53 protein-coding genes are annotated in these 55153 nt (G+C 41.2%); 30 read left to right on the top strand and 23 right to left on the bottom strand.

Annotated elements, in window-relative coordinates:
• Nucleotides 1-51 precede the first annotated feature (51 nt).
• The 6 genes from ACT3QP_RS05845 to gmk form a co-directional block, all read right to left on the bottom strand.
• Complete coding sequence (locus tag ACT3QP_RS05845; protein WP_444524806.1) at nucleotides 52-756, bottom strand: hypothetical protein; 705 nt, start codon at nucleotides 754-756, stop codon at nucleotides 52-54.
• Between the two features lie 311 nt (nucleotides 757-1067).
• Nucleotides 1068-3365, bottom strand: coding sequence for a primosomal protein N' (locus ACT3QP_RS05840; protein WP_444524805.1), 2298 nt, complete (start codon nucleotides 3363-3365; stop codon nucleotides 1068-1070).
• Nucleotides 3366-3602: 237 nt separating this feature from the next.
• Entirely contained in the window at nucleotides 3603-3983 is a 381-nt protein-coding gene (locus ACT3QP_RS05835; protein ID WP_160022297.1) for a RidA family protein, read from the bottom strand.
• Between the two features lie 215 nt (nucleotides 3984-4198).
• Nucleotides 4199-6397 carry a RelA/SpoT family protein gene (locus ACT3QP_RS05830; RefSeq protein ID WP_444524804.1) on the bottom strand — a complete coding sequence of 733 codons (2199 nt, stop codon included), beginning with the start codon at nucleotides 6395-6397 and terminating at the stop codon, nucleotides 4199-4201.
• A 333-nt stretch (nucleotides 6398-6730) separates the two neighbouring features.
• Nucleotides 6731-6991, bottom strand: a complete 261-nt coding sequence (gene rpoZ / locus ACT3QP_RS05825) for a DNA-directed RNA polymerase subunit omega (RefSeq protein ID WP_068403827.1) — start codon at nucleotides 6989-6991, stop codon at nucleotides 6731-6733.
• Between the two features lie 163 nt (nucleotides 6992-7154).
• Nucleotides 7155-7793, bottom strand: coding sequence for a guanylate kinase (gene gmk, locus ACT3QP_RS05820; protein WP_444524803.1), 639 nt, complete (start codon nucleotides 7791-7793; stop codon nucleotides 7155-7157).
• A gap of 321 nt (nucleotides 7794-8114) precedes the next feature.
• Here gmk and ispH point away from each other — a divergent pair, with 321 nt between their 5' ends.
• The 12 genes from ispH to ACT3QP_RS05760 all read left to right on the top strand — a co-directional run bounded on the left by ispH (nucleotide 8115) and on the right by ACT3QP_RS05760 (nucleotide 19929).
• Nucleotides 8115-9071 (top strand): 4-hydroxy-3-methylbut-2-enyl diphosphate reductase, encoded by a 957-nt coding sequence (ispH, locus tag ACT3QP_RS05815; RefSeq protein ID WP_444524802.1) that lies wholly within the window; start codon nucleotides 8115-8117, stop codon nucleotides 9069-9071.
• 149 nt (nucleotides 9072-9220) lie between these two features.
• On the top strand, nucleotides 9221-9466 hold the full coding sequence (locus tag ACT3QP_RS05810; RefSeq protein ID WP_444524801.1) for a hypothetical protein: 246 nt from the start codon (nucleotides 9221-9223) through the stop codon (nucleotides 9464-9466).
• Between the two features lie 28 nt (nucleotides 9467-9494).
• A complete protein-coding gene (locus ACT3QP_RS05805; RefSeq protein WP_192518979.1) occupies nucleotides 9495-10310 on the top strand; it encodes a thioesterase family protein in 816 nt (271 codons plus the stop codon).
• A 283-nt stretch (nucleotides 10311-10593) separates the two neighbouring features.
• Nucleotides 10594-12072: a catalase gene (locus ACT3QP_RS05800; protein ID WP_444524810.1), complete on the top strand. Its 1479-nt coding sequence runs from the start codon at nucleotides 10594-10596 to the stop codon at nucleotides 12070-12072.
• Nucleotides 12073-12331: 259 nt separating this feature from the next.
• Nucleotides 12332-14299 (top strand): molecular chaperone HtpG, encoded by a 1968-nt coding sequence (gene htpG, locus ACT3QP_RS05795; protein ID WP_444524800.1) that lies wholly within the window; start codon nucleotides 12332-12334, stop codon nucleotides 14297-14299.
• A 324-nt stretch (nucleotides 14300-14623) separates the two neighbouring features.
• A complete protein-coding gene (locus ACT3QP_RS05790) occupies nucleotides 14624-16105 on the top strand; it encodes a C13 family peptidase (RefSeq protein ID WP_444524799.1) in 1482 nt (493 codons plus the stop codon).
• 102 nt (nucleotides 16106-16207) lie between these two features.
• Nucleotides 16208-17098, top strand: coding sequence for an S-formylglutathione hydrolase (gene fghA, locus ACT3QP_RS05785; RefSeq protein WP_444524798.1), 891 nt, complete (start codon nucleotides 16208-16210; stop codon nucleotides 17096-17098).
• A gap of 308 nt (nucleotides 17099-17406) precedes the next feature.
• A complete protein-coding gene (locus ACT3QP_RS05780; protein WP_444524809.1) occupies nucleotides 17407-17655 on the top strand; it encodes a TIGR03643 family protein in 249 nt (82 codons plus the stop codon).
• 138 nt (nucleotides 17656-17793) lie between these two features.
• On the top strand, nucleotides 17794-18483 hold the full coding sequence (gene rpe / locus ACT3QP_RS05775) for a ribulose-phosphate 3-epimerase (RefSeq protein ID WP_444524797.1): 690 nt from the start codon (nucleotides 17794-17796) through the stop codon (nucleotides 18481-18483).
• A gap of 63 nt (nucleotides 18484-18546) precedes the next feature.
• A complete protein-coding gene (locus tag ACT3QP_RS05770; RefSeq protein WP_444524796.1) occupies nucleotides 18547-18903 on the top strand; it encodes a hypothetical protein in 357 nt (118 codons plus the stop codon).
• Between the two features lie 215 nt (nucleotides 18904-19118).
• Nucleotides 19119-19430, top strand: coding sequence for a hypothetical protein (locus tag ACT3QP_RS05765; RefSeq protein ID WP_444524795.1), 312 nt, complete (start codon nucleotides 19119-19121; stop codon nucleotides 19428-19430).
• 187 nt (nucleotides 19431-19617) lie between these two features.
• Entirely contained in the window at nucleotides 19618-19929 is a 312-nt protein-coding gene (locus tag ACT3QP_RS05760) for a hypothetical protein (protein WP_444524794.1), read from the top strand.
• A gap of 157 nt (nucleotides 19930-20086) precedes the next feature.
• Here the strand turns inward: ACT3QP_RS05760 and rpmG are convergent, their stop codons facing one another.
• Both rpmG and rpmB read right to left on the bottom strand, forming a co-directional pair.
• Nucleotides 20087-20242: a 50S ribosomal protein L33 gene (gene rpmG / locus ACT3QP_RS05755; RefSeq protein ID WP_192518988.1), complete on the bottom strand. Its 156-nt coding sequence runs from the start codon at nucleotides 20240-20242 to the stop codon at nucleotides 20087-20089.
• Between the two features lie 159 nt (nucleotides 20243-20401).
• Nucleotides 20402-20638: a 50S ribosomal protein L28 gene (gene rpmB, locus ACT3QP_RS05750; RefSeq protein WP_192518989.1), complete on the bottom strand. Its 237-nt coding sequence runs from the start codon at nucleotides 20636-20638 to the stop codon at nucleotides 20402-20404.
• 455 nt (nucleotides 20639-21093) lie between these two features.
• Between rpmB and purU the strand changes: the two genes are divergently transcribed.
• Nucleotides 21094-22026, top strand: coding sequence for a formyltetrahydrofolate deformylase (gene purU, locus ACT3QP_RS05745; RefSeq protein ID WP_444524793.1), 933 nt, complete (start codon nucleotides 21094-21096; stop codon nucleotides 22024-22026).
• A gap of 76 nt (nucleotides 22027-22102) precedes the next feature.
• On the opposite strand, the gene ACT3QP_RS05740 is transcribed toward purU, so the two are convergent.
• Nucleotides 22103-22900, bottom strand: a complete 798-nt coding sequence (locus ACT3QP_RS05740; RefSeq protein WP_444524792.1) for a cytochrome C assembly family protein — start codon at nucleotides 22898-22900, stop codon at nucleotides 22103-22105.
• Nucleotides 22901-23269: 369 nt separating this feature from the next.
• Between ACT3QP_RS05740 and ffh the strand changes: the two genes are divergently transcribed.
• Nucleotides 23270-24811, top strand: coding sequence for a signal recognition particle protein (ffh, locus tag ACT3QP_RS05735; RefSeq protein WP_444524791.1), 1542 nt, complete (start codon nucleotides 23270-23272; stop codon nucleotides 24809-24811).
• Between the two features lie 105 nt (nucleotides 24812-24916).
• Here ffh and ACT3QP_RS05730 read toward each other — a convergent pair whose 3' ends face one another.
• Nucleotides 24917-25327, bottom strand: a complete 411-nt coding sequence (locus tag ACT3QP_RS05730; RefSeq protein ID WP_444524790.1) for a hypothetical protein — start codon at nucleotides 25325-25327, stop codon at nucleotides 24917-24919.
• 211 nt (nucleotides 25328-25538) lie between these two features.
• On the opposite strand from ACT3QP_RS05730, the gene tsaB reads away from it, so the two are divergent.
• From tsaB to ACT3QP_RS05700, 6 genes are all read left to right on the top strand, one after another.
• A complete protein-coding gene (tsaB, locus tag ACT3QP_RS05725; RefSeq protein ID WP_444524808.1) occupies nucleotides 25539-26231 on the top strand; it encodes a tRNA (adenosine(37)-N6)-threonylcarbamoyltransferase complex dimerization subunit type 1 TsaB in 693 nt (230 codons plus the stop codon).
• 93 nt (nucleotides 26232-26324) lie between these two features.
• Entirely contained in the window at nucleotides 26325-27167 is an 843-nt protein-coding gene (locus tag ACT3QP_RS05720) for an undecaprenyl-diphosphate phosphatase (RefSeq protein ID WP_192518992.1), read from the top strand.
• A 48-nt stretch (nucleotides 27168-27215) separates the two neighbouring features.
• A complete protein-coding gene (locus ACT3QP_RS05715; protein ID WP_444524789.1) occupies nucleotides 27216-28115 on the top strand; it encodes a class I SAM-dependent methyltransferase in 900 nt (299 codons plus the stop codon).
• A gap of 83 nt (nucleotides 28116-28198) precedes the next feature.
• Complete coding sequence (locus tag ACT3QP_RS05710) at nucleotides 28199-28441, top strand: hypothetical protein (RefSeq protein WP_192518994.1); 243 nt, start codon at nucleotides 28199-28201, stop codon at nucleotides 28439-28441.
• A gap of 91 nt (nucleotides 28442-28532) precedes the next feature.
• A complete protein-coding gene (gene ubiA / locus ACT3QP_RS05705) occupies nucleotides 28533-29450 on the top strand; it encodes a 4-hydroxybenzoate octaprenyltransferase (RefSeq protein WP_444524788.1) in 918 nt (305 codons plus the stop codon).
• Nucleotides 29443-30105: a DUF4112 domain-containing protein gene (locus ACT3QP_RS05700; protein WP_444524787.1), complete on the top strand. Its 663-nt coding sequence runs from the start codon at nucleotides 29443-29445 to the stop codon at nucleotides 30103-30105. Before ubiA ends, ACT3QP_RS05700 begins: the two co-directional genes overlap by 8 nt.
• 235 nt (nucleotides 30106-30340) lie before the next feature.
• On the opposite strand, the gene ACT3QP_RS05695 is transcribed toward ACT3QP_RS05700, so the two are convergent.
• Together ACT3QP_RS05695 and ACT3QP_RS05690 are read right to left on the bottom strand one after the other, a co-directional pair.
• A complete protein-coding gene (locus ACT3QP_RS05695; protein WP_444524786.1) occupies nucleotides 30341-30988 on the bottom strand; it encodes a hypothetical protein in 648 nt (215 codons plus the stop codon).
• A 144-nt stretch (nucleotides 30989-31132) separates the two neighbouring features.
• Nucleotides 31133-31762, bottom strand: coding sequence for a hypothetical protein (locus tag ACT3QP_RS05690; RefSeq protein WP_192518998.1), 630 nt, complete (start codon nucleotides 31760-31762; stop codon nucleotides 31133-31135).
• 151 nt (nucleotides 31763-31913) lie between these two features.
• Between ACT3QP_RS05690 and yiaA the strand changes: the two genes are divergently transcribed.
• Complete coding sequence (gene yiaA / locus ACT3QP_RS05685) at nucleotides 31914-32471, top strand: inner membrane protein YiaA (protein ID WP_192520576.1); 558 nt, start codon at nucleotides 31914-31916, stop codon at nucleotides 32469-32471.
• A 22-nt stretch (nucleotides 32472-32493) separates the two neighbouring features.
• Here the strand turns inward: yiaA and mnmC are convergent, their stop codons facing one another.
• The 4 genes from mnmC to ispZ form a co-directional block, all read right to left on the bottom strand.
• Nucleotides 32494-34587 carry an FAD-dependent 5-carboxymethylaminomethyl-2-thiouridine(34) oxidoreductase MnmC gene (mnmC, locus tag ACT3QP_RS05680; protein WP_444524785.1) on the bottom strand — a complete coding sequence of 698 codons (2094 nt, stop codon included), beginning with the start codon at nucleotides 34585-34587 and terminating at the stop codon, nucleotides 32494-32496.
• A 39-nt stretch (nucleotides 34588-34626) separates the two neighbouring features.
• Nucleotides 34627-35061, bottom strand: a complete 435-nt coding sequence (locus ACT3QP_RS05675) for a hypothetical protein (protein ID WP_192520578.1) — start codon at nucleotides 35059-35061, stop codon at nucleotides 34627-34629.
• Nucleotides 35058-35387 (bottom strand): YciI family protein, encoded by a 330-nt coding sequence (locus ACT3QP_RS05670; RefSeq protein WP_192520579.1) that lies wholly within the window; start codon nucleotides 35385-35387, stop codon nucleotides 35058-35060. Before ACT3QP_RS05670 ends, ACT3QP_RS05675 begins: the two co-directional genes overlap by 4 nt.
• Before the next feature lie 128 nt (nucleotides 35388-35515).
• A complete protein-coding gene (gene ispZ, locus ACT3QP_RS05665; RefSeq protein WP_192520580.1) occupies nucleotides 35516-36067 on the bottom strand; it encodes a septation protein IspZ in 552 nt (183 codons plus the stop codon).
• Nucleotides 36068-36323: 256 nt separating this feature from the next.
• Between ispZ and ACT3QP_RS05660 the strand changes: the two genes are divergently transcribed.
• Entirely contained in the window at nucleotides 36324-37205 is an 882-nt protein-coding gene (locus tag ACT3QP_RS05660; protein WP_192520581.1) for a PHP domain-containing protein, read from the top strand.
• Between the two features lie 387 nt (nucleotides 37206-37592).
• On the top strand, nucleotides 37593-39020 hold the full coding sequence (locus ACT3QP_RS05655) for a GGDEF domain-containing protein (RefSeq protein ID WP_192520375.1): 1428 nt from the start codon (nucleotides 37593-37595) through the stop codon (nucleotides 39018-39020).
• 121 nt (nucleotides 39021-39141) lie between these two features.
• Here ACT3QP_RS05655 and truD read toward each other — a convergent pair whose 3' ends face one another.
• Nucleotides 39142-40401, bottom strand: coding sequence for a tRNA pseudouridine(13) synthase TruD (truD, locus tag ACT3QP_RS05650; protein ID WP_444524784.1), 1260 nt, complete (start codon nucleotides 40399-40401; stop codon nucleotides 39142-39144).
• Between the two features lie 166 nt (nucleotides 40402-40567).
• Between truD and ACT3QP_RS05645 the strand changes: the two genes are divergently transcribed.
• Nucleotides 40568-42223 carry an FAD-dependent oxidoreductase gene (locus ACT3QP_RS05645; protein ID WP_444524783.1) on the top strand — a complete coding sequence of 552 codons (1656 nt, stop codon included), beginning with the start codon at nucleotides 40568-40570 and terminating at the stop codon, nucleotides 42221-42223.
• A gap of 98 nt (nucleotides 42224-42321) precedes the next feature.
• Entirely contained in the window at nucleotides 42322-42903 is a 582-nt protein-coding gene (locus tag ACT3QP_RS05640; RefSeq protein WP_444524782.1) for a GNAT family N-acetyltransferase, read from the top strand.
• Nucleotides 42904-42926: 23 nt separating this feature from the next.
• Here the strand turns inward: ACT3QP_RS05640 and ACT3QP_RS05635 are convergent, their stop codons facing one another.
• Nucleotides 42927-43139: a hypothetical protein gene (locus ACT3QP_RS05635; protein WP_444524781.1), complete on the bottom strand. Its 213-nt coding sequence runs from the start codon at nucleotides 43137-43139 to the stop codon at nucleotides 42927-42929.
• Between the two features lie 236 nt (nucleotides 43140-43375).
• Between ACT3QP_RS05635 and ACT3QP_RS05630 the strand changes: the two genes are divergently transcribed.
• From ACT3QP_RS05630 to ACT3QP_RS05615, 4 genes are all read left to right on the top strand, one after another.
• Nucleotides 43376-43744 carry a hypothetical protein gene (locus ACT3QP_RS05630; protein ID WP_444524780.1) on the top strand — a complete coding sequence of 123 codons (369 nt, stop codon included), beginning with the start codon at nucleotides 43376-43378 and terminating at the stop codon, nucleotides 43742-43744.
• Nucleotides 43745-44020: 276 nt separating this feature from the next.
• The gene (locus ACT3QP_RS05625) at nucleotides 44021-45082 is read left to right on the top strand and encodes an XAC2610-related protein (protein ID WP_444524779.1); all 1062 of its coding nucleotides are present in this window, start codon (nucleotides 44021-44023) and stop codon (nucleotides 45080-45082) included.
• Between the two features lie 100 nt (nucleotides 45083-45182).
• Nucleotides 45183-46109, top strand: coding sequence for an SDR family NAD(P)-dependent oxidoreductase (locus tag ACT3QP_RS05620; protein ID WP_444524778.1), 927 nt, complete (start codon nucleotides 45183-45185; stop codon nucleotides 46107-46109).
• 213 nt (nucleotides 46110-46322) lie between these two features.
• On the top strand, nucleotides 46323-48155 hold the full coding sequence (locus ACT3QP_RS05615; protein ID WP_444524777.1) for an AMP-binding protein: 1833 nt from the start codon (nucleotides 46323-46325) through the stop codon (nucleotides 48153-48155).
• A gap of 111 nt (nucleotides 48156-48266) precedes the next feature.
• On the opposite strand, the gene gorA is transcribed toward ACT3QP_RS05615, so the two are convergent.
• The 4 genes from gorA to ACT3QP_RS05595 all read right to left on the bottom strand — a co-directional run bounded on the left by gorA (nucleotide 48267) and on the right by ACT3QP_RS05595 (nucleotide 51666).
• Nucleotides 48267-49631 carry a glutathione-disulfide reductase gene (gorA, locus tag ACT3QP_RS05610; RefSeq protein ID WP_444524776.1) on the bottom strand — a complete coding sequence of 455 codons (1365 nt, stop codon included), beginning with the start codon at nucleotides 49629-49631 and terminating at the stop codon, nucleotides 48267-48269.
• 193 nt (nucleotides 49632-49824) lie between these two features.
• The gene (locus ACT3QP_RS05605) at nucleotides 49825-50277 is read right to left on the bottom strand and encodes a threonine/serine exporter family protein (protein ID WP_444524775.1); all 453 of its coding nucleotides are present in this window, start codon (nucleotides 50275-50277) and stop codon (nucleotides 49825-49827) included.
• A gap of 1 nt (nucleotide 50278) precedes the next feature.
• Complete coding sequence (locus tag ACT3QP_RS05600; RefSeq protein WP_444524774.1) at nucleotides 50279-51079, bottom strand: threonine/serine ThrE exporter family protein; 801 nt, start codon at nucleotides 51077-51079, stop codon at nucleotides 50279-50281.
• 317 nt (nucleotides 51080-51396) lie between these two features.
• Nucleotides 51397-51666 (bottom strand): hypothetical protein, encoded by a 270-nt coding sequence (locus ACT3QP_RS05595; RefSeq protein ID WP_444524773.1) that lies wholly within the window; start codon nucleotides 51664-51666, stop codon nucleotides 51397-51399.
• Between the two features lie 427 nt (nucleotides 51667-52093).
• On the opposite strand from ACT3QP_RS05595, the gene ACT3QP_RS05590 reads away from it, so the two are divergent.
• Nucleotides 52094-52867: a M48 family metallopeptidase gene (locus ACT3QP_RS05590; RefSeq protein ID WP_444524807.1), complete on the top strand. Its 774-nt coding sequence runs from the start codon at nucleotides 52094-52096 to the stop codon at nucleotides 52865-52867.
• A 375-nt stretch (nucleotides 52868-53242) separates the two neighbouring features.
• On the opposite strand, the gene ACT3QP_RS05585 is transcribed toward ACT3QP_RS05590, so the two are convergent.
• Entirely contained in the window at nucleotides 53243-55015 is a 1773-nt protein-coding gene (locus tag ACT3QP_RS05585; RefSeq protein ID WP_444524772.1) for a P-loop NTPase fold protein, read from the bottom strand.
• Nucleotides 55016-55153 lie beyond the last annotated feature (138 nt).

Here is a 55153-nt window from a genome sequence, read left to right as displayed (position 1 = left end):
AAAAAACAATATAAAGTGGTTATGGTAAAAACGATATAGCGTTAACGTATGTTATTTTTTACGATAAATCTTCCAAACACCATTATCGGCAAGTGGATTGTTATAAGCGTCATTACGGCGCTTACGCGGAGTCTGTCTGCTATCGACTATTTTAAAGTCAGGTAGAGCATGGACGATGAGACCAGTACGATAAAAGCGTACCCGTTCAGGCTCTAGCATTTCACTTTTGTTATCGCGGCAAAATACATAAGCACGTAAATCAATAAACTCACGGTGTGCCACTAAGCGTGCCTCATCATCGTTGTCAAACACGGCGGACATACGTGCGATTTCTTCAGCGCTATAATCACCGCACTTATCAGTCAGAGCCCCGACTGAGCCAAAGCTTTTAGATTCTTTGGCACGGGTCTTGGTTAAATGTAATCTTTGAACATGATAGATAAACTGCGGTATCTCAAGGCTAGCTGGTAGCGGTAGATAGTCAGGCGGTAAGTTGGCTGCAGGGTAAAACACCATCGCGCGCTCAAGCAGTGTTTGCCAGCGTTGCTCGTAAGTCTGCACTTCTGCCAAGTTGCCTTCATAAATAGGCATATCGCGAATTTGGCGCAAAATATCAGGTGGAAATTGCTCATTACGAAAGCTGGCAATATCTTCTTGCAGCGTTGAGAGTAAAACTTTGGCGTGTTTTTTGCCGTCTTTTGAAGTAGGATCATCGATATAGTCGGGAGCGACAAAAGGTGCTGAGCGTCTAGACATGGTATCAGGTCATTAGTTGAGCGTGAATAAGGTTTGTGAAGTATAAGTATACAGATTTTACATTAAAAATATGTTGGTAAACTTAGATTTTTTATTGTTTTTGACATGCTTTTACATTGATAAAGGTTAACGTGATATGAGTTCATTGAAAAGAAACGGGATTCACTTTCACTGATTATAAGCCATGAACTATGAGTGTGCATGATTGCGGTTTGTCTTAGCTGTTAATGGCTTTGACTATAGCTAGTAATAGTCATTAATGCTTGTTTTGGACGGAGTTGTCTTAGAAGCAACTGTTTTGAGATTTTAGATTACCAACCAACTGGGTCAATGTCTAAAGTGAGCTTGAGGTATTTGGCGCTTGGCAAGGCAAGCACTGGTTGCCACCATTGGTTTAATACATGGTGTAGTTGCCTGCGCTCTTTGGCTAACAGTAGCAACTGAACATGATAGCGGCTGTTCTTTTTACTCATTGGTGCATCGATCGGACCCAGTACAGCTAGGCTGTGTGCATTTGGTAGAATGCTAATCGCATCTTTGAGCGCTTGGGTCGTGGCTGCAAGGGTTTTGCCTTCACAGCGTATCAATGCGGCATGAGTATGAGGTGGTAAGCCCATCATTTTACGCTCTTGCAGCAATTCACGAGCAAAGGATAGGTATCCGTCTTTTACCAGCTTTAACAATAGCTCATTATCAGGCTGTAAGGTTTGAATCAGTACTTGCCCAGACTTATCACCACGTCCAGCGCGTCCCGCTACTTGGATCATAAGCTGTGCTGTATGCTCAGGTGAGCGAAAATCTGATGACAAAAATCCGCGATCAGCGTTAGGCAAACAAACGAGTGTGACGTTGGGAAAGTGATGACCTTTTGCGACCATTTGCGTGCCGACTAGGATGGCAGGCTTGCCTTCATTGATGCGTTGATAGATATTTTCCCAGCTGTCTTTACGCCGAGTGGTATCGCGATCTATCTGAATAATAGGGTACAGCTCTTTACTGGTTTGTGGATTGGCAAAAATAGCGTGTAGGTTTTCGCTTAGCCTTGTTGTGCCTATCCCTTTGGCATCGAGATTCTGACTGCCACAATCAGGACAAACCGTTGGAATATAGGACTGCCAGTCGCAGTGGTGACATTTTAAATAAGAGTTGCTGACGTAAGTATTATGTTGAGACTGGCTATTATAATGAACGGTCAAATGAGCATCACAGCGCGGACAATCTGCTTGCCAACCGCAGGCCTCACATAATAAGACAGGCGCATAGCCGCGACGGTTTAAAAATATCAATACCTGATTGCCTGCTTCTAGCGTTTCTCGAATCGCGCCAATTAAGGTATCGGTTAGACCAGTGTCATAGCGTGCGCCATCGTCTTGTGTCTGCTGATGGGTGCTTTGTAGGCGGGCATCAATAAGTTGCATGGTGGCAGGATTGGCATTACCTGGGCGGGTCAGTAATTGGCATTCCACGAGCTTACCGTCATCAACCAGTTTTAGATGTTCGAGAGAAGGGGTAGCCGTACCAAGGACGACAGGAATATTGGCTTGTAGCCCGCGATACAGTGCAACGTCAGCGGCATGATAACGCAAAGTATCTTGCTGTTTATAAGAGCCATCATGTGCTTCATCGACTACGATTAGCCCTAAATTTGCGAAAGGGTATAGCACTGATGAGCGTGTACCAATGATGATTTGTGCATGACCGGTGCGGCAGTCTTGCCACCCTTGTAAACGATGAGTATTGTTCATGCCTGAATGTAGCAAAACAATGTGTGCTGAAAATCGACTGGCAAAACGTGCACGAGTCTGTGGTGTTAATCCGATCTCTGGCACTAAAATTAAGACTTGCTTACCAGCTTCTAATACTGCCTGCATCGCCTGTAGGTAAACCTCAGTCTTGCCGCTACCAGTAATACCGTTCAGTAAAAATCCAGTATACCGATCAGATTTATGTGCAGCGACAATGGCTTCAACGGCACGCTTTTGCTCATCGTTGAGGTCAAGTGGCATTTTTGCGAGTTTGACAGGTGAAGGGCTTTGTTTTGGTTCAATGTAGCGCTCGATTAATCCTTTTTCTTCCAATGTCTTCAAAAAGCTACGCTGCATCCCCTCCAGTAATAAAACGTCTTCACTTGCGCCGCGCTCACCATGCAGTTTGAGCATATCAAATTGCTGTTTCTGCTTTTTTGCATTGGTACGAAAGTCTTTATCACTGACATGCGGTAAAATTCGCCAATGTGTAATCAGCAAATCTAATGGTTTGCCCTGACGAACGAGAGTAGGCAAGATGACCGCGAAAACGTCACCAAGAGGATAATGGTAATAACGCGATAGCCAAGCAGCGAGCTTGAGCATGTTGTTATCTAAAGTCGGTTCAGCATCCAAGCATTTATTTATGGGTTTGAGCTTATTAAGTGGCACGCTGCTATCAGCTTCAGAAATATGAGCAATCACAATACCGATTAAAGTTTGACGACCGAATGATACTTCGACGCGACTACCAAGGGGTGGCATTGGAAAAGGTGTAGCATTTGGCAACGTATGGGTATCTGCTGGCAGGCTATAATCAAATACCCGATAGAGGGGCACAGGCAGAGCAACTTGTACCAACATAGAATACCTCTATAGCTTATCAATGGTTGAATAATATACTGGTGAGAATGGTAAAAGTAAGTGCAAAATAAATGCAATGACGAAGCGAAAGTGATGAATCATAAGTAATGAAGCGTAAGTGATGAAGTATGATAGCAATAAGCCCAAATAACTATATTTGGGCTTAATTTGGGCTTATTTTAAAATGGGCTTAGGTACTTAAGGTCTTTCGAAGTTAAGTACTGTCATTTATTATTACTATTCAATGTATAAGATAGACTCAATCTCGACCACACCACCTTTAGGTAATGCTGCTACTTGGACGGCAGCACGGGCAGGATACGGCTCGCTTAAATTAGCAACGAATACTTCGTTCAATACCGCAAAATCACTCAAATCAGTTAACGACACATTGAATTTCACCACGTCATTTAAACTGCCACCCGCGGCTTCACAGATCGCTTTGATGTTTTCAAAGACTTGTTCTGCTTGAGCTTTAAAGCCTTCTTTTAGCTCCATTGTATCAGGATCAAAGCCCAATTGACCTGAAATATAAACAGTATTGCCAACTTTTACCGCTTGTGAATATGTACCAACGGCAGCAGGCGCTTTATCAGTTTGAATAGTTTGACGAGTCATATTTTTTCCTTTTTATACTTTTCTGGTTTGGTAGATAATTGCATATCATCATTTAGCAAAATCTAAATTTACCTATGCAAATGATAGTAGGCATCAATTTTTTGTATCAAAAATTAAGTGAATCAGTTTATCATTATTTTTACGTTTTCTAAAATTGCCACATCAAATATTAATCACTTTATTAAGTGGTGATTGATGATCAACCATAGTGATTACTATAGTTGATATAAACGCATGATATTAGGAAAGCCAAGTAATGAACGCAGCTCTCGGATACCTTGTGCTAAATGATTGCGACTACGGACAATAATATGGATGATAGTATCACTATTTCGGACATCGACGGCTTCAATACCCATATTCAATTGACGTAAATGATAAATAACTTCAGTAATTTGTTCGTCGCTGAGGGCGATAGATAGCTTCAAATAAGCGTGAAAGCGAATTTTTCCAGTGTTTTTTATATCGTATTCATCTGGGCTGCCTTGTTTGACTGCTTCATCACTGCGCCAGCGTAGCTGAATTACCTGATAAGGATTGTCTTTACGAATCTCATCTAAGGAGAAGCATTTGTGTCGATGTACGACCAAGCCATGACGTGATAAGTGACCTACGATAGGGTCGCCATAAATGGGGTGGCAACAGTTGGCAAAGTCTAGTTCTACTCCAGATGTGTTAACGATTAATTGTTGCGGCTGAGTCATATCATCGCTATATTCTTGCGCTTGCAAATCACGCACCTCATCGCTGAATAAGCGAGTCACTATGAGTTGTGGTAGTAGTGTGCCAGAACTTATTTGCTCAAACAGTGACTCTTTTTCTGTTAGTCCACGCCACTTGGTTAGGTTTTCCCAGTCACTATCTGTTAAATCATCCAGATTTTTCTGATATGTTTTTAGTGCGCGAGCTAATGCTTGTTTACCATGCTGCTGTTTGTCTGCAGCAGACAAATCTTTGAACCATCGTAGAATTTCTTCACGGGCTTTGTTAGTCACTACAAATCCTAGCCATTCCGCTTTGGGTTCTGAGTGTTTATCAACTTCAATTTCGACAAGCTGCCCATTTTTTACGACTGTTCCAAGTTTGGCTGTTTTGCCCTCGATATTAGCACCAACAGCTACATTGCCGACCATAGGCCCAACGGCATAAGCGAAATCTAGAGCGGTTGCACCTTGTGGTAGTTCATAAGCACGACCCTTGGGGCTATAACAGATTATTTTACTAGAATGTAGGTAATCCATGAGTTCATTAATCGTAGCGACGGCTGCAGAAAAATCGGGGCTCTGTTCATTTAAGTTGTCTTCATCGACCAAATCTTTCATATTACGCAAGGAGGCTTGAATGACGGATTGACTGACATCGGAGGCGTGCTCTGCACCAATAACGCCGAGCCTTGCTGCGCTTTGCATTTGCTTGGTTAAAATAGTTACTTTGACCACATCGTTATCACGCTCATAGATTAGTGTCAGCGATTGATTTCCACCGGGTAGCGGCCGACGAATATTATCAGCAATATGTGTATCATCAATCTGATACTTTTTGATCAAATAATAAGCCAATTTGTCACAGGCATCGACATTATCTAAGACAATTTCAAAAGCATAATGACGTAGTAGCGTATTGATTTCTCCACGATTGCGGAAGAACTGACGGTATATCACCACGCGATTGTCCAAGACAGTGACCAGTCCATTCAATCCTAAATTATTGAGCACAATACTCAAGTAGCGATGAATAGCTTCTCTTTGAAAGTTACGTCCTAGACCATGTTGCAGTAACTTATCAGACAGTTTGTTGTACATTTCAGAGTCAAGATTGCGATAACAAAGTACTTCAATATAGTCAGCAATGTCATTGAGACCCATTAAACGCGCAAATGGTACATAAAAATCCAATGTTTCTTGTGCAGTGGTACGCTGTTTTTCGGGACGCACCGCATCAAGTGTGGACATATTATGTAAGCGATCAGCAAGCTTGATAATTAGCACACGTGGATCAGCAAGTGTGGCTGTCAAAATCTTATGAAAAGTAGCAGCTTTATTTTGTTGTTTATTGTGTGAGGATGATCTTAGCTTGGTCACACCGTCGACCAATCTGGCCACTACTTTGCCATAGCGCTGCTCAACTTGTTCGTCGCTTACTTCAGTATCTTCGACGGTATCATGCAAAATGGCGGCAATGATAGTATCTCGATCTAATCGAAAACCTGCTAGTATCTCAGCGACTGCAATCGGATGAGTAATATAAGGTTCCCCTGATTTGCGCTTGTCTTTAATATGCGCAATGTCACCGAACTCACAGGCATCAATAATGTCACAGCGTTCAGCGGCAGTGAGGTAACCTACTGAACGTAGCAAGTTGTATTGAGCGTCATCGACTAAGTGATGACTGAGTTTGGGTAAGGTTTGACTCATAAAGTAACGATCCTATTTTTCATTACCTATTTGCCTGACTGTCTATCGAGGTAAATGGTGACTGGGTGAGTGCTGGAATACTAAAAAATATTGAGAAAAATCTAAAAATGAATGGGTAATCTTCTAATTAATCGTAAATCACATTTAATGTCAACCGCTAAGCGAGTCGTGGCGATAAAAATTTAGAAATTCTATGTGAATGTTAGATTACGAAGTATTCATAATGATTAAAACAGCTCAAGTGCTATCGTTATAATAATAAAAACCACAGACTATGCTGTGGTTTTTATTATTAGGATATTATCACTATATCTTATCTTAGCAAGTCATTCGTTAAAAGCTATGATCGCCTGATAGCGCTAAATCTAGTGAACTGGTCGCAAAGTTATGCTCTGGCTGATTGAGAATATCGCGAGTGATTTTACCAGCCGCAATTTCACGTAATGCCAATACAGTAGGCTTGTCGTTATCAACGTCAACCATTGGCTCAGCGATACCTTTGGCCAACTGACGTGCGCGTTTGCTTGCCACCAAAATCAACTCAAAGCGATTATCAACATTATCCAAACAATCTTCAATCGTCACTCGTGCCATAAATAGCTACCTCGGTTGTTTTTATTAGTGACGGACTTTGCCCGCCACTCAATAAAAATAATATCAAAAATATAAAGGGGGATAGCTGGACATTATAGCATTTTTTGCTCAAGCGCGTAGTTGCTTTTTATATCGATGCGTCCAATTAGTAGGTAATTCGATTTTAGTGCTCGTTTTTCGCATCTGTTTGATTACCGAGTAAATTGCTAATAGTACGATGATAACGCTGCTGTTGACGTTTTAGTGTTTGTCTATCAGCCACGATGATAGCTTTTAACTCCGTCAGAGCCACTTCAAAATTGTCATTAATAATTACAAAGTCAGCGTTCACATACTGCGACATCTCATTCACTGAACCTGCCAAACGCTGCTCAATAACCTCTATACTATCTTGTGCACGAGTTGATAAACGTTGACGTAAAGTGGCAATACTTGGCGGTAGAATAAAAACCATTGTGGCGTCCGTAAATATTGTTTTGACTTGTAATGCACCTTGCCAGTCAATTTCTAAAATGACATCAACCCCTGCCTCTAATTGTGTACGTACGCTTTGTTCGGAAGTACCGTAATAATTACCAAAAACTTCGGCATGCTCTAAAAATTTATTCTCAGCAATGGCGTTTTTAAACGTGTGTATATCGGTAAAGTGATAGTGATGACCATCAATCTCGCCAGGACGCGGTGAACGCGTTGTGTGAGAGACGCTGACGGTTAAGTCATTGGTGGTGGCAAGTAGTTGCTTTACCAGTGAGGTTTTACCTGTACCAGAGGCGGCGGTAATAATAAACAATGAACCTGTCATACAATTTGTCCTAATGGAATGTGTTCTGATAGAAATTAAAGGCTGGTAAAAAGAAAAATCGCCATCATACAGGGCAATAGAAATCATGGTGAATATGTCATGATAAACTGCTTTTGTGGCTTTTATTTTAATTGAAGCTGCTCTTACAAAGTGCTATTGGCGTATCAGTGACTGTGTAGATTACTGACTTTAGCACACTGCTATTTTCAAGAGTAATGAAAGAAAATTATGCTAAAGTAGCATAATAGATTCATCTCAATGTTTGAATTGAAGCTTTTAAAATAAGCTTTAACTATAAATTATCTAATGATAGGCCTTTTTATGCAAATTTATCTTGCCAATCCACGTGGGTTTTGTGCTGGTGTGGATCGAGCGATTGCAATTGTGAACGAAGCATTGACACGCTTTGAGCCACCTATTTATGTCCGTCATGAGGTGGTACATAATAAATTTGTCGTCTCTGACTTGGCCAATCGTGGTGCCGTCTTTGTTGAAGAGCTTGACGAAGTGCCAGATGGTTCAATCGTCATTTTTTCCGCTCATGGAGTATCAAAGGCGGTCGAAGATGAGGCAGAGCGTCGTGATTTGACGGTATTTGATGCGACATGTCCTTTGGTTACTAAAGTGCATATTGAAGTGGCTAAGTTTGCACAAGAGGGGATGGATGCGGTACTGATTGGTCATGCTGGGCATCCGGAAGTCGAGGGCACCATGGGACGCTTTAATCGCCGTCATGGTGGACATATTCATTTGGTCGAAAATGAAAGCGATGTTGCCGCATTGACCGTGCAAAACGATGAGCGCTTAGCTTTTGTCACGCAAACGACAATGTCTATGGATGATACAGCACGTGTCATTGATGCATTACGTGACAAATTTCCTAGTATCCAAGGTCCACGTAAAGATGATATTTGCTACGCCACTCAAAACCGTCAAGATGCGGTAAAAGATTTGGCCAGTCGCTGTGAAGTGGTTTTAGTCGTTGGTTCACCAAATTCATCAAACTCTAATCGTCTGCGTGAGTTAGCAGAGCGTATGGATTGTCGCGCTTACTTGATTGACAATGCCCGTGAAATGGATAGCAGTTGGTTGGATGGCGTGCAGAGTATTGGTGTGACTGCTGGTGCATCAGCACCTGAAGTATTGATTCAAGAAGTACTACAGCAGCTACAAGACTGGGGTGGTGATTTACCTAGCGAGCTGTCAGGTATTGAGGAGAATGTGACGTTCAGTCTGCCTAAAGCATTGCGTATCCCGATTACTGAAGTGGGTAAGTAGGATCAGATATAAGATTTTAGGGTGTGTTGTTTATTGGCAGTGTTTGATACTGTAAATCTCACCATCTAAATGATGACATACCTTAACAAAAATCAGCTATTATAAAAGTTGTTGACCAAAAACAACCTAATATCTATGAGCAAAGTAGAATGAAAAAGCAAAAAAGTAGATTTGTTTTAGCAAGTGCGACTCTGACTGAAGTTAATCAGCAATTAAAAATGAATATGTTGGTGACTGTGGTAGTGATACTTGTGCTGTTTATGAACATGATGAAGTTTATGGCAGAAAAAACGTTTTTTTATGCAGCTCTAGTGGTATTGATGGTTGTTTTATTATTTTTCATAAGAAAGGCTCGTAATATTCTCATAATAAGAAAGCAAGAGTTGACGCAATAAAATAAAAAGTACGAAATATAGGACAGTTATGGCAGCTTATTACCAATTTATCAAACGTGAACAGCAGGACGATGGTGTCACTGTTGCTTATTATAAGCCAACTGAGCATGCACAAGGTGCTTGGAATGAGCATGAGCAACACATGGCACCAGCAACAGGCTTGCTTACCGCTGAGCTAACGGGCTATGTCCCGCAAGCAAATACCCGTGTTGCTCGTATCAGCCTTGATATTTTAGGGCTGATACCGCTTGATGATTTTACCATTACCACGCGTTGTATTCGTCCAGGCAAGACGATTGAGCTTATTGAGGCGGTAATGAGCAGTCGTGGCCGTGACGCTATCATTGCTCGCGCGTGGCGACTCATGACTCAAGACACCAGCTCGATAGCAGGAATTGAAGATCGAAAAGCCAAACACAAACCTGAAGACTTGCCAGTTTGGAATGATATGCAAGGCTGGCCGGGCGGTTTTATTGAGAGTGTGCGCTTAGTTGCTGACCCTGAGCGTCGACCTGGTAAAGGCATGGTATGGATAACCAATGATGTAGAAATGGTAGAGGGCCAGCTTACTGATGATATGGTGCATTTAGTGGGTATGGTTGATACTGCCAATGGTGTTGTACCGCGACTCGGTCTCGGTTTATCAGGGTTAGAGTGGATGTTTCCTAATACTGATTTACAAATTCACATGCATCGTGTGCCGAAAGGCCGTTGGCTCGGTATCGAAGCGGTACAACAGTACGGCGATGATGGCATAGGGCTTACCAGTGCCGTATTGCATGATGTACATGGGCCTTTTGGGCGTAGTGAGCAAATTCTGACCATTCGTCCGATGCCTCGCTAGTTTTTAACCTTCTCTATTGTTTGGTAAAACAAAACAAAAATATATAGTTAATTTATTTTACAAATATATAGTAATCGGTTGTAATGGTTCTAACAAAACAATGTTATTGCACTTAAAGGTTATTATGAAAACAGATAGTCGTTTTTCGAAAAAATTTACTACTCTTCTGGATATATTGATAGAAGCTTATTCAGAATAGGTTTTGTACTTTAAATGATTTACTATCCAAAGGAGAAGGCCCGTGAGCGATAAAAAATGTCCATACGCACCTACACAGTTAACAATGGGTAATGGTGCACCAGTTGCTGATAATCAAAACAGCATGACCGCAGGTAAGCGCGGACCCTTATTGGCGCAAGATATTTGGCTAAATGAGAAGCTAGGTAACTTTGTTCGTGAGGTTATCCCAGAGCGTCGTATGCATGCCAAAGGTTCTGGTGCATTTGGTACGTTTACTGTGACCAATGACATCAGTCAATATACTCGAGCCAAAATATTCAGTGAAGTGGGCAAGCAGACCGAGATGTTTGCGCGCTTCAGTACAGTTGCAGGTGAGCGTGGTGCTGCTGATGCTGAGCGTGATATTCGTGGCTTTGCGCTAAAATTTTATACAGAAGAGGGCAACTGGGATTTGGTAGGTAATAACACACCAGTATTCTTCTTACGCGATCCACGTAAGTTTCCAGATTTAAACAAAGCCGTAAAACGTGATCCACGTACCAATATGCGCTCGGCGACCAACAACTGGGACTTTTGGACTTTATTACCAGAATCCTTTCATCAGGTTACCGTGGTAATGAGTGATCGTGGTATCCCCGCCTCATATAGAAACATGCATGGTTTTGGCTCGCATACTTATAGCTTTTGGAATGAAGCCAACGAGCGTTTTTGGGTTAAGTTTCATTTTCGTACTCAGCAAGGCATCAAAAATTTGACCGATGCTGAAGCAGCCGAAGTCGTTGCTATGGACCGTGAAAGCAATCAAAAAGACTTATATGATGCCATTGAAAATAGTGATTTTCCAAAATGGAAGCTCTATGTGCAAATCATGCCAGAAGCTGAGGCTGATACCGTTCCTTATCATCCATTTGATTTGACTAAGGTATGGCCAAAAGGTGATTATCCTTTGATAGAGGTTGGTGAGTTTGAATTGAACAAAAACGCTGATAACTATTTTGTTGATGTTGAGCAAGCAGCATTCGCACCAAGTAATTTGGTGCCGGGTATCAGTGTCTCACCAGATAAGATGCTACAAAATCGTTTGATTAACTATGCCGATGCCCAGCGTTATCGTGTTGGTGTTAATCATCAGCAGATTCCTGTCAATAAACCACGCTGCCCAGTGATGAGCAATCACCGTGATGGTCAAGGACGTGTCGATAATAATTATGGTAGTCGTCCACACTATGAGCCAAATAGTTTTAGCCAATGGCAGGAGCAGCCAGATTATGCTGAGCCACCATTGAAAATTGATGGTGATGCAGCACACTATGATTTTCGTGAAGATGATAGCGACTACTTTAGCCAACCCCGTGCGTTATTCAATTTAATGAGTGCTGAGCAGCAGCAAGTATTATTTGAAAATACCGCAAGAAATATGGCTGGCGTACCTGACTTTATTCAGTATCGTCACATTCGTAATTGTAATTGGTGTGACCCTGCTTATGGTGAAGGTGTGGCTAAAGCATTAAGGTTAAGCGTTGAAGATGCAATGGCAGCTCGTGACTCAGATCCAGCGCGTCACCTTGCTAGCTGTTTATAATTAATAGGTACCATACGTACGTATTGTACGAAAGCCATTAATCTTTTGATTTTCAATATAATGACACCACCTTAGGGAACTAGGGTGGTGTTTTTTATTGAATAAATGTTTTTAGCTTGAAATTTTCACCTATGCCCCTATTAGTATAAACAGCTTAATAGTATTTAACGCTAGAGCGGTTTTGATATTATTAGAGCCTTTTTGATGTGTTTTACTGTTACTTATAATAAGTTTTTAATGGAATTTAAAGGAGTGTTTTATGAGTGAAGCAACTCAAGCCGATGGCCTAAACCCTGAATTAAAAAAACATACATTTGAAGCAGAAGTAGCGCAGTTGCTACACTTAGTGACGCATTCGCTATATTCTAATGCGGATATATTTGTGCGTGAGTTGGTCTCAAACGCCTCGGATGCTTGCGATAAATTGCGTTTTGAAGCAAATAATGACGATAGCCTGTATGAAGATGATGGCGAGCTAAAAATTCGTATCGATCTTGATGAAGAGGCGAAAACCATTACCTTTACCGATAATGGTATTGGTATGAATGAAACAGATGCTATTGAAAATTTAGGGACAATTGCTAAGTCAGGTACCAAAGCATTTTTGGATAAATTATCTGAATCACAAAAGCAAGATGGTCAGTTAATTGGACAGTTCGGTGTGGGTTTCTACTCAGGATTTATCGTAGCGGATACGATTAGCGTTGAATCACGCAAAGCTGGAGAGCCTGCTGACAAGGGTGTACGCTGGGTATCAGACGGTACAGGTAGCTTTACAGTAGAACCTATCACAAAGGTCGCTCGCGGCACTGCCATCACTTTGCATCTCAAAGAAGAGTACTCTGAAGGTGAAGACAGCTACTTAGATCGTGGTAAAATTAAGCGTTTAGTCAATAAATACTCAGATCACATCAGCTTGCCGATTCAAATGCGTAAAGAAATCTGGCAAGAAGACGTAAAAGAAGATGAGAACGATGACACGCCGGCTAGTGGTGAGATGGTATTGACTGATGAATGGGAAACCATCAACAAAGCCAGTGCATTATGGACACGTTCAGCATCTGAGATTGAAGATGATGAGTATGTTGATTTTTATAAAAACATCTCGTATGACATGGATGCACCGCTTACTTGGACGCACAACCGTGTTGAAGGTCGTGTTCAGTACACTCAATTGTTATATATCCCCAAAAAAGCACCAGCGGACTTGTATACTCGCGAACAGCAACATGGTCTGAAATTGTATGTTAAGCGTGTCTTTATTATGGATGAAGCCGAGCAGCTCCTGCCGATGTATCTACGCTTCGTCAAAGGTGTTATCGACTCAGCCGACTTACCATTGAACGTTAGCCGTGAGCTACTACAAGAGTCACGTGATGTAAAATCTATTCGTGATGGTAACGCTCGTCGTATTCTGACGACATTGGCAAGTTTGGCCAATAGCGAAGACAGCGATAAGCAAGAGAAGTTTGCTCAGTTCTATGCTGAGTTTGGTGATGTCATCAAAGAAGGTTTAGGCGAAGACATGGGCAATCAAGAACGTATTGCCAAGTTGCTTCGTTATGCGACGAGTACAAGTGACAAAGTTGAAACTAGCTTTGAAGACTACAAAGGTCGCATGAAAGAAGGCCAAAAAGCCATCTATTATCTAACAGCTGATAATTTGGCAGCGGCAAAGAACAGCCCTCAGTTAGAGTTGTTCAAAAAGAAAGGCATCGAAGTTATCTTGATGACCAGTCGTGTTGATGAATGGGCAATGAATTTCTTGACCTCATTTGATGAAACACCGCTACAAAACATCGCCAAAGGTGCAGTGGATTTAGGTGATTTGCAAGATGAAGCTGAAAAAGCAGAGGCTGAAAAAGCAGAAGAAAGCTTAAAGCCGGTGGTTGATAAGCTAAAATCTGCTCTAGGCGAACGAGCTAAAGATGTAAAAGTATCCACTCGTTTGGTTGATAGCCCAGCTTGTTTGGTTGTGGGTGAGGGTGAGGGTGAGTTATCACCACAGATGATCCAAATGCTGAAACAGATGGGACAAGATGTACCGGAGAGCAAGCCAACGCTCGAAGTAAACCCTGAGCACCCATTAATCAAAAAACTTGAAAGTAGCGAGCAATTTGATGACTTGGCTCAAGTGATTTTTGATCAAGCATTATTAGCAGATGGTGGTCAACTAGATGATCCAGCGGCTTATCTAAAACGTGTTAATGAGCTATTGATGAAATAATGGTTATTATTTCATCAAAAAAGAGGTCTTGCTTGCAAGACCTCTTTTTTATTTTTAATTTGCATATGAGTAATTTTACAAATCAGTCTTATCCTCTAGACTAACAATCCGTTACAATTAAGATAGATTAGCAAGCTAGACTGTTAGTCCTAGTTTTCAGTTTTTGCTTTTCACCTCTTATAATCATTTCATAGTGAATTAAATATAAAATTGCTGTCCATCTGCCTCGTTGCAAAGTCAATAAACGATGTCAGATGATACAAATAGTAAAACACTTATCATTGACTCACTTTATTTTTCTCGGCTGGTTAGAGGTCTAAGTCTTTGTCACTTACGTCGTTAAAAACCGTATCGCTTCAGCGCTTTTCGCTCAACTTCGCTGCCAATATTATTGCCACTTTGTGGATGTTGGTAGGGTCAACCCGTGCGTTTTCTTGGGTCAAACCCACTTTTATGCAGTTTGCCATTTTTGCCTTGTTGGCACTTGGTAGCAATGTATTATTTTCTTGGTTGGCTGCTGAATACGGCAGTACCTTCAATGAGCAAGGGTTGGTCAGCTATTTAATATGGCCGATGATTATTCTATTAAGCGGTATCATTCTGGCACGGCGTGCTGGTAATCAAGCCTTGGTTTTTGTACCCGTGGTATTGTGGTTGGTCGCTGACACACTGTCCGCGCTATTACAAAGTTTAGTGCAGTACTTTGGTAGTCATAATTGGTTGCCGGAGTGGAGCTATTCATTTTTACCGGTCTTATTCTTAGTGCTGTTCTTATGGCAGACGTTGGCATTGATGTGGATTTTCTTTCATCGCTTTCGTATTCCGTGGTGGGAGCGTATCATTATATTGGTGGGAGCCATTGCGCTTTTGACGATTTGGCAGCGTAACGTTGCTGATCAGCCAATATTTAAGCAGATTCCTATAGAGCCTGTCCTAGAAGAAGCGGCACTATACGAGCAGCCGCGCTTGCTACAGCAGGCATTGGATAGTATCGATCCTAGTGTGTTGGGCAAAACGGACTGGTACTTTATGGGTGTTGCAGGATTCTCTGGTCAAAACGTTTTCCGTTCTGAAATTAACAGAGTACGTGAGTTATTTGATGTGCGTTTTGGTACCAGTGGGCACTCTCTGTCATTGATCAATAATGACTATAGTTGGATGGATGAGCCGATAGCGACTAAGACCAGTATTTTACGTGGCTTAAAAAGAATCGGTCAGCAGATGGATGCTGATGAAGATGTGTTGTTTCTCACATTATCTTCACACGGTAATGAAAATATCGTACAACTGGCAAATCCACCACTAGCCATGGACAATTTAGATGCATCATGGCTGCGTGAGGCACTGGATGATTCAGGTATTCGTTGGCGAGTGATTGTGGTATCTGCCTGTTATTCAGGTTCTTTTATCGATGAGCTGGCATCGCCGACCACAGTGGTGATTACGGCATCAGCTGCTGATAAAGCTTCATTTGGCTGTACTAATACGGCAGAGATGACGTATTTCGGGCAAGCGTTTTTTGCGGAGAGTCTACGAGACAATACCAGTTTTGAATCTGCCTTTAAAGATGCTCGTTTACGTGTCAGTGAGAAAGAAAATGTGATGGGTTTTGAACCATCAGACCCGCAGATGGTGATTGGTAGTCTTATGCAGACGGCCTTACCCGCGTTTGAACGAGTACTATTTGATAAAGCACGACCATCAGTTGCTAGCATCACTGAGGACTCCAATACGACTGTTATTCCTATCGGGGATAATAATGAGGTGAGTCCGCCAATGGTGACGACAGTCATAACCACGGAATAAGTATCTGCTATTCATTTATAAGGGATGACATTATAGAGGCTTTTTGATAGAAGCTTTTATAAGTCATCATGTGTTTTTCTTTAGATAAAAGGAGCGTTACTCATGAATCATTCTTACAATCACAGTTTGTCTGCCAATTCACAACTCACTCAAAAAAGTGTGAATCGCTGTTTTGATGGAGAGCAACATTATTACAGCCATCAATCGACAACGACTAAAACGCCAATGACGTTCAGTATTTATCTACCGGACGAAGCGCTTGCTGGCCGTCTTTGTCCAGCGGTTTTATATCTCTCAGGTCTGACTTGCAATGCTGATAATGTTACGCACAAAGCGCATTTTCAACAAAAATGTAGTGATCTTGGCATGATACTGATCGCACCTGATACCTCTCCTCGTAGTAGTGAAGGCAATGATGTGGCCAACGATGAGCGTTATTTTGTTGGACAAGGCGCTAGTTACTATGTTGATGCCACGCAAGCACCTTGGGCAGAGAGCTTTAACATGCAAAGTTATATCGTCGATGAGCTATATGATTTGTTACGTTCAGAGTTCCCGATTCACAGTATCGGTATCACAGGACACTCTATGGGTGGTCATGGCGCATTATTATTAGGTTTTAAGTTTCCGGGAAAATTTGTCAGTGTCTCAGCATTATCACCAATATGTGCCGCCAGTGAGTCAGCGTGGGGAGAGGCTGCTTATACAGAGTATTTTGGTGCGGATAAATCACTATGGTTACAAGCAGATGCTTCAAAGGTGATTGAAAAGGTCGGTCAGCAGTATTCGAGTATTTTGGTCGATCAAGGTGCTGCTGACAATTTTTTGGCAGAAGGTCAACTGCAAACTGCTAAATTGCAACAAGCTTGTGAAAAAGTCAAACAGCCCTTAACCCTACGCTATCAGGCGGGTCACGATCATAGTTATTACTTTATTCAGAGCATTATTGATGATCATATCGAACATCATTGGCGCAAGGCTCAACTTAGTTAGGCGATGATGTCGAGCTGTTTTCGCTAGTCTGTTAGAACCAGAACAGAATACTTAGCAAGCCCGAGTGTTTACAAGGTAAATTTATGGCAAGTTATCAAGACTTAACGGCATCTAATGCCAGTACGCGTTCCGTGTGCGATCAACAATCAGACGCTAGCACTGCAAAGTCAGCGCTAGCGACTATGCAAGCAGATATGGACGCAGCGTTAAAGAACAAGCAGCAGACCAGTCATGACAATAACGACCGGATATCTCAGGTCGAGTCAGAAACGTTTATTGCAAAAAACGTCAATAGCGAGGGTGAGCAAGTGCTTGATGAGTCGCAACTTTCACGAGTGATAGAGATGGCGTGGGAGGACAGGACACCGTTTGGGGCGATAGAACATAGCTATGGTCTTAATGAGGCTAGCGTTATCAAGCTCATGCGTCAAACGTTAAAGCCATCATCTTTTCGCTTATGGCGTCAGCGAGTAAGCAATCGTGCTACCAAGCATCAAGCGAAACGAGAATTCGGTGTGGGCCGTGCTTATTGTAAGACTCAGTATAAGCCGCGCTAGTTTTTTTATTCAATATCGATGCAGGAAAGGCTTATAATAGAGTCTGTTCAATAGACGCTATGATATAAGCCAACTTTCAGCTTTATCCGTATTTTATCTTATCCATCCTTTATTTACATACAAACTAGGTAGTTAGCTATGATCAGTCCTTCTAAGCCATATCTTATAGCCCCATCGATACTCTCAGCGGATTTTGCGCGTCTGGGTGAAGAAGTTGAAAGGGTATTAGAGTCGGGTGCCGATGTGATTCATTTTGATGTGATGGACAATCATTACGTACCCAATTTAACGTTTGGTAGTATGATTTGTCAGGCATTGCGAGATTATGGTATTGATGCTCCCATTGATGTACACCTTATGGTATCACCAGTTGATAGCATGATTGAGCAGTTTCTAGAAGCCGGTGCGAGCGTTATCACTTTCCACCCAGAAGCGAGTGGGCACATTGATCGTTCGTTGCAATTGATTAAAGATGGTGGTGCAGAGTGTGGTTTGGTATTGAACCCAGCGACCCCGCTGCACTATTTAGATTATGTCATGGATAAAGTGGATCAAATATTACTAATGAGCGTCAACCCTGGTTATGGCGGTCAATCATTTATTGAAGGCACCTTAGATAAGGTTCGCCAAGTTCGCCAACGTATTATCACAAGTGGTCGTGATATTAGATTAGAAGTAGATGGTGGTATCAAAGCCAGCAATATCCGTGCGATTGCAGAAGCGGGTGCGGATATGTTTGTTGCGGGTTCTGCTATCTTTAATCAAGATGATTACAAGGCTGCTATCGATGCCATGCGTGTGGAGTTGGCACTGGCTAATGGTAGCTAATTACCATTGCACTGAATGCTAAAGATAGAGCGAGATTAATGATCAGTCATGCAAAGGTGAAGTATGGACACAAAAAATTCAATCAATCCAGCAGTTTCGTCTGAATCAGTGGCAAGCACAGAGCAGCAACGTAGCCTAGTACCGAGAGGTATTACCATTGGCCTAGCGCTATTCGCACTTGTTCTGAGTTTAGCAGGTTATGGTTTCCGCTTGATGGTGGGTGATGACGTTGAGGCAGTTCTGCACCATGCATCTGTTGTTGTGCCATCCTTTATACTTGGTATTCCGCTGTTTTTTTGGGTCGGTTCACGCATACTTAACAAAGTTAAGGACTTGCATATAGAAGCATGGAATGCGATTAGTTTGGGTTATTTAACGTCTTGTATCTCAATGCTATGGTTGATGGGGACGTATAGCTAAATGACCTTATAGTCAGTGTTCTATAAGTTGAACATGCTATCAATCTTACTGAGCTTAATATTGATAAGGCTTTCGCTAGGACTCTTTGTATCCAAGTTCTACTGAAGCGTTTATAGTTGCAAAGCTTCAGCTGCATAACTAATCTGATATTTTTATAAGCTTTTATACACTTTTAACCACTAAGTCACGCTCTACAAGCATGACTGGAATTTTACATGCGAATCATGCCAACCAGTATTGCCAAAATTATTTATCCAAAAGACCTACCAAATGGCTTATTTACGAGCTTAATAATAGCGTGTTTGCTACTCGGATTAGCGTCGCTACGTCATGGCACTGACTTACAGGGATGGCTAAATGTCATCGAAAATTGGCTGATTATGCTGTTGATTTTCCCTACAGCAACTGCCACAGTGGCATTACCTTTTAAATATCGTGATCCCACGCTTGAGCTAAAATTGGTTTATTATTTGGGAATGTTCGTCGCTTTCTTATTTACTTTAGGAAAACTACGTTACTGGCGCTGATTTTTTCATAAGTTTTATGCTTAAGTGGTCACCTATAGAGAAGACTTATGTGACAGCACTTGAATTTGATGGCCAAAGCGTCCATTGTATAAGGACGATGATTTTCCCCGTATTGCTGTAAGACGTTAAGTTTTTTACATGCAATTGTCTTTACACATAATTAGACGGGATAATAAGGAAAAAATTAATGCCATATGATATCGATAATGATATAGAAGTAGATAATGAAAGTACTGACCAATTTGCAGGATTTGCGAAAGAAACCACATTGGAGTTGGTAGAAGCTGAAGATGGTCGGTTGTTATTGCGTGATGCTGAACAGGATGAGGCACCACTAATGACGATAGATTTTTCTGAAAAACTGAAAGAAATACTGGGTACTGATACCCAAGCGATTGGTCAGCATATGATTCATGCCGCAATTCAAGTCATTATGCAAAAGCAGATGAGCCAGTGGCATGCGCATGTCTATGACAAAGAGCCAACGCATTACAGTTGATTGATATTATAGAGAAGTGATTTTGGTAATCGCAATTTTGGTGTGACAAATTCTGATGTGACAATAGATATCTCAATTAAAATTAATGAGCAATAAAAAAAGGGTTTATCAATTGATAAACCCTTTTTTTATACAAATAACTTATCTGAACAATAAATTATTTGATTTTAGCTTCTTTAAAAACAACGTGCTGGCGTACTTTTGGATCGTATTTCTTAATTTCCATTTTGCCAGGCATAGTGCGCTTGTTTTTGGTAGTGGTGTAGTAATACCCAGTACCAGCAGTTGATACTAACTTAATTTTATCTCTCATGATAGCTTTCCTGTAAATGAGGGGTCTTCAAACGATAGGTACGGATCTAAAAGGTTAAGTGGCTACACAAGGTAATTATATAAAATAACTATATAAAAGGTAGCAGAATAGCAGCTTAACGGTTGAAAATTATCAATGCATTAAGCTGCAAGTCTTAACTTAAATCTTTTGACCTTGTGCGCGCATATCTGCTAGCACTTTATCGATACCAAGTTTGTCAATGATGCGCATACCTTTGGTAGACACACGTAGACGTACAAAACGATTTTCAGACTCTACCCAAAAACGATGGTTGTGAAGGTTTGGTAGAAAGCGACGACGGGTTTTGTTGTTTGCGTGCGAAACATTATTACCCACCATAGGGCGCTTTCCAGTCACTTGGCAAACTCGAGACATGGCGAACTCCTAATCTATGAGGTATGAGTTTTTCTCATACCAGTCTGGGCAAGTTGCACGTTTTTGCGGCATGGACACAGCAAGCGGCAGCTTTGCACCAAACAAAACTATATGAATGTTGAGTTGGTATTGCTGTTATCTAAAGGCAAATAACAAGCGTACCAATTCAGAAAATTTTAAAGCCGACATTTATACCATAAAAGAGATGAATACTCAAATATTTTTATGATTGTTGTGGTTTTAAGGGAGGTTATTATACCTTGAAATGCAGCGGCTATGTTGTTGATTATCTAATAGTAAAGATTATTTTTCAGTTAACCTGTTATTTATCCAATTGTTATAAAAAACAACCAACTCATTCAGCAAAGTATCAAAAAAAAGACTAAAATAGCCAGTTTACTATGCTCTAGCATTTGGCTTTAGTAGCAGGTTTCATTTTTTTAATTGGGTTTACTATGTCAGATAATACAAAAATTGTTTCGCCATCGAACACGCAGCCTAGTAGCACTCCTCCTAATACGCCAACAACGGCTGCTATCGATACCGCGACATTGCTGATTAAGTGCAAAGATCAGGCGGGTATCGTGCAAGCGGTATCTGAGTTTATTCATCGTTATGGCGCTAATATTATTACGCTCGATCAATATTCCACTGCTCATGAAGGCGGTCAGTACTTTATGCGTTTAGAGTTTGCCTTGGCAGGATTGAGCGATATTATTGATAACTTTAAAGCCAGTTTTGCTCATACGGTCGCCAAACGCCATAATATGGATTGGCGATTACATAACAATGCGATCAAAACCAAGGTCGGTATTTTGGTATCAAAATTTGATCATGCATTGTTAGATTTGTTATGGCGGCATCAGCGTGGTCTGCTTGATTGTGATATTACTTGTGTGGTTAGTAATCATCCTGACTTGCGTCAAGCGGTAGAAAACTTTGGTATCACTTTTCATCATGTGCCTGTTAGCAAAGCTAATAAAGCAGAGGCAGAAGAGCAAATTCATGAGCTGATGGCAGGCAATGACTTGCTCGTATTAGCGCGTTATATGCAGATATTATCATCTGATTTTGTGAAGCGTTGGCCGATGAAAGTCATCAATATTCATCACTCATTCTTGCCAGCCTTTGTTGGAGCAGATCCGTATCGTCAGGCCTATGATAAAGGCGTGAAACTGATTGGTGCAACAGCACATTATGTCACTGCTGAGCTAGATCAAGGGCCTATTATTGAGCAAGATGTGCATCGTGTGACGCACCGTCAAGGTGTGACTGAGTTACGTGCTATAGGGCGTGATATTGAGCGTAACGTACTGGCGCGTGCGGTCAATTGGCATGTGCAAAATCGTGTGATTGTGGCAGGTAATAAGACCGTGGTTTTTAATTAAAATATCCGACAGTTAGTTTTCATAAAAGCATAGCCGTCAGTAGTTATCATTGCTGAACGCTATGCTTTTTATTGTTTTATAACAGCATCTCTAAAACAAACTTGCTACCGATAAAACCAATAGCCAGTAGAATAAAGGCATAAATAGTGATGTTTGCAGCTCTTTTACCACGCCAGCCTGCGCGCCAACTACCTACTAATAACGTGCCAAACAATAACCATGATAGTAGACTAAACGCGGTTTTATGAACAATATGTTGAGACATCAAGTCGTGTACATAGATAAAGCCAATACCTAGCGCAATACTGAGTAAGACAAAGCCAACCAATAGCATGTCGAATAATAAGCTTTCCATGCTTTGTAATGAGGGTAGCTTGTTGACCCAAAAGCGATGGATCGTGTGATGTTTTAGCTCACGAATTTGTAAGCGTAAAAATAGCGCTTGCACAGCGGCCATCAGCAGCACACAATAGGCCGCCAAAGATAGTAGTATATGCGCCTCAAGCCCAACACTGATATTGGTAATAGGTTGATAAGGGGCTCGACCAATATAGCCAACAGTCATACCTATTAATGCCGTAGGTGCTGCTAAAATAGCAAGGCTGATGATGGGGCGATAGAGACAAAACAAAACATAGAAAAATAAGAAAAACAGACTGATCAGGCTGATTATATTAAATAGATTAAAATTCAGACCGTAAAGGGTAACGACATAAGGATAAAGTAGCAATGCATGTGCAATCATGCCGACTGTCAATAATCCCAGACTGATGCCTTTATGAATGGACTTACCTCGAGTTAATGCCCAACCAATGTAAACGCTGACTAAGAGATAAGCTAGGCTAGCAAGTAAGAATGCAAGGTTCACAGACATAAAGCCTCGTCTCATACTGAGTGTAAAACGGCCGCTCAGATTGATGCTAAAATGGTATTATCGGAATGATTAGAATAATTGTTTAATTTATCATAAAATGACAGCCAATTGAGTGCCATATTGCGTATTACTTATAAACACTTAGAGTATACCAAACACAATGGCCTGGCTTAAAAATATATTTACGAATCAATAATTTTATAAAAAGCTTATTAATTTTTGAGTCTGCTTGATGCTATAGTATTGATAATAGGTTGTTTTTATCATTATTTTATAAATATTAATCCAATGTTTTATGCTATAACCGAATATTATTTATAAACCCGTTAAAGGGTTTTACTAAGAATTATTTTTAACTGAGAGTTATTTATGTTTGATACTTTAACAGAACGATTATCCTCAAGCCTGCGCAATATCGTGGGTAGTGGACAGCTAACCGAAGATAACATCAAAGATACCTTGCGCGAAGTGCGCATGGCATTGCTCGAAGCCGATGTGGCGCTACCTGTCACTCGCGACTTTGTTAAACGTGTTAAAGAGCAAGCGCTTGGTGCGGAAGTCTTGAAAGAGCTGGCACCAGGACAAGCCTTTGTCAAAATCGTCCATGACGAGCTGACGGAAATGATGGGCAGTGCCAATCAACAGTTAGAAATGACAGGTAAGCCACCAGTTGTCTATTTACTGGCAGGTTTGCAAGGTGCAGGTAAAACGACTACCGCTGGTAAGTTGGCCAAGTTCTTACAAGAGCGTCATAAGAAAAAAGTCATGTTGGTTTCGGCGGATGTTTATCGTCCAGCCGCCATCAAGCAGCTTGAGCAAGTAGCAGGTCAGGTAAATGCTAAGTTTGTGAACTCAAGCACTGACGAAAACCCAATCGATATCGCGCAACGTGCGATCGAAGAAGCAAAAATTCAATATCAAGATATTCTAATCATTGATACCGCTGGTCGTCTACATATTGATGACACGATGATGGATGAGATTAAGGCGTTAACGGCTGCCGTCAGTCCATCTGAAACACTATTTGTCGTCGATGCGATGACCGGTCAAGATGCGGCCAATACCGCAAAAGCTTTTAATGATGCCTTGCCATTAACAGGTGTTATTCTGACCAAGACAGATGGTGATGCTCGCGGTGGTGCTGCACTTTCTGTGCGTGCCATCACAGGTAAGCCGATCAAGTTTTTAGGTCGTGGTGAGAAACTGGACGAGTTAGAGCTATTCCATCCCGAGCGTATTGCTCAGCGTATCCTAGGTATGGGTGATGTACTGAGTTTGGTCGAAGAAGTCGAGCAAAAAATCGACCGTGATAAAGCCGAAAAAATGGCGAAAAAGATGCAAAAGGGCGGTGAATTCGACCTTGAGGATCTGTTGACGCAGTTTCAGCAAATGAAAAACATGGGCGGCATGGCAGGATTTTTAGATAAAATGCCAGGTATGGGTGGCTCTGATATGCAAAAAGCCGTTGAAGATGCCAAGCCAGAAGAAAAAGTGCGTGAAATGGAAGCCTTGATTAATTCTATGACACCGTTTGAGCGTAAAAACCCTGATAAGATTAATCCGAGCCGTAAGCGTCGTATCGCTGCTGGTTCTGGTCGCGAGATTCAAGATGTGAATCGTTTGCTAAAGCAGCACAAGCAAATGGCCAAAATGATGAAAATGATCTCTAAGCCGGAAGGTATCAGTAAAATGATGAAGTCTATGAAAGGGTTGATGGGCGGTGGCGGAGCAGGTGGTGGCGGTCCGTTATTCGGCGGTGGTGGTCAAGGTGGCGCAAAAGATGTAAACCCAGAGCAAATGGCAAAACAGATGGGTCTTGATCCAAACAACATGCCGAGCACTGAAGAGATGCAAAAGCAAATGCAGGAAATGCAAAATCAAGCGCCAAAGAAGTTTAAAACCCGCTTTTAAACCATAGCTGATTGTACTGTCTATAATTTTTGATGGGGCCTCAAAACTGATATGGTTTTGAGGCTTTTTCGATTTTGCAGGTTTTAATTGGTGGGTTGCGCTTCGCTAACCGCACCCTACGCGCTTTTTTAAAGAATCCAGCATGATCTTTATAACCGTGTTTGATGATTGAACTTTATTAATCTTGCCAATCAAGTCATTATTAGTGTCTTTGGTAATTACGGCCATGCTAAGTAAAGAATTTATAGAGTCAAGTGCCGCTATCTGTACTTCAACATCATCTATATCTAAAAATTTTATTAACAGTTTCATAGATTTTGAATCATTGAAGTCTCCTAGAACATTAGCGCACCTTTCCAACCAAGGATAGTTTCGATGCTTCAATTGCTCCTTAATAATTAGCCAATCTTCGTCTGAGAATTTACAAAGCATTGCTTCTGCAATGCTGATGCCTTCATCAGACCAATAGTCATCAGAGAAAGAAGATGATAGATAATCATCAAAGTCTGTAAACATTTCAATTGCTCCAAAAGCTCTAAATTTAGACTAAATAGGAATAGCTTGTGAGTTTGACGAAGATTGCTATTTCTAACAAACAACATGATCTTATAATTACCTCTATATTTATGAATAAACCATGAAAAACATAGAAAGTCATCAAAATTTTAACGCTAAATGCTATGATAGGCGCTATTTTATGATGCCAAGCGTACAAGCCGAGGTGATGATGTTTTTAGCAATGGATACTGTGTTTGATCAGTGCTCGATCGCAATTTTGGATGTAGATGGTCAGGTACTATCGAGTCATACCGAAACGGGTAAGCGTCAGCAAACTCAGCAGATCCTACCCATGATTGATGCAGCCTTGTCTGAAGCGCAGTTAAAGCTGGCTGATATACATGCCTTGATATTCAACCGTGGTCCTGGCGCTTTTAGCGGTATCAGAATCAATACAGCGGTAGTACAAGCGCTATCTGTCGCACATGATACTCCTTGTGTCGGCGTTTCAAGCTTACAGGCGATTGCGCAGCGTGCGTATAATCAGTATGATCTGACTCAAGTTTACAGTGCGCTTGATGCTCGTATGCAGCAAGTGTATTTTGGGCAGTACGCAGTAATCGATGGTGAAGCCGCCATTATGCAGCCAGTACTGATTGCTGATAACGATAGTACTGAGCAGCTACTGGATTATGACAGCCAAACCGACCTTGATATTCCAGTAGTCGGTAATGGCGCAGGTTTATTGACTTTGCATGATGCACAAGTCTGTTATGAAGATGTGTCACCGGATGCGGTGGTCATCGGTCAGGTCGGTATCGCGCAGTTTATGGCGACAGGTGGAGTAGAGGCGGCACAAGCTTTACCAAAATACTTACGTAACCAAGCTTGGAAAACGCTGAAAGAGCAAGGCAAAGCATAGTTGTTTTCAGTTATTTGTCGCACTATGCAAAATATAACAACACACTAAGAACAATACTGAGCAACCAGTCGCTCCGTGTTTAGGAAAGCAATTGTGGATATCATTTTATTAATTCAAGCTGTCATCATGGGTATCGTTGAAGGTATCACTGAGTTTTTACCCATTTCTAGTACGGGCTATCTAATTTTATCAGCAGATGTGATGGGCTTTTGGACCAAAGAAAAGGTCGACTTGTTTGTCGTCGTCGTTCAACTGGGCGCTATCTTAGCCGTTATTTATGATTATTGGGGCAGACTGTGGCAAGCGCTGATGGGCTTGTTAACTGGTAAAGCAGAAGGCATGAATAACCCAAGGCAGCTTGGGCTAAGTTTGATTGTATCTACTATTCCTGTAATGATCGTTGGTTTTACCTTCGCTGATGAGATTAAAGCCTATTTATTTAATCCGATTACTGTCGCAATTATGCTCATCATTGGCGGTTTGTTGATATTCTATGTTGAAAGTCGTCCTAAAGCGGTCATTGCAAATGAAGCTGAAGATGTCAGCTTAAAAACAGCGTTGATGATTGGGTTGTTTCAATGTTTGGCACTAATACCAGGGACATCACGCTCAGGTGCTACTATTATTGGTGCTCTGTGGCTCGGGGTCTCGCGCAAAGCGTCAGCAGAGTTTTCATTCTTTTTAGGTATTCCTGTTATTGTAGGCGCGGCACTATTAGATTTAATCAAACATGGCGACGTACTGACCAATAGTGATGATTGGTTAGTGCTGGGCGTTGGTACAGTGGTGTCATTTATCGTCGCTTTACTTTGTATTCGTTTGCTTGTGGCATGGGTGAGCCGTCGTGATTTCACCATCTTTGCTTGGTTACGCATTATCACAGGTGTGCTTGTCTTGATCGCTGCTTGGGGTTTTGGTTATCAAATGGCAGGTTAGCTATTGCTATGGTTTATAGCGTTATTAGTAGTTGTAAAGAGGGTGGTCATGAGTAGTTTGGATACAGTTTCTAATAAGGCTACCGCCTTTATGCAGTGCCAGCTACTCTACGTGAGCGAGTCGCAGCACAATCAAGTGGATATGTTGCAAGCACTGATAGAACAGCACCGATTACCAATCATATTAAATGCTGAGCTGTCTGTCGATAAATTAACACAAAAACGTCGCCAGCAATTAAGTCAGAGCGCTACTCAACCTATCCTATTATTGGATAATAAAAATAAGCTATCATGGCTCAGTGATGGGCTGAGTGTGACGCCAGAGTGGGACAAATTACAACGCCGTGTGGTGAGTGCAGGACGAAAGTCCGAGTTACTATTGCAGGCTGTTAAAATTACATCTGATAGTAATGTCATTGATGCGACGGCTGGCTTTGGTCATGATAGTCTGATATTGGGTAGTACTGGTGCACAGGTCACTATGCTGGAGCAACAGCCATTAATGGCATTGCTATTATTGGTAGAGCAGCAGCGTATGAGTGCATTGCCGAACTGGCAAAAGCTAATGTCACGCCTACAAATTGTGAATATTGATGCGCTGAGTTATTTTGAAATGCTCAAAGCAGAATCAATAGTCAGTGACAGTAAGGTTATTGATGTCGTATATCTGGATCCTATGTTTCCAGAGGACAGCTATCAAGACAGCAAGACAGGAAAAGGTGCCAAAGTAGGCAAGCACATGCAGGCCTTGCATCAATTGGCAAGACCACCAACGTCAGACGAAGAGTATCAGTTGCTAGCATCCGCACAAGCTGTCGTCAGTAAACATGCACAGCACTCTGGCCGCGTGGTGGTAAAACGTCCTCAGCATGCCCCATTTTTAGCAAGCCAACAACCCAGCGAAAGCTGGCATAATGAGGCAGTGCGCTTTGACGGTTATTTTGCTTGATAATGACTGTTTGATGGAGATTGTTGGATAGTAACTGTTTACTAGTGATGGTTTACACGAAAAAATGGATTTAGGAGCAAGGAATGTCAACGCTAATTATTTGGGCGATGGGTGCGGCGCTATTATTGATCAATATCATTTTGCGTACTCGAATCCTACGGCTCGAAGCACGTCTAAAAGAGCTGAGCAATCCACAAGAACAGCTGGATTTTTTGCGTCAGCAAGCATCACAGAAAGATAAAGTCCCTGCACTTAAAGCTTTGCGCAAACAGTATCCTGAAATGTCACTAGTAGAAGCCAACCAATTATGGAAACAAATTCAGTAACTAGCCAATTCATTTAACAGTTATTCTAGTCGCTTTTCGCAAAGACTATGAGCGCGTATATAACGTATTCTATCGATGATAATAAATAACCATGACATTTAACGACAAACTACAAGCCTATATTCAGCTAACGCGTTTTGACAAACCTGTGGGTATTGAGTTGCTACTATGGCCGACACTATGGGGCGTGCTATTGGCTGCGATGGGTCATGCCCAGCAGCAAGGGGCGTCAGCTGCATTGCCAAGTCTTAATATATTTATGATATTCGCGCTTGGTGCGATTTTTATGCGGGCAGCTGGTTGCGCCATTAATGACTTCGCTGATCGAAAAGTCGATGGTCATGTGACCCGTACCAAGGGACGACCATTAGCGGATGGACGACTATCAGGTAAAGAAGCCGTCGCTGCATTTTTGGTATTGGTATTATTAAGTGCCAGTTTGCTATTTTTCTTGCCTGTGGCTGTGTTTTATTGGTCGCTTGGTGCGGTTATATTGGCGTTTATTTATCCATTTATGAAACGCTACACCCATTTGCCGCAAGTATTTTTAGCAGCAGCGTTTGGTTGGGCGATACCAATGGCCTATGTAGCGATACAAGGCACGCCTGATGTTTGGTGTTGGTTATTGTTTATCGCTTATATGTGCTGGACGGTGGCTTATGATACACAGTATGCCATGGCTGACCGCGAGGACGATTTAAAGATAGGGGTCAAATCAACGGCGATATTATTTGGTCGTTATGATGTGATTATTATCTCGCTACTACAAACGTTGTTTTTGCTCATTATGGGCGTGGTCATGTGGCATTATTTTGCGCCGACTACCTTAGGTGTTACGCCAGTATTTGGTTTGGCGCTGGTCGCTATGATGTTTGCTAAACAAAATAGCGCTTGTGCTAGCTACAATGCAATAGCTTGCTTTCAGGCGTTTTTGGCTAATATCTGGGTGGGACGTTACGTCTTTGCGCTCATTGCTATTGCTTGTATATGGACGACATTTAATGGATGAATTAAATAAAGTGTCGAAATTAAAAGCAAATTCTGCGGTTAATATGCCTATTATCGATTATCGGGCGCGACTGGCTGAGCAGGGCCTCACACGCGAGCAAGTCATCGCTACTGAGCGTAAATTGGCCAAGTTTGCCAATACGATGGATTCGTTAGTACGGATACCCTTTACCAAACAAGGTATGGGTGCGGACGCAGCGCTATCGACTATTCCGCTGGCAGGTGACTTGGCAGGGCTGGCTTTGACCAGTTATGCATTTGTGTTAGGTCGTCAATTGGGTGTGCCTGCACATAAAATGACGCCTGCTGTTAGACTGGCGCTCATCGATATGGTGGTGGGTATCGTGCCGGGTATTGGCACATTGCTTGATATATTTATTCGGCCTAGTCGCAAAACCTTGGGTATCGTGCATGGGCATCTACATGATGAGTATGGCATCACCGAAACCATGCACATGGACCGGCCATTCTTACATCAGTCATTAGAAGACAAGCAGCAGCACAGCCGCTTTTGGCGTAATCCTATTATCGCTTGGATATATCTGCACATTCCTGATATTTTAGGATTAATTGTCATTGTAGTGGTTGGCTGGGGGTTATGGGCAATGCTCAGTTGGCTAGTCAGTCTATTTGGAAACACGACTGGTTTTGGCTAAAGTGGAATAACAAGCAAAAAGGCGGCACACGTTATTATTCAATAGTAACGTGTGCCGCCTTTTTTATGACAGATTTTATAAATGTTAAGGCTTATAGTTAAAGTATTTTTAAGTCGCTACAGTGCTGCTGGGATAAATTTTTCGCAGCCTCTGTGAATACAGCAAGCAAGTAAAATTTGTACCAGTAGCACCAGAATACAGTCGTATCGGTTTTATGTTTCTTTGACTATAGATATTACTCAGTAACAACTTCTGCTTCCGCACTGACCGCATCAAAGCTAGTAACTTTGTTATTTTGGACAAGGTCGATAGTACCACCGCCAGCATGACTGACCAGCTCAAGGCTACCATCCGTCGAGCGATAAGTAGGGTTATTACCTTGGCCTTCTGGTGCACTTAGCGTCATCTTTGGTTTATTGGGCATTGTGACAATAGCATTTAGCGTACCTTCCGCTGAGGTCTCGAATATCACTGATAGCGTTTCACCTGTTGCGTTTTCATAACGGACATCGGTGATTTGTGTCCCTTTGATCGCTTGCTCAGGGTTAGGTTTTACCTCAGTCGTGGGTGGTGCTGAGTTGTTCGCCTCAACGTCACCTTCTAACTGTTCTAAACTAATATCACTATTTGCATCTGTTGGCTGTGCTGTCGTATTGTCGGTATTGTTGTCTAAGTTTGCATCAGCGTCAGCACCAGTGTCAGGGGCGTTGATATTGGTCGTGACGGGCGTTGTTTGTACGGCTGTTTCGGTCTGTGTGTCATTATCTGACTCAGGTTCTGAGCCTTTTTGACAAGCTGCCAGTAGCAAGACACTAAAAAAAGCAACAGGTACTATCCGATAGAAAAATTTGGCAGTTGGCGAGTGTGAGTTAAAATAATTCATGAGTAGATCTTTATCCAATAAGCGTGCTTTATTTACGCACAGTAAATTATGTGAGTCAGTTTTTGTATTAATTATTGACTGTTATAAGTGTCCACTATCTTAGTGAGTAGGGTAAGAGGCGTTTGATGACGAGCCAAAAGCAATTTATTTTATCTTTAAACTGTCGGCTGCCATACCGCTTTCTTTGTAGACATCGTCCAAATATCGGCGACTGGCAAGCAGTTTGTCAACGACACCACTTTGGCTTTGGGTATTAAGCTTTTGCGAAAAATCTAAAATTGAGTTCAACTGTTCTAATACAATGTCATAACTGGTATTTTGTCGATCGGTATCAATAACGACTGTTTTTGCATAGCTTTGGTCAAGGCTTAGATAGTCAGTAATCAATTCTGGCACACGGGTAGCGATGAGTTTATTGAAGGTGAATAACTGTGATTCAGTAATTTCATCGTGATGCGTGGACTCGTATTGCTGACCAATAGCATCCATAGTAACTCGAAAATTCTTAGGCACTTGCTCGTTATATAGCAGTTGTACAAATGGATGATGAGCTGAAAAATTAATTACGCTAAGAGTGCTATCTTGTTCATTACCTACTGACTCTTTAATTGACTCTGCTTGAGACTGAACCGCGATATGATGCGCCGATGCTAAATACTCTTGATGGCGTTGTATAGAGTTATTTTGAGTGTGCTTAGATTTTTCCTTCATCACAAAGAATATGGGTACGATCGCAATTAAGCTAAGTAGAATGAGCAAGAGGGGAAAAGACATATTGGTACTCTGTCGTTAGAAGTGCTATTTATTTAAAATAATAATTTTAGATTACAATATAACATGCTTGTGCTATGTTAAGGCAAAACAGAAATCGATAAAAATATAACTTATTACCAAGTATTTATTTTATTTTTAATTAAGGACTACGATGAACGATGACATGATTACTAAGAGTCAGTTAGCTGCTTACAAACCCACGACGGCTTATGTTGGGACTTCTTGGGCGGTAATGTTAGTTGGTGTGCTGGCGTATATATTTGGATTATGGAACGCACAGGGCATGTTATTAAACGAAAAAGGTTACTATATTGCAGTACTTGCTCTTGGCCTTTATTCAGCCATTAGTTTACAAAAAACGCTTCGTGATCGTAGTGAAGGCATTCCAACGACAAACATGTACTATTTAATCAGTTGGGCGGCTTTAGGGTTGTCTATTGCTCTGATTGTGATGGGGCTGATGAATGCTGGAAGCTTGAGTTTTAGCGAAAAAGGCTTTTATATGATGGCTTTTGCTATGAGTTTATTTGCTGCCGTGACTGTCCAAAAGAACACTCGTGATATTACCCAAATGCGAACATTAGCCGCGCCTCAAGCCACTATAAAAAATGACAATAGTGCTAAAATTTCCCATCAAAACTCACCTGAGTCTGATTCTGGAAAATCGCTTTTTGGTTCGGTTAAATCTAGAATAGAAGGTAATGATTAGCATTTTTGACTACAAGAAGCACTTAAGTAAGCGGTGTTTGTAAACGCGTACGGTTTGGCGATAGACGCGCGAGCATCGCTGCTGATAACGGTGAAAATGTACCAATCATCATATCCGCTAAAGCCTCAGCACACAGCGGTGCAATGGCATAGCCTTTAGCACCCATTGCATTCACAACCCAAATCCGTCTACTATCATTTAACTGTCCAACGATGGGGTGGTAGTCAGGTGTTTGGGTACGAACCCCTGCACGTCCTTGCCATCCGCTCATATCTGTTGGAATAATAGCCTCCATTTCAGGAATCGCTGTGATCAGTTTATCGCGGCTAATCTGATGCTCATCCATGCGTATCTTTGTGTCTATGTCATTGCGTATAAAGCTCGCTCCCAGTAAAAACTGAGGTTGGCCTGTCTCTACATTATTCAAACCATCGTCACCCACTTGTGCGGTGAAAGGCGTGCAGTAACCACTGTACTTGAGCGGGGTTTTGGGTAGCTTAGCGTACTGTTCAGGAGTTGGTGTAAACCAAGATAGCTGCCCACGAATTTTACGACAATCAAAAATTCGCTTATCCAGCTGATGACTCTCAAAAGCCGCACACACGATCACATTATCAGCAGCGATGGATATCGATTCTTTATGTTGGTTATGTCCTTTAATACCAACCTCATCGTCTGCCTCACTCATTTCATGAACTGTCACCTGTTGAAAGCTAATGAGCGGATGCGTCAGAATGATATCTTTTAATGCTTGTGGATTGACCAATCCTGACTGCGGTAGATAGAGGTTTTCTGATAGATCCTGTTCTATTAATCCAGCCGTTTTCTTTGCTTGTTCATTGCTTAGCGTGGTTGCCATAGGGTTAGGGTAATCAGCGATTTGCGCTGTACCGATATTGGCTTTGATAAGTAAGTCTAGTGCTCCCGTTGGCTCAAGTATGGGCGCGGTTTTCTCTTTGATTGCTTGCTTATTTAGTAGTTGATATAGTTGAGTACTATAGAGATAACCTATGGTATGTAAATGCTCATCGACATGATGAATCGGTGTCATCTTCGGTGCTAGGAGCGCGCGAGGATTGCCTGATGCTCCAGCTAGCGGTGCTGACTTGTCTAATAAAGTCACTTGGATGCCACGATTAGCTAGTGACCACGCTGTCAATAGTCCTGAAACACCAGCGCCAATCACCGCGCTATGAGAAGGTATGTGACAAGTACCATCAGGATGGTTGGTATAGTTACTATGAGGCTCATCTGATTCTATAGCGTCCGTCATGACGGCTGTTAGCATTTGCTTCTTTCGCCCAAACCCTTTTACTTTATTAATCTCAAAGCCATGCTCTTTTAGACCACGTTTTACAATACCGGCACAGCTATAAGTGGCGGCGGTCGTGGTGGGATGAGATAAGCGCTGCACTTGTGCAAAGATGTCTTTTGCCCATAGTGTCTCATTACAAGAAGGTGCGAAGCCGTCTAAAAACCAAGCGTCAACATAAGGTGCAGGAGCGTTCGCCAGTTGCGTTGCTAACTTATTAGCTAACTTACCCAAGCTCTCAGCTGCATCACCAAACCACATATCAACGGTCAAGTTGTCATCATAAAAATTTAAACGATGACAGCCTGCGATAAGGGGTGGATAGGTAGCCAAAAGCTGCGTAATTGGTGCTGCCAACTCAGGCGCGCGCTGTTGCCATAAGGCTAGTATTTGGGTCAGATCTGTCAGTGGTATGGGGAACTTTTCGGTCGTAATAAAATGTAGGCGAGCCGTTGCTAAATGCGGATGCGCCTTGCGTAACTGCCGCCATAGTTCCCAAGTTGCCAATAGATTAAGCCCAGTACCAAAACCCAATTCTGCAATCGTAAAGCATTGCGTTGGATTAAGCATTGCCAAACGTTCAGGTAATTTGTTATGTGTTAAAAACACATGACGTGTCTCTGCTAACCCGTCTGCATGCGAAAAATACACATCTCCAAACTCACCAGACACGGGTACTGGTTTACCAGCATCATCTAGCTGCCAATCAATCTTGGCTGGAGTGATGATGTTTAATGAGTTAGTGTGTTGATCTGATATAGGGGCATTGCAGGTTTCTTTTGATACAGATATGGAGTTAGGCATAGACAATCACATAAGATAAAGCAATAAAGAGAGAGGGCGTTACCAGCGATCACGGCGGGTAAATACCAACCATGAGATAAAAATACCGACTAATAAACTGATTAAGACCGTAAATGCACCATACAAAAATAGCTGCCCTTTACTCTCATAAACCAAGACATTTACCTGAGTTTGCAAATCATTTACTTGACGCTGTAGCTGAGCATTACGGCTTAGTAGCTCTTGGTTGGCATCGGATAGCGCCTGTTTAGATGGCTGTAGTTGCGCCGCTAAAGTACCATTTATATTCAATGCTGAAGGATTGTTTTGTTGCGCGTCAATGGTATCTTGACCTATAGCCAATGCTAATGGATCGTTGTCGTCAGTGTTATTTATAGTGGGTATGGCTTGAGCCGATACCGTAGCAAACAACATCAAGACAGCAAGACTGACTTTGTATTGGCGAGTATTTGAACAAGAGACACGCTGATTCACGATGCTGCTACTTTAACATTTGACTGTTCAGTAGGGGTTGGCAGTGCTTGAATAAATGGTTTGATATCTACATGGCTGTAGACACCATCACGTAAGTAAGGTTCATCATTTGCCCACGCCTGTGCCGCCTCAATAGAATCAAAATCAGCGATAATTAAACTGCCTGACATGGCACTTTGTCCGTGCTCGATAGGGTTTGGTCCTGCGATAACGAGTCGCTGCTCGTTGTTCAATACTTTAAGGCGTTCAATATGTTCGGTACGAGTGATTTGACGCTGTGCGCTGCTGTCTGCAACGTCGTGACCAATAATGGCAAATAAGGACATGGGTTTTCCTCAATAAAGTGATGATTAATTTAAGATGTGTTTAATTAGTAAGAATTAGTTCATAGCAACTAATACAGTCGTTGCGGATATCTAAAAACAGCAGACATTATAAAATAATAGCCTAAGTATTACTTAGTAGTTTTGTTGGTCAGTTCTGGATTTAAATAGTTTTTTAATACTGCAAACTGGGCCACAATGAATACCAACATAATCGGAATCCAGCCATAAGATTTAAAGTTAATCCATGCTTCATCTGACATCGTAAAGGCTGTGATATAATGTAAAAAACCCATAAAAGCAAAGAACAATGCCCAAGCAATGGTTAGTTTTTTCCAACCGCTCATTGTGAGTAAAAAAACATCTTTCATAGCGAGTTGCATTAAAGGCTTGTTGATGATGACACTTCCTAATAGCGTGAAAGCAAAGATACCATTGATAATAGGCGACTTCCAACGCAGGTAGATATCATCACGCAAAAGTAAGGTGATGCCACAAAACCCAATGGTTAAAAGTAAGACGATCCATTGCTGCTTATCAAACTTGCCTTTTTGGCGAATGAAATGGATGGCATAAACAATAATAGTGGCGATGAGTAACGCGCCAGCCGCTGCTAAAATGCCGTTATATCGAGCAGCAATAAAAAAAGCAACTAAAGGAATTAGATCTAATAAGGCTTTCATAGCAAAGGGTATGTCCAACAAAAACGTATGGGGTAGTTTACACGTCTACTGCGTCAAAAAAAAGCAGTCAAAATGTTAATCATCTTACATCATCGGTCGGCACGGCAATATCTGATGATGGCGACTTATGAACATCACTAATATCAAATATAACGATTAAGCGATGTTAATATACACCTAGATAAAATATAATAACCGTATATGACTCAGCCTCTTCTCAACCATTACTATTTTTAAAAATGCTAAGGCTTACCTTATGAAATTCGATTTACATTGTCACAGTACGTGCTCTGATGGTACTTATGCACCAACAGAAGTGGTACAGCGTGCCCATGCGGCTGGCGTCAATGTATTGGCACTGACCGATCATGATACGTTAGCAGGAATCGATGAGGCGAGAGTGGCTGCTACTGCCTGTGATATGCAGCTCATCAATGGAGTGGAAATAAGCTGTGAGCATACTCTGAGTGGTGGTTACGGTAAAAACAAATCAACCAATAAAATCATCCATGTGCTTGGACTGGACTTTACTGATCGAGAGAAAATGCATGCAACGTTGCAGCAACTGCAAGACAGCCGTGCTACTCGTGGTCAGAAAATCACCGAAAAGCTCAGCGCGTTGTTAGATATCAATTATGATGAGCTATGGCAAGATGTGCTTAAAAAAGCAGGCGGTAACCCACAAGCAGTTGGACGTGCGCATATTGGTCAAGTATTGTTTGAGCGTGGTGAAGTTAAAACCGTACAAAAGGCCTTTGATAAATATCTGGCAGACAACAAGCCCGCTTATGTCGCTATCAATGCGCTGAGTATGGCTGAGGGTATCGAGTTGATCCATGCGTGTGGCGGGCAGGCAGTACTTGCGCATCCTACACGCTATCAGCTGTCGGCTACTCGTGTGCGTAAACTTATTGAAGAGTTTGCTCAGCTAGGTGGTGATGGCTGTGAGTTACCAGCGACTAGTGAGCCAATTAGTACTCGTAGAATGGTGGATCGCAGTATCGCTGAGCACAATCTTGTTACTTCAATAGGTAGCGATTTTCATGGTAGTAATATGCCGTGGCGACGATTGGGTGATGTTCCAGTCCTAAATCCAGAGCAGCAAGGGGTTTGGCAATCTTTTACAAAGTTTTCTTAAGGCGAAACTGTCTTAAAGCGAAATTACCTTAAAGAAAAACCGTCTTAAAGTGAAATTGTCTTAGGGCGTATTGAACACGTCCTAGGACTACTCAAAAAATACTTACTAAATCCACTGAAAAACCTCTAATTATCGTTTAATCTTTGGTACTACTTATTTTTAGTATTACTTTTTTTAATATTATTAGTTTTTAACACTACTTGTCTGTGACGCTACTTGAGTTAAGACTTCAATGAAAATAAAGTTCGCTATTAAGCGTCAGTTATTGACGTATGAATGTATCAAGTGGCTTGATAGTTCAAGTGGAACTTGACACACTGCATGGTTTTAACAGACCTTGCTTGCTGGTTTTTAATTCAATAAATTTATTATTTTCGGTAGCCCATTATGGCTGTATCTAAATACTATTTAGGCTACAAAAAGCTTTCTAAAGCTGTTTTTGAATGGCAAGCTGCTGATAGAACATCGCTGCTGGCTTCATTTATGGTAATGGATGTTTTTTCGCATTGGTTGTGGTGTTTATTTGTTTGGTATCAACGCGATGTTTATAGTGCTTTTATTGATATGAGCCTTCTCTATTCGTTGTGGACTGGCGTAACGATGGTCTGTGTTTTTTTGTTATGGATGTCCAGCCGTTTTTCACCAGCCAAAAACCCTCATAACAATTTATATACTTGGCAAGCAGTGCTCATCACTGTTTATAGTGTCTATATTACCTTTATTATAGTCATACTAGGATATAGTAGTTTGGTCACGGGTGTATCCTTGCTTGGTAGTGCGATGTTGGGAATGCTGCTCATACGTCGACGCTATGTTTGGAGAGCTTTTTTAGGGCAGATTATTGCGATATTATTAGTAACACTATTTCCTTATTGTGGCATCACCTTACCCAGTCTGCGTCAAATGAGTGCCATTACTCTTCCTCCTAGTATTCATAGTTATATGACTTATAGTGATATGACAATCATGAAAAACGAAGCATTGAATTGGGAGGGTATCAATTACCTACGTCAATCTTCCAATATTTTGTGGCGTTCTACACATATGTATATGTCGCTACCAAAAGCCATATTTATTATCTATATGTTCCGTACTTTGTTGGTGGTATTAGATAATAGTAGAAAAGAAACCTTGCAACATGCCAATCAAGATGAGCTGACACAACTAAAAAACCGTCGTTATGGTTTGATGCAAATGAAGCAAGCATTGGTGACGATAGAGGAGACGCAAGATATCAGCGTTATTTTATTGGATTTAGATTGGTTTAAGGAGGTCAATGACAACTACGGTCATGATGTGGGCGATCAAGTTTTAATTACAGTAGCACAGACGCTATCACAGTCTTTAACGGACGATATGATTGTCAGCCGATATGGCGGCGAGGAGTTTTTGATTGTACTGCCAGATAAGAGCCATGCCAGCGCTATGGTTATTGCGGAACAATTAAGACGATCTATCGCGGAAAATGTGATTACGGTTGATAATCAAACGACTTTTACTATAACTGCTAGTCTAGGAGTGTATTCGCTGACTTATAAAGAATGTGCCTCTCTTAAGCAAGCGAATCGAGCAGCAGGAAAGACAGAGACAGGATGTGAGCTTGATGAGTCGCAGCCAACCGAATGTTATACTGAAAGCACATTTGATAACCAAACTGAATTCACACAGCTATCTCAGGATATTTGCCAACTATTAATAGGCACTGCGGACAAGGCTCTATATGAAGCCAAGCACCGCGGTCGTAATCAAGTGGTCAGTGCTAATGAGATGTGGGCAGCAGGTGATCATAGGATTAACTCGCTTTATGGTACCTAAATAGCCGATGGTGTTAGTGGTCTCCATGATTGATAGGCCAGTTTTGTCTTTCATATCACCCTTCATTGATTTGATTATCATGTTTGCTAATTGCTAATTGCTAATTGCTAATTGCTAATTGCTAATTGCTAATTGCTAATTGCTTGACTAAGCTTGCTAATACACTTGTGGCAAAGCTACCAGTCGTTAGCGTGAAGCTTAATACCAGTGTTTCCTCACCTTCTTTATCCTGCCATTCCCACGTCAACGCTTCGATAGGTAAGCGTAATGCTCGTCTTTGAGCCTTAATATCACGTTGCTCTAACCCTGCTGCTAGCTGCGTCAATAATGGGCTGTATTTTACAACTTGATGCTCAATATCTGCGGCTACGCTACTGACTTTATCGTTACTCTTGCCCCATAACACAGCCGTTGGATGAATATCGCCAGTGGCTAGTCGTGCGCGTAATGTGTCGTCTATCGCTTCACTGGTGAATATCGATCCTGAACCATCTAGGTTAAATACCTCACCGGCCAAGCCTGTATTCCAGCTTCCATCGCGGACACGCGCTGCCAGTATTTCGTTAAATATCAGGCTGCGTGCAGCAGACAGTTCCATCGTGTTTTGCTCGCGCGGTGCACGCTTGCGTTTACTCTTTTTGGGCTGTGGGCGACTTTCTGGCACTGGACGTGCAAATAGTCTCAAGGCTTCTCTAATATTATTACCATTACGCCCGAAGCGTTGCGGACCAAAATAATTGGGTACACCACTTTTACTAATAGTCGCTAAATGTTGTTCGATAGCTTTCTTTGCAGATAGTAATTGCTCAGGGGTTAAGCGCTCAGTGTCATGCTCTGTAAACTGAATATCACGCAATGTAATCACAAATTGGTTGGCACGATGCGTACCGCGATTGAGTTTTTTGTTATGCCAGTGCTGCGCAAGGATAGTGACAGACTCATTTTCTCCGATATCTACTGGTGCAAATTTAGTAGGCGGCAATTGCTTTTTTGGTATGCGTAAACTAAACCATTGGGTTGTCAGCGCATGACGATCCTTCAATCCTGAGTAGCCAACATCACGTAATGGAATCTCGGCCCACTCTGACAATAGTTTGGCTAGATATGCGGTATTCATGCCTGATTTTTGGATATGTAACCATAGATGCTCACCTTCATCTGTAAAGTCTAACGGCAATATCTCATTGACGATGAAGTCTGTCGTCTTGGCTTTATAAGTGGCTTGTTTTAATAGTGGTAGTACCGGCTGCGGCAATTGTGAGGTATCTGCTGCGGCAGTGATATCGATGTCTGCTACCTCAACTGTCTCATTAGTAAGTGATGTGTGCTCAAAATATGATTGAGAGACCGTCGTTGTAATGTTGTTATCTAGAGAAGTCATAAAATAGTCTGTTGTGTTGGTTATCAGTTTTAGAGGTAAGTGATATAGGTGTTATTTGGCGTTAAGATTACGTTTTGCAACGCAGTAATCCTATAAAAAAACATCGTGTTTCAGATGCGCTTGTTACTATCTATTAATAAAGTATTATAACCATTAAGGAAGACTTATGACTAATGCAACGATTAATACAGTCACCATTGATAAGGCTGATATTCCAAATGGTGGTATGAAGTCATATAAACAAGATGACGATAGTATCATTTTAATCACGCGTGACGACAGCACGTTTCATGCATTCGATGGTAAGTGCCCACATGCTGGCGCAGATCTCGGTAATGGCTTACGTTGTGGCCATCGTGTGGTTTGCCCATGGCATCATGCGACTTTTGACAGTCGTGATGGCACGTTATTAGAGCCAATAGCGATAGAAGGATTGACTCGGTACACAGTGACTGATGAAGGTGACACCTTGTTGATTGATACTTCCGATCAGATCAATGAGCGTGTTGAACGTGATAAGTTGCCTGACACGCATACCATTATCGTTGGTGGTGGCGGTTCTGGATTTATGATTGCACATCAATTGCGCCATACTGGCTATGCAGGTCAGATTACTTTGATCAGTAATGAAGGCAAGGCTCCTTATAATCGACCATTACTTTCTAAAGTATTTTTAGCAGGAAATATGGCCGAAGAAAAGCTACTACTTGGCGGGGCAGATTGGGCACAAAAAAACGATATTAAGCTGAGTTTGAATCAAACGGTCAGCGAAGTGTTACCTAATGAGCGCCGCGTAAATATGGTTGATAGTAATGGCGAAAACGAGGCGATTACAGCGGACTTTTTAGTGGTTGCTACAGGTGCATCTCCTACCAGACCACCCATTAAAGGTGCGGATTTGGATGGTGTTTATACATTACGCAGTATGGAAGATGCCAAATTAATAAAAGCTGCTAGTCATGACCAACGTGTGGTGATTATCGGTACTGGTTTTATCGGTATGGAGGTCGCCTCAGCATTGGCACAAGCGGGCACGACAGCATCAATTACCGTGATTGGCCAAGACAGTCGCGTGATGGGAAACATCGTCTCAGAAACCGTCAGCAATGCGCTGATTAAGCTGCATGAGGAGAACGGCATCAACTTTGTATTTGATGCGACGGTCAATGAAGTAACTGAGGTAAAAAGGGTTGTTAATCAGTCTGAAAATGAAGAACAACAAACCTTTTCACAAGTGGGTGGTGTTACGCTAGCAAGTGGTGAGTATATTGATGCGGACATTGTGATTTTAGGAACAGGTGTATCAGCCAATACCAACCTATTAGCAGAGGTCAATGACCCAGATGGTGTACAAGTGGACAGTACATTACAACTGCGTGATAGTGTTTATGCCTTGGGCGATATCGCCAAAGCATCAGGTCAAATGGGGCGCATGCGTATTGAACACTGGCGCGTGGCATTGCAACATGGTCTTGTGTCTGCCGCTGCGATATTAAAAGATGATTCAGTGGCATCGCTTGATGATCGTGTACCGTTTTTTTGGACCATGCAATACGGTAAAAGCCTACGCTACAGTGGTCATGCACAGACGCCAGATAACAGCATATTATTTGGTACACCAGACACGCTAGATTATATCGAATACTATTTTGATGATAAAAATGAGGACACACGAGCTAGTGCGGCAAGTACGCTTGGACATGACAAAGAGTTAGTTGCTTTCGCTGAGCTATTACGCCGTGGTCACGCACCGACACGTGCTCAGCTCAATGCAGGATTGGATATTATTGAGCAAGCACAGGCATTATCACAATCACATTAAGACAAGCTCTAGCAATTTGCACACTATCAGTATTATTATTGAGGCTGGCTTTATAAATAAAGTCAGCTTTTTTAATATACGGATAGGAGAATAATAATATGCACAAAGATTCTGTGTTTTTACGGCAAGCCACATTGACTGATATTGATGCACTTGAGCAACTGTTAAACCGTTGTTACCGCCAGACAGCAGGGTGGACTAACGAAGCTGATCTCATTGGTGGTATTCGCACGACAGCAGAGGCGCTTACCAACATTATCAATGATCCGAAGCACTACTTTTTTGTATATCCAAAAACCAGTACAGGTACGCGTAATGGAGACGAGACGGGTGAGTTGTTAGCCTGTATCGCTGTGGATATAACCGTCGATGCAGACTTGAGTAAAAAAGCCTATATCGGCATGTTTGCGGTATTGCCTGAGCTACAAGGGCAGGGTATCGGTCATGAAATACTACAAGCCGCCGAAATTTTTGCTAGCCACCATCTGCAGTCACAGGGTCAGCCAAGCCGTTTGACCATGTCTATTTTGAGCCATCGTCCTGAGCTGTTGGCTTACTATGAACGCCGTGGCTATCAGTTAAATGGCAATAAAATGCCGTTTCCAAACGATGGCAATAATGGTGAGCCAAAGCGTGAAGACTTAGAGTTATTAGAACTAGAAAAAGTCACTAATGCGTAAAGGTTAGATATATCAGCAGAATGTTAACGCCAAAAATATCCAAAGGTCATAAATAATCCCACGCTCAATAATAAAAATGCCACAACGATTAAGCGCTTAAACCAGTTAAAAGCTGGCAGGCGCGTGGCATTGTCATCGGACATCAGATAAGCAAATAAACAAAGCAAGCTTGCTGCCAAGGTCATGATACCTAAGCCAATCGGCAATATAAAAAAATACACCTGCCACACAGTCATCTCTCAGCAATCATTATTAAGCGCATGATAGCAGCACTAGGATTATGTTGTCTGTATGAAAGTCACTTAAACTGTATGAAGGTCACTTAAAGCTTCTAAAGCCATTTGCGTAGAAATGATGGAAGTATAAAAAACAGTATAATAAATATAAATAGGCAAATATCGAGAAATTATGTTGGGTTTAAAGTTATAATTCTGTATAGTTCAGGTAACTTTATAGATACATTGAGAGTATTGTGAAAAGTTTTAAAAAGTTAGCAGTAATAGCTGTGTTAACACCATTATTTGTTGCATGTTCAAATTCACCTTCCGAAAGCACAGTGGAAGGGTTGATTGAAGCGCAATATGAGCAAGCCAACAGCATGATGGACGATGCCATGGCAAATGCAGAAAATGATGAAATGGCAAAAGCGATGAGTAGCATGATGGAAGGCATGATGCCTGAGCTTGAAAGCGTCGAGAATATAAATTGTGACACCACTGAAGGTGAGAATACTTATATGTGTACGGCCGATATTACTCAGACGATTGGTGGTAATAGTGCAACCAACAAGACCAGCTTTAAAGTTTATCAAGTAAATGATGAGTGGGTATTGGGTAACTAGGGCGTGTCCTCATTTTAAAAATGGTGATAAAAATGAGATAAACTGCAGTCAAACAAGGAAAATAGCGCAGATAATATCGAGATATTAATCAGCTATTTGACGCCGTTTGGCAAGATTTAGCCATTTTTAACCCATTTAGATGACTATCGATTGAATTGAGGACACGCCCTAAAACTGAGCTATATTTTTAGCACATTTAAAATGTAATGTTCAGATTGAGAAAAGGTCCTAGCACTACATTTGAATGTTTAACAGACTCTAATCACAAGGATAGATATGATTTTGATATGCAACAAGCCATTCAAAAAAACTGCTTTATTGTCGGGGCTGCTGGTTTCGCCACTATTGTCCTATTCGGCCTTGGCGCAAACCTATCAAATCCAAGATTTCTCAGACGATTATTATGCAGTCATTGAGGAAATAGATGGGAATGACTATGGCGATGAAGCAAATAAAATCGTAAAAATTATAGATGAGAAGACACATAAAATCCTTATCAGTCAGCCTGCTAGTATCGATATTAAGTATGAGCTAAGTAATAGCGAAGAACATCAATTGGGTGAAAAAATTAGTGCCAATATCGTCAGTATTCCTTATGGTGAACATAGTGTGTTGATCTATGACGATTTTAATTTTGATGGACAAAAAGATTTAGCGATAAAAGATGGGCGCAATAGTTGCTATGGCGGTCCTTCTTATCAAGTCTATCTAAAAGATGGTAATACTTTTGTTTATAGTCAAGGGTTTACCGAGTTAGCACAGAATTATTGCGGATTTTTTGGTTTTAATAAAACCACGAAAACCTTAGATACCATGAGTAAGAGTGGCGCAGCATGGCATGAATATTCAAAGTATAAAGTAATCGATAATCAGCCAGTGGCTGTGCATGTGCTTGTAGAAGAATATAATTCAAAAGGATTAATCTCTATCACCGAGAGCACAAGAGTTAATGGTGAAATGGTAGAAGATAGCTATGAGATGCTACCTGAGTACGATGACGAAAGCCACGATGGTACATTGCCTTTCGTTTACAAGTTAGATTTAGACAATGGTAAAAAAATGGTCTTAAATAACACTTATAACGAGGAAGGTGAGCAGATGTATTATGCCTTTGCCGATAAAAATGACAGAATTGAGCTGTATTATGATGGGCAATTTGTTTATGACACGGCTAAAAAAACACTTAGCTTTCTCAATAAGCCTGTGGTTTATCAGATCAATAAGCAAGGCATTACAGTGAGACAATCTAACAAGAGCGTTTTACTCAAGTCAGTGCCACAGAGCGAGCAGGGTAGTCTAGAAAATCTTGGGCAGTTTAATAATGTGAGCATTAAATAATTTATAAAACTAGGGCGTGTCATAAATTGCATTAATGTGCTAATTGATGGCACGCTCTAATAGCACATATTCAATATAACTCACACATTATTGACCAATTATGAACCAGTATAGTCCACATACAGACAAAGGCCATAAGCAACGGTTGAGCACTAGACTGCTTGAGAGACTGCTCTTTCCAAGCTGTAGTTTATCCAGTAAAGAAAAGCAGCGATTGGCTCATGAGATAGCTGGTAAAACCATACTCATTACAGGTGCAAGTTATGGTATCGGTGAGCAGCTTGCTTATCTGTTGGCAAGCTTAACCACACCAGATAATAGACAGAATGAACAACTGAAGCCTGTTAAATTAATACTAGTCGGTAGAACCACGGAAAAGTTAGAGCAAGTACAAGCTCACATTTATCAAACCCATGCATCAGCCAGTATCTATCCTATAGATTTAAGAGATGATGAATCACTCGAACGCTGCATCCAGTTTTTACAAACGCTTAGCGTAGACATTTTTATTAATAATGCTGGCCAATCCATTATGCGCTCTGTCATGGATTCTCTTGAGCGCGGTCACGATTATGAGCGCACTATCAGTCTAAATTATCTAGCGCCTGTTAAATTATGCTTAGGTCTGATACCTCAGCTTGGTATCAATCAAGGGCATATCATCAACGTATCCGCACTCAATGTATTGCTACCACCGATGCCTAAATGGTCTGCTTATCAAGCCTCTAAGTCTGCTTTTGATCAGTGGTTTCGGTCAGTGTCACCAGAATTATATGCGCAAAAAATAACGACCAGTACGTTGTATTTGCCTTTGGTTCGCACTCGTATGATCGCGCCAACGGCTATCTATCAATCTGCTCCTACCATGACTACTGAGCAAGTCGCCGCGCTCATTAGTAGGCTTATCATTCATAAAAAAACCAGTTTTAAGCCTTGGTGGTTATATCCTGTCGAGATTCTAGCATTGCTATTCAAAAGACCGTTAGAGCTTTGTGTTCGCAGTTATTATCGGCACCAGTCACGCTAGGGTGTGCCCTCAATCCAATCGATAGTCATCTAAATGTGTTAAAAAGGGCTAAACCCTGCCAAATAGCTGACTAATATCTCGATATTATTTGTGCTATTTTCCTTGTTTGACTGCAATTTATTTCATTTTTATCACCATCTGTGAAATGAGGGCATGGCCTAATAAAAAGGCATTAGCCTTCAAGGTCTAACAGCAAAGAATAGAGACTTATCAATGTCTAATAGCCATCAGAAGCAGAGTAACAAACAGCAGAGTCAAGATGAAAGTAGCCAGTTAACATCATCATGGCTGGGGTGGATATTTACCAGTATTCGCAACTTGTACCGTATCGGTCTGCTAACACCGAAAGGTATTTTTTGCGCCACCAGATCCATTTATAAGCATGGCGCAAACCTGATGGTCTTGCTCGAATTTGCTAGCCATGTTGCACCCAATAGAAGCACGCTAAATCAACAGTACAGCTATCAACAGAGTTATGAATTAGCCCTGTCATTAGCGGCTTATCTCAATGAAAAGTTACAGATGAGCAGTCGTGCTAAGACTAGCAACCATTCACACTATAAAGCAAAAGTGGCGCTACTCTGCACCAATCATAGCAGTAGCGTCTTGGCTTTATTTGCAGCTGCACGTACTGGCGCTGATATCACTTTGCTCAATACCGATATGAGTCATAGTCAAATCGAGCAAATTATTGAGCAGCAAGCATACGATATGCTTATCTGTGATGATGAATTTATCAGCATTGTCTCAAAGGTATCAGCGCTTAAATCAGAGACGGTGCCAATAGTAATTAGTACCGAAGCAGTGAACCAGTTTCTTGCTGCAAGCTTTGAAAACATAGAGTTAGCGGCTCAGCAGGGATTCGCTAAGCATAGAAAAAACGGCCATAAACTCGCACGCCAGTCATCAGGTAAAATAAATGTCCTAACAGGCGGTACCAGTGGCCGTATTAAATTTGCCAAGCGTGAGCCGTCACCGCTTGCGATGCTTATGCCGTTTCTGGCATTGTTGAATGAAGTAGAATTGGCTAAATATCACTCTGTCTATATTGCCGTGCCCTTTTATCATGGCTATGGATTGTCGGCACTCATTATCTCCATACTGCTCTCTGCTCGTATCTTTATCAGTGATAAATTTAATAGCACTGAAGCCAGTCATTTGGTTTGTCATAATCAGATTGAAACGCTTATTTTAGTACCAACGATGCTCAAGCGCTTGCTTAATTACGACAAACTCAAACAGCGCGAATATGCTCAGCTCAAAATTAGAGAAGATAAAGACGCTATTTATCATCCAATTTATCATCCAATTTTCCTTTCTGTTCGGCGGATAATCTCAGGTGGTGCTAAGCTCGACGCCAATCTTGCTAAGCAGACGTTGGCTCATACTGGTGATACTTTGTTTAATCTCTATGGCACCTCTGAATCAGGTTTCGGAGTCATGGCAACTCCCGCTGATTTACACCGCTATCCTGATAGCATTGGTAAGGCGATCAAGGGCGTACGTCTACAAATATTACCGATTGAAAGGATTTCAAACACTGACACTAAAAAATCGTCATCAGATGACGCTATAGGCGTTTTAAACCTCATTACGGCATGGTCAATGGATAATAAATCCGTGACCAATACTGCTACAAATATCAGTGCGACCAGCTATATCAGTACAGGTGATTTGGTCTATCGCAATGCAGCAGGGTATTTATTCCTAAAAGGTCGTGCGGACGACATGATCGTATCTGGTGGTGAAAACGTGTATCCGCTAGATATTGAAAATGCGCTCAAACAACATCCGCAGATTGAACAAGTTGCCGTCATTGCGATAGACAATAATGAGTTTGGCAAGCGGCTAGTCGCTTTTGTCAGTTTGGTTGGCGATAACCCACCAATGAATAACGAACAACTGATGCAATGGCTCAAACCTAAGCTAGCACGTTATCAGCTGCCTCAGCAGATTATATTAATAGAAAGTTTGCCTATGACTAAGACGGGGAAGGTGAGTTATGCAAAACTTAAAGAGTGGTTTTATAGTAAATCGATAATTTAAGTATACTAAGACACTTCATTATTTAGGTTGTGGAGCCCAAACTAAAAAGGCCACTCGATTTAGAGTAGCCTTTTACTTTTAGCTCAGATAATAAGTTTAGCGCATCATCAACTAACGCATCGTCACAAACTCTTCTGAACCAGTTGGATGAATGGCAACGGTATTATCAAAGTCCGCTTTCGTCGCGCCCATTTTGATAGCGACGGCAAAGCCTTGAATCATCTCATCAACACCAAAACCAATACCATGCAGGCCAATGACTTTTTCGTCATCGCCTAAGCACACAAGCTTCATGGTGCATTTTTGGCGATGCTGGGTAACGGCACTGTACATATCGGTAAACGTTGATGAGTAGCATTTGATATTGTCTTTACCAAATTGATTAATGGCATCAATTTCAGACAAGCCAATGGTACCAATAGCTGGATGCGTGAAAATAACCGTCGGTATTAAGGTATAGTCTAAATGTTCATCATGCTTGTTGTTAAACAAACGCTCTGATAAGCGGCGACCAGCGGCAATCGCTACAGGTGTTAGATCTACGCTGTTTTCGATAATATCGCCAACTGCATAGATGTTATCGACATTGGTGTTTTGGAATTTATCGACTTTAATCTTACCAGTCTCAGTCGTCGCGACGCCTGTTACTTGCAGATTGATACCGTCTGTCGATGGCGCACGACCAATCGCCCAAATCAAGCAGTCTACGGTATCGATACGATCTTCATTGCCATTATTAGTAGTTAAGTCGAGGCTGTCATCATCATTTTTATTAACTTCGTTGATCACGGTATTGGTATGTAGTTGAATACCAGCTTGCTCCATTTCTATCAGTAAGGTTTCTACAATCGTATGGTCAAATGCACGTAGGGGCGAGTGTTTACGCACGTACAAATGCACTTCAGCACCCAGACTGTTTAATACGCCCGCGATTTCGACAGCGATATAGCCTGCACCCACAATCGCTACGCGTTTTGGTAAATGGTTCAAGGCAAAAAATCCATCAGAATCGATGCCGTATTCTGCGCCTTTGATGTTTGGTTGAATCGGATGACCGCCCGTGGCAATCAAGATATGGTCCGCAGTAATGAGTTCGCCATTGACTTCTACGGTATTGGTATCAACAAATTTGGCAAAGCCTTTAATGACTTCTACACCATTTTTGGCCAAGTTATTGTCGTAAGAGCGGTGAATGTTTTCGATGTATTGTTGACGGCTTTGTACCAGCTTCTGAAAATCAAAGCCTTTAAAATCTACATCAAACCCATAATCTGGTGCATATTTATGAATGGCTTCTGCCACCTGCGCACCATACCACATTACTTTTTTTGGTACACAGCCCAAATTCACACAAGTACCACCCAGTTGGTTGGCTTCGATAATGGCGCATTTTTTGCCATAGCTTGCTGCACGGTTGATTGAGGCAATACCACCGCTGCCGCCGCCAATGGCGATATAGTCATAATGTTTGGTCATAATGGGGTCTCTTTATTAAGTGATTATTGATGCAGTTTTCAAGTGTATTGTTTTGAATACGATTGTTTTGGACTCTACTGTAATGGGTATTATCATTCATCTTACAAGTTTTTATGCTCAAGATGGGTTGAACCGCTTAGATATGAGCATTATTTAGCCAGAAACAGCTTAATATTTAGATATTTAAACTTATCTAAACAATAGCACGGCGTCTATAAAATAACAGCCCAGGAATGGACAAGCCTAGTACCAATCCAGAAGTGACAAATAAAGCTTCAAATAAATAGACCATCATTTGACTAAATAGTGCATCTGAATAGCCAAAATAGCCAATCTGCACCATACTGACCATTGCCTTATACGCGGCGATACCGGGCATCATACAAATCACACTTGGCGAAATGAGTGCTTTGGGGGGTAGAGTATATTTTTTAGAAAAATACACACCCAAAAAGCTGGCGAGCATGGCGCCAAAAAAGCTAGCAACCATGAGGTGAATATGCTGATGGACAAGAGCGGTTTTTAGCCCAAACCCAAACGCCGTCATGAGTAAACAAGGCAAAATATAACGTCTGGGTACAGTGAACATTAGTGTCCAACCGAGGGTAATGATGCAAGATAGGACAACGGTTTTAATGAACCACATCTTAAAACCCCCAGTGCTGTATTCGAAGTAAAATAAGCGCCAATACAATACCAACGCACGAAGACAAGGTTAGCATGTAAGTAAAAACAGCACGCCCAACCCCAATATTGACATAGCCTTTTAAAATGTCTGATAGCGAGTTAATGAGTGGAAAGCTAGGTACCAGTAGTAATACACTGGATGCAACCGCAATATCGGCACTATTGCCCACATCAAAATAATAGGTGGTTGAGCCAATTAAAGAGGCAATAAATGCCGTCACAATAACCGTGATAAAGGGATTGAAATGGTGTTTGGACAGATAGATACGGGTCAGCATCGCAACCATACCTGCAACGAAAGTCACTGCGGTAATTGACCAATTGCCATCATTGAGATAAGCAAACGCGGCACAAGACACGCCCACAAACAGACATACTATCCACGTTGGATACACTGTTTTATCTAGCTCATCAAAGGCGAGAATGGTGCGCTCAGTCAGCTCTGAAGTTAGCTTGTCATCGTTAGTAGCGGCTTCGGTCTTATTGACTATTTGCTGAATTTGTACCAATAAATTGACATGAATGCTTTGGTTGATGGTGTCTCTGGTGGTGGTGATACAGCGCTCATCACAGATGGTTGTTAGCGTTAGAGCGTTAAAATTGAGCGAACATTCTACGCTATTCATCCCCAATGCAACGCCTAAGCGTTTAGACAAGTCCACCACCACGGCAGACTCGGCACCATATTGCATAAGGAGTAATCCGCAGCGCACGCATAGTCGGGTAATGTGCTGCTGCTGTACGTAACTGATTGAAGTCATGGGTTAGATACGCAGGTTGGTTGGTATGGATACGTTATTATAAAGGGTATAGATGTAATGAGCAGACATTATGACATTATATTGAAAGCTAAGATAAAGTATAAGGTTTTTTGGCAAAAAGAATAAAATGCTTATAGCTGTTTTGATGCTTAATAAGAAGACGGTAGATACGGGGTTAATGAATGTTTCGACAAAGCTTATCTAACTTCCGAAAAATGTCTAACTTGTAGGTTGGATAGCGTTAGTGATAACCACCCAATAAAAAAGACCGCTTCCTAAAAAGTGGTCTTTTTTAATAACTGTCTAAAAAATACGAATCAGTGCGAATGACCATGGCCTTCAGGTTTTTCGTAGCCTTTTGCACTCATACATGCATCTAATTTTTTCATGTCACTTTGACTTGGGCGACTGTCTTTAGACATTTTTACGCCAGCTTTTTTAGCGCAATCATCCATGGCTTTTTTCATGTCAGCTGACATCGCTGGTTTTTGTTGATTGTGACTGTGATTGCTTTCTGACGTTCCGCTTGACGCACAGGCGCTTACACCAACAGTAGATGCTAAGATGATGAATAATAGTTTTTTCATATGAAATCCTTAATGAGGTATTTTATATAGCTCTAGTTCACGAATGCCGTTGAACTGATTAAATGATAATGCAATCGCAGTTTAAATACATTTAACAAAAGATTAAGAAAGGTAACGCAACAGAATAGGACAAATAGTTGATTCATGTGAGTATTGATAAACAAATATTTAACACTTGCAAATTAAGTAACGTTTTCGGCACTCAAGGAATAAATGATAGCCCGCTAATTAGTAGACTTTTGTGTCCTTTAATGGTAATCTCCTCCGATAATTCAGACACATTATTTACAATCTAGTTACATTAGCAGTTACACCTACTTTTAAGTAGTGTCATGCATGACATAAACTTTGGTAATGGGCTTTGATTTTATCTATTTACTTTAACCATACCTTTCAACTTGGACGTCTAATGACAACTTTTAATAAAATGAAAAATGTTCTATTGCTAACGACTATTACTAGTTTGGTGGGCTGTACTACTGTCGCCGATATGGCAGGGTACGATACTGCTAGCCTAAATAGCGATGCGGCGAAAAGTTACTCTCAAGTGGTTTCTAGTGCTAAGAGTCAAGGCGCAGTAGATAATACTTCTTCGACTGCCATTCGAGTTAAGAAAGTCTTTAACCGTATAAAGCCTTACGCTGTTCAAGCTAATACAACAGGCGTGCCTTTTGATTGGCAGATCACTGTTATACGCTCACCTGAATTAAATGCTTGGGCAATGCCTGGTGGCAAAATGGCTTTTTACACAGGTATTGTAGAGACGCTAAAGCTAACTGATGCAGAAATCGCTGCAATTATGGGACACGAAATGACCCATGCATTGTCTGAGCACAGTAAAAAGGACGCAGGGCAAAAGGTTCTGACCGGTTTAGCGATGCAATTAGGTGGTGCGCAACTACAGTCAAAAACAGGGTTAAGTGATGATTCGCTAGGTTTGATTAGTGACTTAGGTATTGATAAGCCGTTTTCTCGTAGTCAAGAATCAGAAGCTGATGCGGGTGGTTTACGTTTGATGGCTCAGGCAGGCTATAATCCAGCATCTGCCGTTTCAGTATGGGAAAAAATGGAAGCCGAAAATGGTCGTAGCAGCACTTTAGCTACGTTGACATCTACGCATCCAAACTCTGGGCAGCGTATCGCTAAAATTAAAGCACTTTTGCCTGAAGTGACACCAATTTATCAAGCGGCTATTAAATAAGGCATTTAGTGGTAAGTAGTTCGTTAGATAATATTTAAAAAAGCAAGTCGCAAGACTTGCTTTTTTTGTAGAGAAATATTGAGCAGTGGCTGATTTGATTTTGAAATTACGTCATGATGTTGAATTTTCTATATCTAACAACTAAATATCGGAGCCAATTCCGCTTTTTACTTATATCTTGGATAACACAGTGACGGGTGCTAAAGTCAGAGTCCTTCCAGCATTCGAGTGACCGCCTCTAGCCAAGCACCCACAGCCCTGTGCATCATCAAGGATACCGCTATAATCGCGGCTAAACCACGTCTCAATGCGACTATTTGGTATTAAGTATAGTTTACTCTCTTGTTGTGTCATAAAATTTATTGAACCCAAGAGCTAAGTTAAATTATCTGTTAAGTTGTTGGTATGTTCTAACCACATTTTTACGGAAGGTTCGCTGTTTGGGTTGTTTTCAATCTTTTCTTGAAGTAACTCTAATATCCATAATCTGACATCCTCTCTTTTACCTTCAATCTCATTCAAGCTTGGATGAAGTAATATTGAATGAATAAATAATTTACGATTCCCTAAAATCATGTCGATATTTGTCCAAATTACTCTTCTCAACATATATTTATCAACTAATTTCAGTATATTTCCATCACTAGGATTGTATACACTGCGATTGCTTTTATGAAAATCTAAAAATATAGATGACACAATATCAGAGCTGATATTATTAGTTTTATAATCATTTATTGTATTAACAGTAAAGTCATAAAACCGATCATTTTCCTTTCTGCCAAAGGAGTAAAAGTCATCAATAGAGACCCTTATTTGATGATGGTTAATACTATTTGTGATATGTCGTTTTATATGTGCTTCTAGCTGACTAGCCAAATCCTTTTTATTACATATTTCGAGAATATCACAGTAAAAACTTAAGTTATTGAGTTGTGTTCTTCCTACCTTAGCGCAGGCTGTATAGTATAAGCGCTCTGCAAAGTGAGGCTCTATTTCCATACTATGAAACTCATTTAAAATATCAGAAATTAGTCTATCAGTCATTAATTTTTCTTCAGTAATCCTGTCCTTTTCTATAAGGTTGCTAGTGGCTTCTTTATCGAAATCTAACTCTGTAATCCAAGATACAACAATTTCTCCCCAATCTGAGATCTCAAAATAATTATAAAATGGATGAATGGAATCATTAATCTTATTAAATTTAGCTATATTATCTGGAATCTCATTTTGTTCTTTATAAGCATTTTGTTTTTTGTAGCCTCTAAAATTCTTAATGTTTTTAGAGTTGAAGCTATCAATAAAAAATTTAAAATCAACGTCATCACCTAGCGCTGATGGCATATCATATGCCATTCGTATTATTAAGATAAATCTCAATATTTGCTCTTTACTTAACTGTGATAATGAATGAAAAGACTTATCAAAGAGTTTAAAGGACCTATCAACCCGTTGGTAGAACCGTAAGTTCTTTATTTCAATAATTTCATAAAATTGCTCATATATTGTAAAGACCTTACTATCTACGATGCTTTTGATAATAGATAGCGAGTTATCTAAAACAAGCAATTCATCGAAAACTTTCTCCTTATGCTTATCGAAATAATCTTTATCTTCTGATTGCTCGTTGTGTAATATCATAACAATTTGGCACTTACGTTCATTTTTAAGATAATTCACCAAACCCATTATTTCTGACATTGGTAAGTTATCTGATTTCCTTTCTATGTCGTCTAAGCAAACCAATGTATTCTTGAGATGTGAAAAAATAACATTGGTAATAATATTATTACCAAGATTCAGTCCTATGCGTACATCAGAAGTAGTTCCAATGCTACTACCTGTCAGGGATGATAGAAGCCTTTTAGTAGGTTTGAGGATGTCTTTCTTCCATATATTGTCGTTAATCCCTACTGATTTATGCACTTCTATAGCAATTGTAGATTTTAGGCTTGCTAATGAATCCAGACCAAATAAAGAAACGTATGCATATTTTTTACCAGAAAACACTTCTTTATTTTCATCGCGGATTTTGTCCCATAGGTGTGTCTTACCGACACCCCACTCACCAGTTAACGCAATAGCCCATGGTTTTTCGTTATCAATAAGTTTTATAAGTCGATTCTCAAGATTCTCAACATTTGCCATTGCTTATTGCCTTACATATGTTCTTAAAATAACGATTATATTAACACCAAAATAAAACTTCCACCCAACAAAAAAAGCCACTCCCTAAAGAGTGACCTTTTATCAATCATAACTAACGGTATTAGCTCACTTCTTTCA

Source organism: Psychrobacter sp. AOP7-B1-24 (assembly GCF_052376215.1).
In the GTDB taxonomy this organism is placed as follows: domain Bacteria; phylum Pseudomonadota; class Gammaproteobacteria; order Pseudomonadales; family Moraxellaceae; genus Psychrobacter.
Note: the sequence above shows the minus strand (reverse complement) of the source record. Positions and strands in the feature narration are given on the sequence as shown.

Bases quoted from the DNA above. Each gene is read 5' to 3' on its own strand.
- ACT3QP_RS05845 (WP_444524806.1), bottom strand. From the start codon at position 756: ATGTCTAGACGCTCAGCACCTTTTGTCGCTCCCGACTATATCGATGAT.
- ACT3QP_RS05840 (WP_444524805.1), bottom strand. From the start codon at position 3,365: ATGTTGGTACAAGTTGCTCTGCCTGTGCCCCTCTATCGGGTATTTGAT.
- ACT3QP_RS05835 (WP_160022297.1), bottom strand. From the start codon at position 3,983: ATGACTCGTCAAACTATTCAAACTGATAAAGCGCCTGCTGCCGTTGGT.
- ACT3QP_RS05830 (WP_444524804.1), bottom strand. From the start codon at position 6,397: ATGAGTCAAACCTTACCCAAACTCAGTCATCACTTAGTCGATGACGCT.
- rpoZ (WP_068403827.1), bottom strand. From the start codon at position 6,991: ATGGCACGAGTGACGATTGAAGATTGTTTGGATAATGTTGATAATCGC.
- gmk (WP_444524803.1), bottom strand. From the start codon at position 7,793: ATGACAGGTTCATTGTTTATTATTACCGCCGCCTCTGGTACAGGTAAA.
- ispH (WP_444524802.1), top strand. From the start codon at position 8,115: ATGCAAATTTATCTTGCCAATCCACGTGGGTTTTGTGCTGGTGTGGAT.
- ACT3QP_RS05810 (WP_444524801.1), top strand. From the start codon at position 9,221: ATGAAAAAGCAAAAAAGTAGATTTGTTTTAGCAAGTGCGACTCTGACT.
- ACT3QP_RS05805 (WP_192518979.1), top strand. From the start codon at position 9,495: ATGGCAGCTTATTACCAATTTATCAAACGTGAACAGCAGGACGATGGT.
- ACT3QP_RS05800 (WP_444524810.1), top strand. From the start codon at position 10,594: ATGGGTAATGGTGCACCAGTTGCTGATAATCAAAACAGCATGACCGCA.
- htpG (WP_444524800.1), top strand. From the start codon at position 12,332: ATGAGTGAAGCAACTCAAGCCGATGGCCTAAACCCTGAATTAAAAAAA.
- fghA (WP_444524798.1), top strand. From the start codon at position 16,208: ATGAATCATTCTTACAATCACAGTTTGTCTGCCAATTCACAACTCACT.
- rpe (WP_444524797.1), top strand. From the start codon at position 17,794: ATGATCAGTCCTTCTAAGCCATATCTTATAGCCCCATCGATACTCTCA.
- ACT3QP_RS05770 (WP_444524796.1), top strand. From the start codon at position 18,547: ATGGACACAAAAAATTCAATCAATCCAGCAGTTTCGTCTGAATCAGTG.
- ACT3QP_RS05765 (WP_444524795.1), top strand. From the start codon at position 19,119: ATGCGAATCATGCCAACCAGTATTGCCAAAATTATTTATCCAAAAGAC.
- ACT3QP_RS05760 (WP_444524794.1), top strand. From the start codon at position 19,618: ATGCCATATGATATCGATAATGATATAGAAGTAGATAATGAAAGTACT.
- rpmG (WP_192518988.1), bottom strand. From the start codon at position 20,242: ATGAGAGATAAAATTAAGTTAGTATCAACTGCTGGTACTGGGTATTAC.
- rpmB (WP_192518989.1), bottom strand. From the start codon at position 20,638: ATGTCTCGAGTTTGCCAAGTGACTGGAAAGCGCCCTATGGTGGGTAAT.
- purU (WP_444524793.1), top strand. From the start codon at position 21,094: ATGTCAGATAATACAAAAATTGTTTCGCCATCGAACACGCAGCCTAGT.
- ACT3QP_RS05740 (WP_444524792.1), bottom strand. From the start codon at position 22,900: ATGTCTGTGAACCTTGCATTCTTACTTGCTAGCCTAGCTTATCTCTTA.
- ffh (WP_444524791.1), top strand. From the start codon at position 23,270: ATGTTTGATACTTTAACAGAACGATTATCCTCAAGCCTGCGCAATATC.
- ACT3QP_RS05730 (WP_444524790.1), bottom strand. From the start codon at position 25,327: ATGTTTACAGACTTTGATGATTATCTATCATCTTCTTTCTCTGATGAC.
- tsaB (WP_444524808.1), top strand. From the start codon at position 25,539: ATGTTTTTAGCAATGGATACTGTGTTTGATCAGTGCTCGATCGCAATT.
- ACT3QP_RS05715 (WP_444524789.1), top strand. From the start codon at position 27,216: ATGAGTAGTTTGGATACAGTTTCTAATAAGGCTACCGCCTTTATGCAG.
- ACT3QP_RS05710 (WP_192518994.1), top strand. From the start codon at position 28,199: ATGTCAACGCTAATTATTTGGGCGATGGGTGCGGCGCTATTATTGATC.
- ubiA (WP_444524788.1), top strand. From the start codon at position 28,533: ATGACATTTAACGACAAACTACAAGCCTATATTCAGCTAACGCGTTTT.
- ACT3QP_RS05700 (WP_444524787.1), top strand. From the start codon at position 29,443: ATGGATGAATTAAATAAAGTGTCGAAATTAAAAGCAAATTCTGCGGTT.
- ACT3QP_RS05695 (WP_444524786.1), bottom strand. From the start codon at position 30,988: ATGAATTATTTTAACTCACACTCGCCAACTGCCAAATTTTTCTATCGG.
- ACT3QP_RS05690 (WP_192518998.1), bottom strand. From the start codon at position 31,762: ATGTCTTTTCCCCTCTTGCTCATTCTACTTAGCTTAATTGCGATCGTA.
- yiaA (WP_192520576.1), top strand. From the start codon at position 31,914: ATGAACGATGACATGATTACTAAGAGTCAGTTAGCTGCTTACAAACCC.
- mnmC (WP_444524785.1), bottom strand. From the start codon at position 34,587: ATGCCTAACTCCATATCTGTATCAAAAGAAACCTGCAATGCCCCTATA.
- ACT3QP_RS05670 (WP_192520579.1), bottom strand. From the start codon at position 35,387: ATGTCCTTATTTGCCATTATTGGTCACGACGTTGCAGACAGCAGCGCA.
- ispZ (WP_192520580.1), bottom strand. From the start codon at position 36,067: ATGAAAGCCTTATTAGATCTAATTCCTTTAGTTGCTTTTTTTATTGCT.
- ACT3QP_RS05660 (WP_192520581.1), top strand. From the start codon at position 36,324: ATGAAATTCGATTTACATTGTCACAGTACGTGCTCTGATGGTACTTAT.
- ACT3QP_RS05655 (WP_192520375.1), top strand. From the start codon at position 37,593: ATGGCTGTATCTAAATACTATTTAGGCTACAAAAAGCTTTCTAAAGCT.
- truD (WP_444524784.1), bottom strand. From the start codon at position 40,401: ATGACTTCTCTAGATAACAACATTACAACGACGGTCTCTCAATCATAT.
- ACT3QP_RS05645 (WP_444524783.1), top strand. From the start codon at position 40,568: ATGACTAATGCAACGATTAATACAGTCACCATTGATAAGGCTGATATT.
- ACT3QP_RS05640 (WP_444524782.1), top strand. From the start codon at position 42,322: ATGCACAAAGATTCTGTGTTTTTACGGCAAGCCACATTGACTGATATT.
- ACT3QP_RS05635 (WP_444524781.1), bottom strand. From the start codon at position 43,139: ATGACTGTGTGGCAGGTGTATTTTTTTATATTGCCGATTGGCTTAGGT.
- ACT3QP_RS05625 (WP_444524779.1), top strand. From the start codon at position 44,021: ATGATTTTGATATGCAACAAGCCATTCAAAAAAACTGCTTTATTGTCG.
- ACT3QP_RS05620 (WP_444524778.1), top strand. From the start codon at position 45,183: ATGAACCAGTATAGTCCACATACAGACAAAGGCCATAAGCAACGGTTG.
- ACT3QP_RS05615 (WP_444524777.1), top strand. From the start codon at position 46,323: ATGTCTAATAGCCATCAGAAGCAGAGTAACAAACAGCAGAGTCAAGAT.
- gorA (WP_444524776.1), bottom strand. From the start codon at position 49,631: ATGACCAAACATTATGACTATATCGCCATTGGCGGCGGCAGCGGTGGT.
- ACT3QP_RS05605 (WP_444524775.1), bottom strand. From the start codon at position 50,277: ATGTGGTTCATTAAAACCGTTGTCCTATCTTGCATCATTACCCTCGGT.
- ACT3QP_RS05600 (WP_444524774.1), bottom strand. From the start codon at position 51,079: ATGACTTCAATCAGTTACGTACAGCAGCAGCACATTACCCGACTATGC.
- ACT3QP_RS05595 (WP_444524773.1), bottom strand. From the start codon at position 51,666: ATGAAAAAACTATTATTCATCATCTTAGCATCTACTGTTGGTGTAAGC.
- ACT3QP_RS05590 (WP_444524807.1), top strand. From the start codon at position 52,094: ATGAAAAATGTTCTATTGCTAACGACTATTACTAGTTTGGTGGGCTGT.
- ACT3QP_RS05585 (WP_444524772.1), bottom strand. From the start codon at position 55,015: ATGGCAAATGTTGAGAATCTTGAGAATCGACTTATAAAACTTATTGAT.